The organism is Bradyrhizobium sp. AUGA SZCCT0222, from assembly GCF_018130205.1.
Taxonomy (GTDB): domain Bacteria; phylum Pseudomonadota; class Alphaproteobacteria; order Rhizobiales; family Xanthobacteraceae; genus Bradyrhizobium.
This window is the reverse complement of the sequence record NZ_JAFCLX010000047.1, coordinates 1-54,970: the sequence shown is the minus strand read 5'-3', so window position 1 is coordinate 54,970 and position 54,970 is coordinate 1. Positions and strand designations below refer to the sequence as shown.

The window sequence follows — 54,970 nt, the reverse complement described above, 5'->3', positions numbered from 1 at the left end:
GTGCACTTTGTTTTGTGCAAACCGCACGCGAGACCGCGGGTGCAGCGCGCACCCGGTCTTCCCTGCGCCCTCTCATTTCGGGGGCAAGGAATTTCTGGCAAAGCTCGGGCGCGTCGCGCCGCGAGGTCGCAGGCGCATATCCATCGCGTCGGCCGCATGGCAGGTCACCCGCCCGGCGCTAGGCCGGGTCAGGCGAAGCTGATACGATTCATCCAAACAACGATCGGGGACCGTAGCATGGACAATCGCAGCGACATCTGGCGGGGCATTGACGTCATCAAGCCGCGCTTCATCGATTTGGCCGACAGGGTCTGGGCGATGCCCGAGGTCTGCTACACCGAGGCACGCTCGGCGGCCGAACATCTGGCCGAACTGCGCCATCAGGGTTTCCGCATCAGCGAGAATGTCGCCGATATTCCCACCGCCCTGATGGGCGAATGGGGCGAGGGCGGTCCGGTCATCGCCTTCCTTGGCGAATATGATGCGCTGCCCGGTCTCAGCCAGGAGGCGGGCGTCGCGGAACATCGCCCCATCGAGGCCGGCGGCCATGGCCATGGCTGCGGCCACAATCTCCTGGGCTCGGCGGCGCTGCTCGCCGCCACCGCCGTGAAGGATTGGCTTGCCGCGAGCAAGACGCCAGGCCGCGTGCGCTATTACGGCTGCCCCGCCGAGGAGGGTGGTGCGGCGAAAACCTTCATGGTGCGTTCTGGCGCCTTCGATGATGCCGACATCGCCATCACCTGGCACCCCAACAGTTTCTGGGAAGTGTCAGTGACGCCGTCGCTCGCCAATACGCGCGCCGATTTCATCTTCACCGGCCGCGCCTCGCACGCCGCGGTCTCGCCGCATCTCGGCCGCAGCGCGCTCGACGCCGTGGAATTGATGAATGTCGGCGTCAACTACATGCGCGAGCACATGCCGAGCGAAGCCCGTGTGCATTACGCGCTGCTCGACACCGGCGGCATCGCGCCCAATGTGGTGCAGGCCCACGCCCGCGTGCGCTATTCGATCCGCGACCGCGACCTGCCCGGGATGAGCGCGTTGGTGGCGCGCGTTCACAAGATCGCGCAGGGTGCTGCCCTGATGACCGAGACCAGTGTGGAGATGAAGATCATCTCCGCCGTCTCCAACGTTCTGGACAACACCCCGCTCGAACAAACCCTGCACCGGATCATGGAAGAACTCGGTCCCCCGCATTTCGACGCGGCCGACAACGAATTCGCCGCAAAAATCCGCGCCACCCTGACCGAGAACGACATCGCCTCGGTCTATCATTCGATCGGCATGGATCCGACCGACCGGCCGCTCGCCGATTTCATCGTGCCGCTGGATGCCAAGCGCAATCCGCAGATCGGCTCGACCGATGTCGGCGACGTCAGCTGGGTGGTCCCGACCGTACAGGTCCATGCGCCCACGGTCGCCATCGGCACGCCGTTTCACACCTGGCAGATCGTGGCCCAGGGCAAGAGCCCGCATGCCCACAAGGCCATGGTGCAGGCAGCCAAGGCGATGGCGGCGCTCGGCGTCCAGGCGCTGGGCGACCCTGCGCTGATCGCTGCGGCGAAGGCGGACCTCAAGAAGCGCACCGCCCGCACGCCCTATGTCAACCCGCTGCCGGACAACGTCGCACCGCCGCTGAATATGTCGTTGGCGTAAGGAGTGCACGAACGTTTGGCATGAGGGGCGGCGAGAATGGAATTTCCACCACTTCCCTACGTCGCGGTTGCCGAATCGTTCAAGCTGCCGCCGGGCATGAATTTCCGCGGCACGTCGGGCGTCGCCTTCAATTCCAAAGGCCACATCTTCGTCATCCATCGCGGGCTGCTGCCGCTGATGGAATTCGACCCCGACGGCCATTTCATCCGCGGCTTCGGCGAGGGCATGTTCGAACGCTCGCACGGCCTGCGGATCGACGCGCAGGATAATATCTGGGCGACGGATGTTGCCGCGAATCTGGTCTACAAGTTCGATCCATCAGGGCGGCTGGAGATGGTGCTGGGCGTCAAAGGCCACACCGGCGAGTGGCATCCGTTCGGGCATCTGCGGCTGTTCACCGAGCCGAACGAGGCCGTGGTCGGGCCGACCGGCGACATCTTTGTGCTGCAGGGGCACGGCAAGGGCGAGTCCTGCGTGCTGAAGTTCGACGCGGACGGCAACTTCATCAAGACCTGGGGCAAGAAGGGCAGGGGGCCGGGCCAATTCGACCTGCCGCATTCCCTCGTGTTCGACGCGCAGGGGCTGCTCTACATCGCTGACCGCAAGAACGAGCGCATCCAGGTGTTCGACGCCGACGGCACTTACGTCAGGGAGTCCCGGCATCCCGGCGCGCCGTGCGGGTTGTTCATGGGCGAAGACCAGCACATCTGGCTGGCGGCCGGTCACACCGGCCAGATCATGAAGCTCGATCTCAACGGCAAGGTAGTCGGGATGATAGAAGGTGCGGGGCAGGGCAAAACAGCCGGCAAGTACGGCGAAGCCCATTACATCGCGGTCAGCCCGCGCGACGAGGTTTTCGTCGCCGACACGCTGAACTGGCGCATCCAGAAATACGTCCCCGCATGATTGATTCCGAGTACGACACCATCATCATCGGCGGCGGCTCCGCCGGCGCCACGCTGGCCGCGCGCCTCAGCGAAGATCCTGCGCATCGCGTGCTTCTGCTCGAAGCCGGGCAGGACATGCGCACATCAGACACGCCGGAGCACATCCAGATCCCGAACCCGATGCGCGCCATCGGCGATGACAATTTCCGCTGGCCGAAGCTCTTGGCCAGGCGAACCGAGCGGCAGGCGCCCCGCCTGCTGTGGCGCGGCCGCGCCATGGGCGGCAGTTCCACGATCAACGGCCAGATCGCGATTCGCGCGATGCCCGACGATCTCGACCGCTGGGAGGCAAGTGGCTGCGAGGGCTGGGGCTGGGACGCGATGCTGCCCTGGTTCTGCAAGCTCGAGACCGACAAGAACTTTCCGGACGCGCCCTATCACGGCGATCGCGGCCCGATCCCGGTGTATCGCGCGCCGGTGCCGGACTGGGGCAACGTCGACCGCGCACTGCGCGCATCCGCGCTCGGCCTCGGCTATGGCTGGTGCGACGACCACAACGCGCCTGATGGCACCGGCGTCTCGCCTTACGCCATCAACAGCGAGGCCGGCCGCCGCGTCTCCACCAATGACGGCTACCTCGAGCCGGCGCGCGGCCGCGAGAATTTGCGGATTGTCGGCGATGCCCTGGTCGAAGGAATCGAGTTCGAAGGCAACCGGCTCCACGCCCGCGCGGTCCGGGTGCGCATCGGCGGCAAATCATGTGCACCCACGGCGAAGCATGAGGTGATCCTCTGCGCCGGTGCCATTCACTCTCCCGCCATTCTGCAGCGCTCCGGCATCGGCCCCGCGGCATTGCTGGGAGGGTTGGGCATCCCTGTTCTGGCCGACCTGCCGGTCGGCGAAAACCTGCTCGATCATCCGATCATGGATGCGCTGCTGCATCTGCGCGAGCACGGCCAGGTCAACACGCTGATGCACCGGCACACCAATTGCTGCCTGCGCTACAGCTCCGGCCTCGAAGGATCAGGTGAGAACGACATGATCATGATCGCCGGCAACCTCGCCCGCGACGTCAATCAGACGGCCAGCACCGCACGCGGCCGCATCGCGGTGTCGGTCTATCAGGCGTTCAGCCAGGGCCACGTCCGCATCACCACGCCGGATCCGACCATCGATCCGGCGGTGGAGGAGCGCATGCTGTCCGACCGCAGCGATCTCATTCGTATGCGCGACGGCGTGCGCCGCCTGCGCGAGATCTGCCTGCAGCCCGCCATCACCGACATTGCCCACCGCGTCGAATACGGCGCCACCGGACGCTCGATGGACGAGGCGCTCGGCGCCACTGAGCTGGACGACTGGCTGTTCACTGAGTGCAGCGACGCCCAGCACGCCAGCGGCACCTGCCGCATGGGCGCGCCCGACGACCCTCGCTCGGTAGTTGATCCCGAATGCCGCGTGCTCGGTTGCACAGGCCTGCGCGTCATCGACGCCTCCATCATGCCGGAAGTCCCGCGCGCCAATACCCATCTGACGACGGTCGCGATCGCCGAGCGGATGGCGGACAGGTTGAGGGGCGAGAGGTGAGGAAGGCCTACGCCAGCCGGGCGTCAGGTGAACTGCCGGCAGGATGCATTCCCGGGTTGCGCATCGGCGGAAAACTGGCTATTGGGACGGCTCCGCAACGCCATCGATGGAGGCGACCATGTTTACGTCTGCGCGCTTCCCGGGTTCGATACGCGATATTTGACGCGCGTCCCGGGATTCAAACCCCGGGTGAAATATCCAAATCCTCAACGCGATCGAATCTTGGCTGCGGACCTCTGAGTCCGCGCTGCGGAATTGTTGTCATGACCTCGAATCTGTTGCTGGCCCCTCGCCGGGAGGCGGCGCGCTCCGACCTGCTTGAACGTCGGCTCCGGAGATATCATCCCCGGTTCCAGGGAGAGGTGCGTGTTCTGGCAATGCGGCACTCGCGCATTGCGGACCTTGCCGCGAGCTTTCCCGCGCTTCTCTTCGCGCTGGCCGTCCCGCGGCCCGGGCTCGATCCCGCGCCGGCGCTCGCGCACGTCGTCGATGGCCTCGGTCTGGCTGAGGCGGCGGTGGCGGCCGATGTGCCGATGTGGCTGCGAAAGGTGCCGCCAGAGGCGCTCACGCGTCCGATCCGGAGATTGCCTGACGGTGAGCTGTTTCGCCGGCAGATCGCGAACCATTTTCCGCGCTCGCCCAAGCTCGCCCCGATTTGGCTGCAGGTCGTGGCTGATGTTGCAGATCTCGCGCATGAGGCGGTGGCGGTGTGGATCGCGCGCGAGCTTGTCCGCGAGCCGCGGCGTGTGAATCCGGCCCGATTGCGGCTGATCAGTCTCTGGTCATGGTTTTCCGGCCAGCCGGCAACGTACGGGCACGGGCTGATCGGCAAGCCGTGGACGCCGGACATGCGCATCGGTCCGGCCCTTGCGGCTGCAGACGACTGGCGAATGCTCATCGCATTGCAGGTGAATCTCGGTCGCCTGCCGATCAGCGACATGTGGCTCCGGACCGGTCGCGTCGCCGGTTATGATTTCCTGCCCTTGGACACCATCGTCGCTATCGCCGAAGAAGCGGACGCCATGCGGAATTGCCTGCACACCTATGGCTACAACCTCGCGCATAATCGCTCGCGGCTCTGGAGCGTTCGGCGCGACGGGGAGCGCTTTGCCACGCTGCGCGTTGCTTCGCGTTATCGCGATCCGCTGCCAAATATCGTCGAGCTCAATGCCGCTGGGAACGCAGAGGTGCCGCGTGAGCTATGGTGGGCGGCGCGTCAGTGGCTGCACAGGCATGACCTGTCGCAGGTCGAAATGGGGCGGCGTGACTGGGGTACGGCGCCGCTCGACCGCGCCGCTTGGCAATCGCTCTGGCGACCATATTGGATCGCGAAGCGCCGTATCCCGGAATGGCTGCCGATGGCACCATCGCGCCGTGCGCTTGAAGCGTTGTGAAATAAACCGCGAGATCCTACGGATCGAGCTCGGTATCCCAATACAAATAGTCGAGCCAGCTATCGTGCAGATAGTTCGGCGGGAACAGGCGGCCGTTGCGGTGCAGTTGATGGACGGTCGGCGCGAACGGGTGTTGCCTTGGGAACATCCGCGCCTGCTGCGGCGTCAGATTGCCCTTGCGCAGATTGCAGGGCGAACAGGCCGCGACGACGTTCTCCCAGGTGGTCTGGCCGCCCTTGCTGCGCGGGATGATGTGATCGAAGGTGAGGTCGTCATGCGCCAGGCAATATTGGCAGCAGAAGCGGTCGCGCAGGAAGACGTTGAACCGGGTGAAGGCGGGATGCGTGGTCGGCTTGACGAAAGATTTGAGCGACACCACGCTCGGCAGCTGGATCTCGAAGCTCGGGCTGTGCACCGCGCGGTCGTAATGCTCGACGATGTTGACGCGGTCGAGGAACACCGCCTTGATCGCGTCCTGCCACGACCAGAGAGACAGCGGGTAGTAACTCAGCGGCCGGAAATCCGCATTCAGCACGAGTACCGGCCAACCGCCTTGCGAGACGTGTGCGTTCAAGAAACGCTCCTGACTCCCATGTTAGCTGCGAAGCAGCATGCGCCCTGCATACTACAGGCAGCGTGACGGGATTGTGAAGAGCGTTCCGGGCCTTATCCAGCATATGCCGCCCACGAATCGCCACGGTTCCGCAGGGCCCCAAGGCATCTCCAAGGCATCTCCAGGGGCGGGCATCCGCGGTCAATCCATCGTGATCGGGCGCGCCAAGCCCCGAGCCGCGCGGCCGGCGCTAAACCTTCTCCAGCTTCTGCAGGCAGCGCCCGACGCCGACCTCTGCCGGCATCGGCGTGTCCGGAAAGCTGGTCTTCCAGTTGGTGACGCCGACTTCGCCGACATAGATGTCGCCCCTGGAATCCAGCGCCAGGCCGTGGGGCGCGAGGAATTTGCCGGTCTCGATCCCCGGGCCGTCCTCGCCGCCGAGCCGGGCGATCCGCTGGCCCTTGGCGTCGACGATGGAGAGTCGCGGCCCGAGATTCGGTACCTTGAGGTTGACCGGCATGCCGGGGCCGAGTTCGCCGACGATGAAATGCGGCTGCCTGCCGCCGCAGCAATGCAGCGCGCAGGGGCGGTGCAAATTGTTCCACTGGGTCTCGTACTTGCCGTTGCCGTCGAACACCTGCACGCGGTGGTTTTCGCGGTCGGCGACGTAGACGAAGCCGTCCACGTCGGTTGCGATGTTGTGGACGATGTTGAACTGGCCGGGATCGGAGCCCGGCTCGCCCCAGCTCTTCAGCAGCTTGCCGTCGGGCGTGTACTTATGGACGCAGGCATTGCCGTAACCATCCGAGACATAGATCTCGCCCTTCGGCGACAGCGCCGTATGGGTACAGCGGTGGAACGGCTCGCCGCTCATATATGGCTTTGGCCGGTTCGGGATGCCGATCGTCAGCAGCACCTTGCCATCGACCGAGCACTTGCGCACGGTGTGGTCGCCGTCATCGGTGCAATAGAGATTGTCGTCGGCGTCGATGTGCAGCCCATGGGCGCGGTTGAACAGCCCTTCGCCCCAGCTCCTGAGGAAATTCCCCTCGCGGTCCAGCACCACCATCGGATGGGCGCCGCGGTTGAAGACGTAGATGCGGTCGCGACTGTCGACCGCGACGGACGCGACGTCGGAGAGGCTCCAGCCATCGGGCAGCTTCGCCCAGTTCTCCACCACGCGATAACGATGCTCACCGGAGCCCAGAATGGATGGCATGTTTGTTCCCCCAATGTTGCTGTCATTCCGGGATGGTCCGAAGGACCAGGCCCGGAATCTCGAGATTCTCCGATGTGCAATTGCACATCGTAGTTCGTGCTTCGCACGCCCCGGAATGACGGCGTTGGTTTGGTTGATGGATTCACGCGCTGGCCGCCGCCGGCTTGGCACCACGCGGCAGCAACCCTTCCTCGATCGCCTTGATCTGCAGCGCCAGATGTTTCGATCCGATGCGGCATTGCGCGAGGCCGCCGGCGATGAACCACAGGCCGGGCTGGCCGGTGCGGGTGTACATGTTGCGCAGTTCCTGGCCGTCGCCAAAGCCCCAGATGGTGCCGACGCGGTTCATGACGGCTTCGCCGAACAATAGCCGCACCAGCTCTTCCTGCCGCTTGTAGCCGGTCGCCAGCACGACGAGATCGGCGGCGATGGTCTCGCCGTCCTTCATGTCAGCGCCATCGGCGACAAAGCCCTCGACATCGGCGAATTGCTTCAGGGCGATGTCGCCTTTGACGATCAGATCGGAGCAGCCGACGTTGAAATAATAACCGCCGCCGCGGGTGAGGTATTTGAACTGCCAGCCGGTGTTATCCTCGCCGAAATCGAGCTTGAAGCCCGCGCGCGTCAGTCCTTCAAGCAGCTCCTTGTCGAGCTCCTTTGATTTCTCCGTGGTCAGCGCGTGGCTCCTCCGCGCGACCGTCAGCGGCATCGAGGTCGCGATCAGATCGTTGTCCTCGAGCGTGCCCTCATTGTAGGGCGCGTACACCAGCTGCGCCGAGGGCTCGATGCTGACGACCAGCGTCGATGAGCGCTGAAACAGCGTCACCTCGGCGCCGCTGGAATGCAGATCCTGCGCGATGTCGTGGCCGCTGTTGCCGGTGCCGATCACGATCGCGCGTTTGCCCTTCCAGTTCTCGCCATCGTCATACTGGCTGGAATGCATCACAGTGCCGCGAAAATCCTTCAGGCCGGCAATGTCGGGCCGGCTCGGGATGCCGCTGACGCCGGTCGCCAGCACGACATGGCGCGGATGCATGGTGCGCCTGCTGCCGTCGGCGCGGCGCAGCGTCACGGTCCAGCGTTGTGTCACCTCGTCGTAGCTGCCGCCCTCGAACTCGGTCTCGGTCCAGAAGTTCAGCTCCATGGCCTCGACATAGGCCTCGAACCAGTTGGCGAGCTTGTCCTTCGGGATGTAAGTCGGCCAGTTCGGCGGGAAGTACATGTAGGGCAGGTGGTTGACCTGCACTTGATTATGCAGCGTCAGCGCGTGGTAGCGCTTGCGCCAGTTGTCGCCGATGCGCTTCTCGCGATCGACGATCAGTGTATCGACATTCAATTGCTTCAGCCGCGCCGCGATCGAGAGGCCGGATTGTCCACCGCCGATCACCAGCACGGTGGGGTCGTGTTCGGCATAGCCGGCAGACGCCTTGCGCAGATCGAGCCAGTTGGGGCCGCGGAAATCGCGCGAATAGGCGTTGCCGCGCGGCCGCGCTACGCCGATCTGCTCTTCAAAGCCCTTGAGTTCGCCGAGTTCGGTCAGCAGCGTCCAGGCCTTCAGGACATTCGCGGCATCCGGGATCAGGCGGATGATGCCGCTGCCGCGTCCGACCCTTGTCTCGAACTTGAAGATCGCCTCGATCGCGTTGGTGCCGGCGCGCATCACCTTGCGCGGGGCGGCGCGATCGGGATCGACCGCAAATCCAACAGGGCCAGCGGCCGGCGCGTGCACGCCCAGCTCTTTCAGGATCGCGTCCGCGCCGTTGACGGTCTGGATGTTCCAGCTCAACGCCAGCACGTCGCGCCAATGGCTGTCGGCATGGAACAGCGACTTCAGCAGGCCGCTATCGGATTTCGCCAGCGCCTCTTCGAACTGCGCCAGCCAGTTGTCGGCGGCTATCGAAATGTCGTCCGTCCTGTCGAGCATGTGCGTTTCTCGTCACCGGCCGTCTATGCAGCGTTTCCCTGTTCCCGCGAACCTATACCCATTCGGGACGCTACAGAAAGGGCGCGAGGAGATAGCGGTTATCTCTAAATCGACAGGATATGCCCCTGGTCCGGCGGCACACGGCCGTTGAGGGTGTCGAGATAGACCTGTTGCACCGCCGCCGGTCCGCGGCCTTCGGTCACGGTGAGCCATTGATCGAGTTTCGGCGCGAAGCCGGCCCACGCTGCACCAAAGCGCGTATCGACGCCGCCCGGTCCCCATTCCTTGGCGCGCTTGCGGATATGGTCCGGCGCAAAGAACCAGCTCGGCTTGGCGCCCGGCAATTCCGGCTCTTCGGGCGACGTGCTGCGGTGGGTGAGGCCGACGCGTCCGGAATATTTCATCTGGTCGCCGAAATGCCGGTGCAGCCTTTCACGCAGCTCGCTGCTCCCGGCCATGTCTACATAAGCGACCGGCGAATCCGCAGGAAGCGATGTCACCGCGTCGTAGGTCACGACTTCGTCGTAGCAGCCGAGCGATTTGACGAATGCGACGTTCGGAGCCGAGGTCAGCCCGATTACCTTGATGCCGTCGCGCCCGTGCACGAGATGCGCGAGGCCGTACGCGGTCTTGCTGGAGGCCGACGACAGCATCACGCGGCGCGCGCCATAGAAATCATTTTCGGCGAGGAAGTCGTCGACCAGGAACGACAGCATGAACAGCGGCCGCAGCAGCGCCTGATAGTCGCCCTGCTTGCCGGTGAACGCCGGATCGCCGCTGACGCGGGCATAGGCGTTGTAGACCGGAGCTGCGACCTGCCGGTGCGCGGCGCCGTCGCGCAGGCCCCGCTTGCTGACGTCGGCGGCCTCGATCACGAGATGCGTTGCCATCGGGAAATAGCCGAACAGGGTTTCGCCCACGGCGACGTTCGGATGCTTCGAGGCGATCACCTCGCCAAAGCCCCACACCGGAATGTTGCCAAAATCCTTTGGCGCAGGAAACAGCTGCCAGTACTTCAACGCATCGCCCATCACGGCATAGGTGATGTTGTTGGCGGTGAAGGCAAAGCGCGTCACCTTCACCAGCAGCGCGTCGGCCGGCAACGCGGCCGCGTCAGGCAGTTGCGTTTCGATCGACTTGCATTGCTGCAGATCGTTGCGGGAGACGATGAAGTCGGTGGCGTGCATGTGCTCGATCCCTGCTTGTGACGTGCGGTGATCTTTGCGCCAACTGATGACTGTTTTGCAACAGCAACGTTGCTTAAAACGTTGTTCGTTTCAAACGCGGTTCGATTAGTCGTCATTGCGAGGAGCGTAGCGACGAAGCAATCCATCTATCCTCGTGCGGAGAGATGGATTGCTTCGCTGCGCTCGCAATGACGCTGGGGGGCCGGTTACACCGCGGCGCGCAGTTGCCCCTCCGCATGGAGATCGCGCAGCTTGCGTTTAAATATCTTGCCGGTGGCCTCGCGCGGCATTGCGTCCATGAACTGGATGTCCTTTGGCACCTTGAAATTGGCGAGGCGGGTGCGCAGGAATTCCTGCACCGCCGCCGGCGATAGCGCGGCATTGGTGTCAGGCTCGATGCAGGCAAACAGCCGTTCGCCGAATTCGTCGTCGGGAATGCCGAACACCGCGCAGTCGCGCACGCCGTCCATGCCGATCAGCGCGTTCTCGATTTCGGCGGGATAGATGTTGACGCCGCCTGATATCACCATGTCGCGTTTGCGATCGCACAGGAACAGATAACCGTCCTCGTCGAGATAACCGACGTCACCGACGCTGACGAGACCGTCGCGCCCGGCCTCGGCGCGCGCCTCGGCCTTACCGTGGTAGTCGAAATCCGGCACCGACGCCTGCCGCATGAAGATTTCGCCGGGCTCGCCGATGTCGCATCGCGTGCCGTCCGGCCGAAAGATCTTCACGATGCCGCCCTCGATGGTCCGTCCGACAGTGCCGGGCTTTGCCAGAGCCTCCTCGGCCGAATGCCAAACCGGGATGCCGGTTTCGGTCGATCCCAGATATTCGTTGATGACGAGTCCCCACCATTCGATCATCGCGCGTTTGACCTCGATCGGACACGGGGCCGCACCGTGGATGACGAAGCGCAACGAGGAGACGTCGTAACGACGTCTGACCTCATTCGGCAGCCGCAGCAGGCGGACGAACATGGTCGGCACCGCATGCATGTGGGTGATGCGGTGCTCCTGGACGAGCCGCAACAGGTCCTCGGGGTCGAAGCGCGGTTCGAGCACGATCTTGCAGCCGTTGCGAAACGCCAGCATGCCGTAGGAACTCGGCGCCGAATGATACATCGGTCCGTTCATCAGGACGACCTGATCCTCGTTCGGCTTGATCCCATAGGCAATACTGCCGACCCGCGCCGAGGCCGCCTGCTGCTCCGGCTTCATCGGCTTGCGCCGCACGCCCTTGGGCAGGCCCGTGGTGCCAGACGTATAGAACATCGGCGCGCTGCCGATCGGCGGCTGCTGCGATGGCGCATGGGTGTCGCGCCAGGCGTCCCAGTCGGTCATGCCGTCAGGGATTTGCGTCAGCGCGGGCGCAACGTTGAACGCCGCGGCGATCTCCGGCGGGGTGGTCACGATCAGCAATCTGATATGAGCCGGTAGCCCGTCCCTGATTTGCGGCAACAGGTCCGCATGGCAGACCAAAATCCGGGCGCCGCTGTCGGCCAGGATATAGGCGACCTCTTCGGCCTTCAGGTGCCAGTTGATCGGCACCACCGGGCTGCCGAGCGCGGCGGCTGCGCCGGTAACCTCGAACAACGCAAAATCATTGCGCAGCATCATGGCGACCGGCGTGCCGCCGCCAAGGCCGAGGCTTTGAAATCCCGTCGCCGCGCGTGCGATGCGGGCGTGGATCTGGGGGTAGCTGATGGTCCGTTCGCCGCCGATGATCACTGTTTCAGTCTCCCTAAAGCATCTATCGCGTCATCCTGAGGTGCGCGCTCTTGCGCGCCTCGAAGGATGAGAAGCGCCCGTGGCCCATCCTTCGAGGCTCGCTCCGCTCGCACCTCAGGATGACGTCAGCTTCTCCTTATCGGTCGTCCAGAATGTCGCCGAAACCGACCCAGCTCTTGCCGTCGAAGCGCCGCAGTCGCAATTGCTGGAACGGCAGATAATCCTCGGCATCGGTCGACACCGTTATATCAGGCAACAGCAGCGGCAGCGAAACCTGGCGCAGCGAAGCCGCCTGGCGCATGACGTTCTCGCGGCTGAAATCGTCCTTGCAGGCCGTCAGCACCTTAGTCATCAGGTTGGCATAATGGTAGCCCGCCGCGTAGTTCGAATTGTTGAGGTCGGCATTGGGCAAATACTGCTTCATGAACGCGAAATACTCCTTCACGCCGGCGTCATTGGCCCATTGAGCGTCCATCGTGTCCTTCTGGTTGCTCGACGAAATCAGCCCGACCGCGTTTTCCAGTCCGCCGGGCTCCAGGAACGAGATCGATGACGCCGATGTCGGCACAAAGAACAGGTCGGGCTTCCAGTTGAGTTCGGCGACGCCCTTGATCATCTGCGAGGTGAATTTCCCGAGCACGACGCCGAACATCACGTTGGCGCCGGAGGCCTTCAGCGTCGCGAGCTGCGAACTGATGGTCGGCGCGCTGGTCTCATAGCTCGCCTCGGAGACGATCATGGTCGCAGCCTTCGCGCCCAGCGCGCGCTTGAAGCCGGCGACATAGTCGCGGCCGAAATCGTCGTTTTGCGCCAGGATGGCGATCTTCGCGTCCGGCTTGGCCTGCAATATGTATTTGGCATAGACGACGCCCTCGGATTGATAGGTCGCCATGCCCGGCATGGTCCACGGGTAATTCTTCGGGTCGGCCCATTTGGTGGCGCCGCTCAGCACGAACAGCTGCGGCACCTTTTTGCTGTTGAGGTAGCGATGCACGGCGTTGTTGGTCGCGGTACCCAGCGAGCCGAACATGACAAGCACTTCTTCCTGCTCGACCAGCTTGCGGGTCTGCTCCACCGTCTTGGGCGGCGAGTAGGCGTCGTCGAGGGTGATGAACTTGACCTTACGGCCGTTGATGCCGCCGTCCGCGTTGACCTTCTCGAAATAGGCCTCCTGCGCGCGGCCGATGACGCCGAAGCCGGACACCGGCCCGCTATAGGGCAGCGTCTGGCCGATACGGATTTCGCCCTTGTCGTCGGCGGCGACGGCTGCGGTCGCCAACATTGCGAACACAATGCTCAATGCAGTGCGTGACACGCTCATCGTTCCCATCCCTCTGTTTTGATTGTTGTCGAAGCCGGGGGCGCGCCGCCTAAGCGCGCGCCCTTCTCAGAAAGTCGCTGCCGGCGTCGTCGAATTCGGCTTTCAGGCGCGCGACGAGTTCGGCGACCGGCGGCGCATCATTGATCTGGCCGATGCCCTGGCCCGAGCCCCAGATGTCGCGCCACGCCTTGGATTTGGTATTGCCGCCGGAGCCGAAATTCATCTTGGTCTTGTCGGCGACCGGCAGATTGTCGGGATCGAGGCCGGCGGCCACGATCGAGGGGCCGAGATAATTGCCGTGCACGCCGGTGAACAGGTTCGAATAAACGATGTCATGGGCGGCGTGCTCGGTCAGCGCCTTCTTGTAGGCGAGGTCGGCATTGGCCTCTTCGGTGGCGATGAAGCGGGTGCCCATGTAGGCGAGGTCGGCGCCGAGCGCGAGCGCGGAGGCAATGCTCCAGCCGTCGGAGATCGCGCCCGACAGCAGGATGGTGCCCTTGAACCATTGCTTGACCTCGCGCAGCAGCGCGAATGGCGACAGCGTACCGGCATGCCCGCCGGCGCCGGCGCAGACCAGAATGAGCCCGTCGACGCCCTGTTCGGCGGCCTTGCGCGCATGCTTGACGTTGATCACGTCGTGGAACACGACGCCGCCATAGGAATGCGCGGCTTCGACGATCTCCAGCGGCGGCCGCAGCGAGGTGATGATGATCGGAACCTGGTGCTTGACGCAGGTTTCCATGTCTTTCATTAGCCGGTCGTTGGAGGCGTGGCAGATCTGGTTGACCGCATAGGGCGCGACCTTCTTCGTGGGGTGCAGCGCCTTGTACTCACCGAGTTCGTCCTCGATTCGATCAAGCCATTCGCCGAGCTTCTCGACCGGCCGCGCGTTCAGCGCTGGAAACGATCCGACGATCCCGGCCTTGCACTGGGCGATCACGAGTTCCGGCCCGGACACGATGAACAACGGCGAGCCGACCACCGGCAGTTCAAGCGAATTGGCAAGCGACGCTGGCAACGGCATTCAATCCTCCCTTTGGGTTTCGAGGCCGGCGAGCGGTTCCGCTCCAGCCGGCTTGCTTACGCCCTGCATTATAGGGCTGGACGGGCCGCCGCCGACGTTCAATATTGAACAGCTGACTATTCAGTAATGAACATATGGGCCTGATCGCCGATGGACTGGGACCTGTGCAAGACCTTCGTCGCGGTGGCCGAAACCCGCAGCTTCGCCGCGGCGGCGCGCCAGCTCCGTTCCAGCCATCCGACGGTCGGCCGCAAGATCGCCGAACTGGAAGGCCAGCTCGGCATACCCCTGTTCGCGCGCTCCAACGAAGGCCTGTCGCTGACCTCGCAGGGCCGCAAATTCCGTGAGCATGTCGACGCCATGGCGGCGGCGGCGTTGCGCGCCGAGGCCGCGGTGTCGGCGACCGGTGCGGACGCCCGCGGCGTGGTCAAGCTCTCGATCGGGGCGACCTTTGCCTCGCACTGGCTGATGCCGCGGCTGGGCCCGTTCCTGCGCGCGCACGACCACATCCAGATCGAGATCATCACCCATCCGTTTCCGGCCAGCGTGCGCCGCCGCGAGGCTGATGTCGTGCTGCGTCCGGTGGACAGCGGCGAAGAGAATTTGATCGGCCGCAGGATCGGCCGGCTCGGCACCGGCTTCTACGCCTCGCGCGCCTATGCGGCGCGGCGACGGCTGCCGGAGCGGCGCGACGAATGGAAGGGGCACAGCGTGATTGGGTTCGCCGACCGGGCCTCGAACGAACGCCTGGCGCGCTGGAGCGATCTCATCACCCGGCAGGGATCAGTGGTGCTGCGCTGTTCGTCGCAGGGCGACATGCTGGCCGCCGCGAAGGCCGGCCTCGGCATCTCGGCGCTGTCCTGCTTCGTCGCCGCCGGCGATCCCGATCTGGTGCGGGTCGCGCCGCAAAAACTCGTCAGCGTGGCCGATCTCTTTCTGCTGGCGCATCCGGATCTCGTCGACCTGCCGGCAGTGCGCGCGGTGATCGATTTCGTCACGTCATCCGCGCGCGAGGACCGGGTACGGCTGCGCGGCTGACGTTACTTGGCGAGCACACCCTCGCGCTTCTTCAGCACGCGATAATAGCTCCACCACAGATGCGCCGCCGCGCCGCGCAGGGGGCGCCACGGTTCCGCCAGCGGCGCCATTTGCTTGGCGGTCGGGCGCGTCTTCAGGCCGAGCCCGATTTTGATCGCTTCCTGGATCGCGATATCGCCGGCCGGCCAGGCATCGCCATGGCCGAGGCAGAACAGCAAATAGACGTCGGCGGTCCACGGCCCGATGCCATGCAGCGCCGTCAACGTATGGTGCGCGGCGTCGGCATCCTCTTCCGCCAGCACATCGAGGTTCAACTGCTCCGCGGCCAGTTCGCGCGCGATGTTCTTCAGCGTCTTGATCTTGGCCGCCGAAAGGCCGAGCCGTCCGAGGCGGTCGGCGCGCGCCTTGCGGATGGGTTCGGGATCGAACGGATCGAACGCGGCGGTGAGGCGCCCCCAGATCGCCCCGGCGCTGGCGGTGGAGAGTTGCTGACCGCACACGATATGCGCCAGCCCGGCAAAGCCCGGCTCGCGCTGGCGCAGCGCCGGCATGCCCGTGAGTTCGAGAATCGGTTTGAGCCGCTTGTCCTGTACGACGAGGGCCGCAATCGCGTCTTCGAGGTCGGCCTGGGAGTTGAGGTGAATGGTCATTGCCCGTTAAAACCATCATGTCCTGCGAAAGAGATCAATGCCGTCACCTGTGTTCCGATTTGCGCCAAGCCCCAATGGCTACCTCCATCTCGGCCACGCTTTTTCGGCGCTGTTGAATTTCGAGCTGGCGCGCGCGAGCGGTGGAAGATTCCTGCTCCGCATCGAGGATATCGATGCGGCGCGGTGCCGGCCGGAATTCGAGGCCGCGATCTATCAGGACCTTGAATGGCTCGGCATTGGCTGGGAAGCGCCGGTGCGGCGGCAATCCGAACATCTTTCCGACTTTCGCGAGGCGGTGGAAAAACTGTCAGGCCGCGGCCTGATCTATCCCGCCTTCGAGAGCCGCGCGGAAATCGCCCGTCTGGTCGCCGAACGGGAATCCGCCGCGAAAACCGGAACGTCCTGGCCGCGTGATCCCGATGGCGCGCCGCTCTATCCGGGCGCCGCGAAGTCGTTTTCCGCGTCGGCGCGGCGGCAATTGATCGAACAGGGCCTGCCTTACGCGTTGCGGCTCGATATGGCTGCGGCCATGGCACAAGCGCCCGATCTCGCCTGGATCGAGCACGGCGAGGGCGCTGGCGGCGAAACCGGGCTCGTGGCCGCCCGGCCGGAAGCCTGGGGCGACGTCATCCTGGCGCGAAAGGAGACGCCGACCAGCTATCATCTGTCTGTTGTGATCGACGACGCCCTGCAGGGCGTCACCGACGTGGTGCGCGGCCAGGACCTGTTCTGGTCGACCAGCGTGCACCGGCTGCTGCAATCGCTGCTCGGTGTTCCGCAACCGGCCTACCGGCATCACCGGCTGGTCCTCGACGATGCCGGACAGAAACTGTCGAAGTCGACCAAGGCCACCGCCTTGCGCGAATTGCGTGGGCAGGGCGCCACGCCTGCCCACATCCGCCGTCTGCTGGGACTTCCGTAGTTCTACTGCTGTGAGCTGCCGCAAAGGCCTTCGTGACTCCGGCCGCCGTGGCATGCCATGCTGATCAATGACGGGGTGTGGGGGACCATGGCGGCAAAACCGCGCGTACAGCGTACAACACGGCTGACCAAGAGGCAGCCGAAGAAGAAGCGCGTATCGCGCGTTGGCGCGAAGAAACGCGGTTCGCGGAAAGCGGCGGCTGGGCCCGGCGTGGTCGAAGTGGCGCTGGCGGCCTTTGCGCATGAGGTGCGCACACCGCTCACCGGCATTCTGGCGATCAGCAATCTCTTGGCCACCTCCGAGCTCGACGAGCGCGAACGGCGCTGGGTCGACACCATCAAGGCCGGCGCGGAGCATCTGGCGAGCCTTGCGACCCTGTTCGTCGATGCCGCGCGCAGCAGCGGTCCGGGGCTCACCGTGCGGCACGACTTCTTCGACCTGCGCACGCTGGCGCGCAACGCCGGCGATTCCCTGACCGGGCGGGCGGCGGCGAAGGGCCTGCAGTCGTCGGTCGAGATTTCCGAAAAGCTGCCGGCCTTCGCGGTCGGCGATCCCGTTCGGCTGCGGGCGGCGCTGGAGAACCTGATCGACAATGCGGTGAAATTCACCGAACAGGGCAGCGTCACGCTGCTGGTGTCGCCGCTGCGCGCGCCCAGGGGCAAAATCGGCGTCGCCTTTGCGGTCTCCGACAGCGGCATCGGCCTCACGCTCAGCGAGATCAAGCGCCTGTTCCGCCCGTTCTCGCAGGCCAATGTCTCGATCGCCTCAAAGTTCGGCGGCACCGGGCTTGGGCTGTCGTCGGTCAAGCAGCTCGCGCGCGCCATGGGTGGCGACATCGTGGTGACGCAGCGGCGCGGCGGCGGCACCACCTTCACGCTCAGCGTCGTGATGTCGCCGGCCAAGGGCCCGATTACGATCATGACGGGGGCCGACGGCGAGCCGTCGACCGGGGCGCTGCGGCCCTTGCACCTGCTCAGCGTCGAGGACAATCCGTTTGGCCGCGTCGTGCTCAACGCCATCCTGACCGAACTCGGCCATCAGACCGAGTTCATCGGCCAGGGCGAGGCCGCGCCGGAGCGGATCGCGCAAGGAAGTTTCGACGCGGTGCTGATGGACATGGTGCTGCCGGGCATCGACGGCATCGAGGCTATCAGGCGCATTCGGGCGCTCGATCCGCCGCTCGGCCGCATCGCCATCATCTGCGTGTCGGGGCGCGGCGAGGACGAGGCGGCCTCGCGCGCCGCGGGGGCCGACGCCTTCCTGGTCAAGCCGGTCAGTCCACGTGCGCTAGCGACTGCGCTGCTTGAAGCGACACGCCGTGCGGCAGCCGCGACTTGATGATCGCTGCGTTGAGTTCGCCGCCATAAACGAAGATCGCGGCGATGAAATACAGGAACACAAGCGCGATGATGACGGATGCCAGTCCCGCATACATCGTCACGTAGTTGCTGGCGAAGCGCGTCAGATACTGGCCGAACACGATGCCCGACAGCAGCGACGCAACCAAAGTGAAAATAATACCGGGCAGGATCTGCAGAAAGCCCCGGCGTCCCGCCGGCAGCCACGCGTGCAGGATGAAGAGGGCGATGATCAGCGCGCCGATGGTGACGCTGTAGCGGGTGACGTTGAGGAAGTGCTCGTTGGTCTCGACGAAGAAGGGAATGTGGCGCCGCGCCGCCTCCAGCATCAACGGAAACAGCACGATCAGGAACGCCATCGCCAGCGCGGTGAAGGCGGCGACCAGCGTGTAGCCGATCGATTCCAGCCGCAGCCAGTACCAGCTGCGCGGCTCGATCACGGAATAGGCGCGGTTCAGCGCCACCCGCAGCGCCTCGACGCCGTTCGAGGCGAAATACACCGCCAGCACCGCGCCGATGGTCAGCAGGTCGCCGCGGGTCGTGGTCAGCACGTCGTGAATTTCGCCTGAAAGCGAATCGGCGACCTGCTGCGGCCACACCTGCAACAACAGTTCAACGGACTGGTCGGCAAGTTCCTTGGAGCCGACAAAGGCGGCCAGCGAGGTCAGCACGATCAGGAACGGAAACAGCGCCATCAGCGTCGACAGCGCGATATGGCTGGCGATCGCCCAGCCGTCATCGGCGAGGAACGTATAAAATGCATCCATCACGACGTGATAGACGTACTTGGCCTGCCTCACATGCCACCCTGGCCTTGCGATTGACGGTTCGATCCGAACATCACCCTAGCTTCTGATATTATTGGGCTAAAAGCCAGATCGATCAGGCATCGGTGCAGGCTCTGTGAACGTATGGCGGCCGGCCCGGCGCGGTGTTATGTAGCGCCGATGGCATCCTTTTTTGGTTCGATTGTTCTGCCCATCGCGGTCGCTGCTGTTGCGATCGTGTTGTTATTGGGTCTCATCAACATGATGCGGGGCGGCTCGCCCAGCCGCTCGCAGAATCTGATGCGGCTGCGGGTGCTGCTGCAATTCATCGCCATCGTCATCACGATGGCCGTGGTCTGGGCGATGGGCAAATAGGGCAAGTAAGAGGGGATCCGCCAATGGTCGTGCTTAATAGAATCTACACGCGGACCGGCGATGACGGCACCACCGCGCTCGGCAGCGGCGAACGGCGCCCGAAATACGATCTGCGCGTCAGCGCCTATGGAACCGTGGACGAGACCAACGCCGCGATCGGCGTGGTGCGGCTGCATCTGGCGCAGGCGCGCGAATTCGATGCGATGCTGGGCCTGATCCAGAACGACCTGTTCGATCTCGGCGCCGATCTCGCGGTGCCCCAGCGCGACGGCAAGGCGGAGCGGCTGCGCATGCTGTCCAGCCAGGTCGAGCGGCTCGAGCGCGATATCGATACGCTCAACGCCCATCTGGCGCCCCTGACCTCCTTTGTGCTGCCGGGCGGCACCCCCGCTGCGGCATACCTGCATCTCGCTCGCACCATATGTCGCAGAGCGGAACGGATCATGGTGGAACTGGCGGCCAGGCCGGAAGAGCCGGTCAGCGAGCCTGCCATACAATATATGAACCGCCTGTCGGATTTCCTGTTCGTCGCCAGCCGCGCCATGAACGATAATGGCGCCGGGGACGTGTTGTGGGTGCCCGGCCAGAACCGCTAAACATAGCGTTTTCCAGCGAGGTGGACCCGGTTCGCGCTCAGAAAACGCGTCAAAAAAAGGAATCCGGAGTCCCGTTTCGATAATCGAAACGGAACAGGCTCTGGCCTTCCAAAGGGGTCGATTTTTGGCTTTCGCGCGTTGACCGCCGATAGCGGGACCTTTAGGTTCCGCGCCCAAGCTAATAGAGAGCTCACCAAACCCCAGAATTCAAGCGAAAGAGGATCGATGAAGGTTCTTGTGCCGGTAAAACGGGTGGTCGATTACAACGTCAAGGTCCGCGTCAAGAGCGACGGAACGGGCGTGGAACTCGCCAACGTGAAGATGTCGATGAATCCGTTCGATGAAATCGCCGTCGAGGAAGCGCTGCGGCTGAAGGAAGCCGGCAAGGCGACCGAAGTGGTGGTGGTGTCGATCGGGCCCGCACAGGCCTCCGAGACGATCCGGACCGGTCTTGCGATGGGCGCCGACCGCGGCATCCTGGTCAAGGCCGAAGGCAATGTCGAACCGCTGGCGGTCGCCAAGATTCTCAAAGCCATCGTCGACGAAGAGAAGCCCGGCCTCGTCATCCTCGGCAAGCAGGCGATCGACGACGACTCGAACCAGACCGGCCAGATGCTGGCCGCACTTCTCGGCTGGTCGCAGGCGACCTTTGCCTCCAAGCTCGAAGTCGACGGCTCCGATTTCAAGGTGACGCGCGAAGTCGACGGCGGCCTGCAGACCCTCAAGCTGAAGGGACCGGCGATCGTCACCACCGATCTCCGCCTCAACGAGCCGCGCTACGCCTCGCTGCCCAACATCATGAAGGCGAAGAAGAAGCCGATCGCCGACAAGAGCGCGGCCGACTACAGCGTCGATCTCACGCCGCATCTCGAAGTGCTGAAAACCACCGAGCCGCCCGGCCGCAAGGGAGGCGTCAAGGTCAAGGACGTCGCCGAACTGATTTCGAAGCTCAAGAACGAAGCCGGGGTTCTCTGATGACCACGCTGTTGATTGCCGAACACGACCATGAGGCCCTCAAGGACTCCACCAACAAGGCGCTGACCGCGGCCACCCAGCTGGGCGCCGAGGTTCACGTGCTGGTCGCCGGTGGCGGCCAGGGCACCAAGGCGGCGGCCGAGGCGGCGGCGAAGCTCGCCGGCGTCACCAAGGTGCTGGTTGCCGAGGGCGACGCCTATGCCCATGACCTTGCCGAGCCGCTGGCGGCGCTGATCGTGGCGCTGGCGCCGTCCTATGACGCCTTCGTCGCGCCCGCGACTTCGCGCTTCAAGAACGTGATGCCACGCGTCGCCGCTTTGCTCGACGTGATGCAGGTGTCCGAAATCATCAAGGTGATTTCACCCGACACGTTCGAGCGGCCGATTTACGCCGGCAACGCGATCCAGACCGTGAAGTCCAAGGACGCCAAGAAGGTCATCACGGTACGGACCTCGACCTTCGCCGCGGCAGGTGACGGCGGCAGTGCTGCGATCGAGAACGCCGCCTCCGCGGCCGATCCGGGCCTCTCCACCTTCGTCGGCGAGGAAGTCGCCAAGAGCGATCGTCCCGAACTGACGTCCGCAAAAATCATCGTCTCCGGCGGCCGTGCCATGCAGAGCCGCGAGAACTTTGCCAAATACATCGAACCGCTCGCCGACAAGCTCGGCGCGGGCGTCGGTGCCTCGCGCGCCGCTGTCGATGCCGGCTATGCGCCGAACGACTGGCAGGTCGGCCAGACCGGCAAGGTGGTGGCGCCGGAGCTCTATGTCGCGATCGGCATCTCCGGCGCGATCCAGCATCTCGCCGGCATGAAGGATTCCAAGGTGATCGTCGCGATCAACAAGGATGAGGACGCGCCGATCTTCCAGGTTGCCGATTACGGCCTGGTCGCGGATTTGTACCAGGCGGTTCCGGAATTGACCGAGGCGCTCGGCAAGCTCGGAAAATAACGGCAGTCAAACAGCGGCCGGACGCGTAAGCTCCGGCCGGTGTTAATCTAGGGACAGCGTTTTCAAGCGAAGTGGCTACCGGGTTCGCTTGAAGAAAACGCGTCGAAAACAGGTTTAAGCCTCGGTTCGGACCGGGGCCTAACGGGATGAACTGGCGCGATATGCGTGCCGTTCGAGTGGATGGCAAGATGGCGGTGACAATCAAGAAGGTCGGCGTGATCGGCTCGGGCCAGATGGGCAATGGCATCGCCCATGTGGCGGCGCTGGCCGGCCTGGACGTGGTGCTCAACGATGTCTCCGCCGACCGGCTGAAATCGGCGATGGCGACCATCAACGGCAACCTGTCGCGCCAGGTCGTGAAAAAGATGATCACCGAGGACGCCCGCAAGCAGGCGCTGGACCGTATCAGCTCGACCGAAACCATCGATGGGTTGGCGGACTGCGACCTCGTGATCGAAACCGCGGTCGAAAAGGAAGAGGTCAAGCGCAAGATCTTCCACGACGTCTGCGCGGTGCTCAAGCCGGAAGCTATCGTCGCCACCAATTCCTCGTCGATTTCGATCACACGGCTCGCCGCCTCGACCGACCGCCCCGAGAAATTCATCGGCATTCATTTCATGAATCCGGTGCCGGCGATGGAACTGGTCGAACTGATCCGCGGCATCGCCACCGATGACGAGACCTTCGATACCGCCAAGGCCTTTGTCACCAAGGTCGGCAAGCAGATCGCGGTGTCCGAGGATTTCCCGGCCTTCATCGTCAACCGCATCCTGCTGCCGATGATCAACGAGGCGATCTACACGCTGTATGAAGGCGTCGGCAATGTCGAGGCGATCGACGCGGCGATGAAGCTCGGCGCGCATCATCCGATGGGGCCGCTGGAGCTGGCCGATTTCATCGGTCTCGATACCTGCCTGTCGATCATGCAGGTGCTGCATGAGGGGCTGGCGGATTCGAAATACCGGCCGTGTCCGCTCCTGGTGAAATACGTCGAAGCCGGCTGGCTTGGCCGCAAGACCCAGCGCGGTTTCTACGATTACCGCGGCGACAAGCCGGTCCCGACGCGCTGAGCCTCAATTTCTCGTTAACCAGCCTCGGCTAGGGTCATCAGGCGTTTCGGGAGTTGTGCGTATGGACATGATGGCTATGGTCTCGAGCATGCTCGCCATGCAGGCGGGCGGTCTACAGCAGCAGATCCAGACCTCGATGATCAAACAGAACAACGACGCCGAGAAATTCGCGGTCCAGACCCTGCTCGGCACCCCCTCGACGGCCAACCTTGCGCCGGGCGTCGGCGGCAATCTGAACGCGATCGCCTAAAACCTCTAGAACCCCGCCGTCACCGGCTTCACCGCGGCCTTGATCAGCGCAATCGCGTCGTCGCTGGCCCATTCGGCGGGACCGGCCAGGTTGGCGATTTCGCAGCCCTGGCCGTCCACCAGGATCGAGGTCGGCATGCCGAGCGCCTTGCCTATGCCCTTAAGATCCTGAAAAACCTTGGCTTTCGCGTCGGTGAAATAGGCCAGTTTGGTCAGATTGGCCTCTTTCAGGAAATTTTTGGGCTTTTCGGGATCGCGGGTGTCGATGTTGATCGCGACCACCTCGAAATCCTTGCCGCCGAGCTTGGTCTGCAGGCTGTCGAGCGCCGGCATCTCTTTCCGGCAGGGCACGCACCAGGTGGCCCACAGATTGACCAGCACGGTCTTGCCGCGCCAGTCCGAGAGTTTTCGGGGCTTGCCCTCGGCATCTTCGAACGCGAGGTCGGGGAGCCGGAGCGGACTGGTGGCCATGGTCAACGCGGCGACCTCGCCGTGCGCCAAAGGCCCGATCCTGCGCGCCAGCTCGACCGCGCCCGTACAGGCGGCATCGCCGCCCGAGCCGCGCTTGAGGCCGCCGAACCCGTAGACCCCGGCAAAGCCGATCGCCGCCCCAATCAGGACCGCGCCGATGGCAATGGGGATCCGGCGCGTGGTGGCCGGGCGAGGGGCAGGCGTTTCGGGCATATCGTTTGTCATCCTGTATCAGATACGGCTATGCAGTGCTCATGTTACGGCCGAAACCGGCACGGCGTTTCGCCGGTTTCGACGATAAAGGCCAGACCTGAATAGCCAGCACCTGAATAAGAAGTCGTGAGCGAGAAGTCATGAGCAACAAGATGTGGGGCGGCCGGTTCACCGAGCGTCCCGATGCGATCATGGAGGAAATCAACGTCTCCATCGACGTCGATCGTCACATGTATTCCCAGGACATCGCCGCGTCCAAGGCCCACGCCGCGATGCTCGCCGCGCAGGGCATTATCACGGCCGGTGATGCGAAAAATATCGGCAAAGGTCTAGACACGATTCTGTCAGAAATCGAAAAAGGCTCGTTCGATTTCAAGCGCGCGCTCGAAGACATCCATATGAACGTCGAGAGCCGGTTGACCGATCTGATCGGCCCCGCCGCCGGCCGGCTGCATACCGCGCGTTCGCGCAACGACCAGGTCGCGACCGATTTTCGTCTGTATGTGCGCGACACCATCGATGAGACCGATGCGGCGCTGGCCGCGTTCCAATATGTCCTGGTAGAGCGGGCGCTGGAACATGCCGGCACCGTGATGCCCGGCTTCACCCATCTGCAGACCGCCCAGCCCGTGACGTTCGGGCATCATCTCCTGGCCTATGTCGAGATGGCCGCGCGCGACCGCGGCCGCTTTGCGGATGCGCGCAAGCGGCTGAACGAATCGCCGCTCGGTGCGGCCGCGCTCGCCGGCACCTCGTTTCCGATCGACCGTCACGCCACCGCCAAGGCCCTGGGTTTCGACCGGCCGATGGCCAATTCGCTGGACGCGGTCTCGGACCGCGACTTCGTGCTGGAGACCCTGTCGGCGGCCTCGATCGCGGCGGTGCATATGTCGCGCTTCGCCGAGGAGATCGTGATCTGGACCTCGCCGCTGGTCGGCCTCATCAGGCTGAGCGACAAGTTCACCACGGGATCCTCGATCATGCCGCAAAAGCGCAACCCCGATGCGGCCGAACTGGTGCGCGCCAAAACCGGGCGGGTGATCGGCGCGCTGACGGCACTCTTGATCGTCATGAAGGGGCTGCCGCTCGCCTATCAAAAGGACATGCAGGAGGACAAGCAGGGCGCGATGGAAGCGTTCGCAGCCCTGTCGCTGGCGATCCGGGCGATGACCGGCATGGTTGCCGACCTCGTGCCCGACGAGAACCGGATGAAGGCGGCTGCGGGCGAGGGCTATGCCACCGCCACCGATCTCGCCGACTGGCTGGTGCGGACGCTGAAAATGCCGTTCCGCGACGCCCATCACGTCACCGGGCGCATCGTCGGTCTTGCTTCGAAACAGGGCGTGGCGCTGCACGAGCTGCCGCTGAAGGCGATGCAGGAGGTCGAGCCGAAGATTACGGCAGAGGCGCTGCGCGTATTGTCGGTGGAGGCGTCCGTCAAGAGCCGCACCAGCTATGGCGGCACGGCGCCGAAGAATGTGACGGCCCAGGCCAAGTCCTGGCTGAAGCGGCTGGAAAAAGAGCGAAAATTGGGCTGAGGCCAAAAATTTCGCTGTAATTCCATGGTTATCTCGGGGTTGTCAGGTCTCGCCAGAGCAAGCCAATCTTTGTATGGTGCGGCCCGCGTATTGGGGATTTTCGTCGTGAATCGTAACTACCGGCCGACATCGTCAGGATGGGCCATCATCCTGCTGAGCGTGACTGCGCTTGCGCTTGGCGGCTGCGGCCGCAAGGGCGGCCTCGATCTGCCGCCGAACGCCTCGAATGCGTCGTCGCAATCCGCGGCCACCGATTCGGAGACCGAGCGCGCGGCCCAGCCGGGCGTTTACAATCCGGGCTTCGGGTCTGACGCCCAGCCGGAGGCAGCCAGAGGCAAAAAGAAACCATTCATACTGGACCCGCTGCTGGGTAACTGAGCATTTCGCTTTGACGCGTTTTCCGCCGCAGATAAGTACACGCAATCTGCGTAAACTTGATTGCGCTGCGAACCGGTTCCCACTTCGCTTGAAAACGCTATAAGGCGCACCATGAATCACTTCGACTATCGCAACGGCGTGCTCCACGCCGAGGCGGTCAATCTTTCCGATCTCGCGGATGCCGTGGGAACGCCGTTCTATTGCTATTCGACCGCGACGCTGGAGCGCCACTACCGGGTGTTCACCGAGGCCTTCGCCGGCGAGAAGACGCTGGTCTGCTACGCCATGAAGGCCAATTCCAACCAGTCGGTGCTGCGCACGCTGGCGAAACTCGGCGCCGGCGCCGACGTGGTTTCCGGCGGCGAGTTGAAGCGCGCGCTGGCGGCGGGAATACCCGCAAACAAGATTCTGTTTTCCGGCGTCGGCAAGACCGAGGCGGAACTTCGCGCGGCACTGGCGGCGGATATCCTCTGCATCAACGTCGAATCCGAGCCCGAACTGGAATTGTTGTCGCGGCTCGCGGTCGAAATGGGCCGGACCGCGCGGATTTCGGTGCGCGTCAATCCCGACGTCGATGCCGGCACCCACGCCAAGATCGCCACCGGGAAATCCGAGAACAAGTTCGGCGTGCCGATTGCGCGCGCCCGCGAGGTCTATGCCCGTGCCGCAAGGCTGCCCGGGATCGAGGTCACCGGGACCGACATGCATATCGGTAGTCAGATCACGGATCTGAGCCGCATGGAGACCGCTTTCCGGATTCTCTCCGACTTCGTGCGGACCTTGCGCGCCGACGGCCACAACATCTCGCATATCGATTTCGGCGGCGGGCTCGGCATTCCCTATCACATGGACCGCGAAGCGCCGCCGCTGCCGTCCGCCTATGCCGCGATGGTCAAGCGGGTGACGCATAATCTCGGCTGCACGCTGATGTTCGAGCCCGGCCGGATGATCGTCGGCAATGCCGGCATCCTCGTTGCGCGCGTGATCTATGTGAAGCCGGGCGATGCCAAGAATTTCGTCGTCATCGATGCCGCGATGAACGATCTGATCCGCCCCACGCTGTACGAAGCCCATCACGACATCCTGCCGGTCCGCGAAGCTGCGCCAGGCACGCCGACGATCACCGCCGATGTGGTCGGGCCGGTCTGCGAAACCGGTGATTATTTGGCGCTCGACCGCCAGATCCCCGAGCCCAAGGCCGGCGATCTCCTGGCGATCATGACGGCCGGCGCCTACGGCGCGGTGCAATCAGGCTTTTACAACACCCGCGCGCTGGTGCCGGAAGTGCTGGTCAAGGACAATCAATTCGCGGTGGTGCGTCCGCGCATCGAGGTCGACGACCTGATCGCGATGGACCGGCAGGCGCCGTGGCTGTGACCAAGGCATAATGTCAGCGCGCGCTGACATTGTGCCGATTTCAAAGGAGGTTCCGATGCGCATTCTGGCTTTGGCTGTCTTGACGATGGCGGCGGTTTCGGCGACGTCGCCGGCGCGCGCCCAGACCTATAATCCGAGGTATCCGGTCTGCCTCAAGGCCATCCAGAATTTCGGTGGTGAACGCATCGAATGCACCTATACCTCGCTGGAGCAATGCAACGCGACCGCGCTGGGCCTTCCCGCCCAGTGCATCGAGAACCCGTACTACGGGGGGCGGCCGGAAGGAAGCGGCCGGCGTTATCGCCACGGTTATTAGCGGCTATTAGCGAACGAGCTCCGGGGGGTGCGCGGCGCGCTACTTCGCCGCGTGACTGCCGCCCTTGGCGCCGCCGACGATCACACCCGCGGCCTTTTCGATCGGCTTGATCGCCTCGGTGAAATCCGACCCCTCGCCCTGATCGCGGATCACGACCTCCCACAGGCGTCCGACCGCTTCGGCGACCTCCATCGACAGCCCCAGCGATTTCATTTCGTCCAGCGCGAGCCGCACGTCTTTCACCATCAGACCGGTGGCGAAGCCGAAGTCGAACGTCCGCGGCAGCACCGCGCGAGGAAATTTGTCGCGGCTGGCGGTATTCATTCCCGAGCCGGCATTGATCACGTCGATCATTACGGCCGGATCGAGCCCCGATTTGACGCCCATCACCACCGCTTCCGAGGTCGCCACCATCGCGGTGGCCGACAGGAAATTATTGGCGAGCTTCATGGTCTGCGCGGAACCCGGTTTCTCGCCAATGAAGAACACCTTGCCGATGACACCGAGCGCGGGCTTCAACATGTCGCAATCGGCGCGCGGGCCCGACACCATCACGGCGAGCGTGCCTTTTTCCGCGCCGCCGACGCCGCCGCTGACGGGAGAGTCTATCTGCACGATGTTCTTCGCGGCCAGGAGGCCGTGAATCCGCGTTGCCATTTGCGAGCCGACGGTGGAGAGGTCGACGAAGCGCTTGACGCGCTTGCCGTCGATCACGCCGCCGGCGCCGGTTGCGACGTCGAGCGAGGCCTGCAACGACGGCAGGCTCGCCAGCACCGTTTCACAGCGATCGGCGACATCCTTTGGCGATGACGCCACTTGCGCGCCGAGCGCCACAAGCTTGTCGGTGGCTTCCTTCCGCGTATCGAACACGGTGAGCTGGTGGCCTGCCTCGATCAGGCGGCGCGCCATCGGGAAGCCCATCTTGCCGAGGCCGATGAATCCGATTTCCATGGTGTTGTTTCCTGTTTCACAATGTCATTGCGAGAAGCGCAGCGACTTGTCCGCCGTAGCGAGGTGGATTGCTTCGCTTCGCTCGCAATGACGGAAAATTCTTGTTGGATTGTTGGTCGGTTCTAAGCCTTGTCCATTTCCGCGAACACTTCGCGCGCGATGCGAAAGCTGTCGACGCCGGCGGGCGCGCCGGCGTAGATCGCGACCTGCATGAAGATTTCGCGGATTTCGTCTTTGGTCACGCCGTTGGTCAGCGCGCCCTTGATGTGGGTGCGCAGTTCATGCGGCCGGTTCAGGATCGAGATCATGGCGAGGTTGAGCATGCTGCGGGTCTTGCGCGGCAGTTCCTCGCGGCCCCACACCGCGCCCCAGCAATATTCGGTGAGCAGCTCCTGGAATGGGCGGTTGAAATCGTCGACGTTCTTCAGGGCGTTGTTGACATAGGCCTCGCCGAGCACGGCTTTGCGCACTTCCAGGCCCTTGTCGTAGGTCTTCTTGTCCATGACGTTCCTCCGGTATTGTTGCGGTATTTTTGCGGGTTCGGGCGGACGTTAGGGGGTCGAAGCCCTGCAGTCACGCCTTCGTGTTATGCGTATTTCCGGGTGTGGGTTAGCCTTGGAAACGGGTGCCTCATTGCCGCCGCTGTGCTAGGCTGATTTGTCGGCAACCCGGAGAGTTTATTGAACGGCGCCAACCCTGACCCCACGGAGCCAGCGCGCGAGCCTGATGCGGTCGCGCGGCTTCAGCTGACGCAGGCCCTGCAGCGGGCCCAATATGCGATCGCGTGGGAGCGCGGGTGGCCGATTCTGGCCCGGCTGTTGACCGTCGTCGGACTGTTTCTGGTGGCGTCCTGGGCCGGATTGTGGCTGGCGCTGCCGTTTGTCGCCCGTGTCGTCGGCATCGCCTTGTTCGCAGGCCTCGCGCTCGGCGCGTTGTACCCGATTTTGCGCTATCGCTGGCCGACCCGTGAAGAGAGCCTGAGCCGGCTCGACCGCGGTACCGGCATTCGCCATCGCCCGGCGACCGCGCTCACCGACACGCTGGCAAGCAAGGATCCGATCGCGCTGGCCCTCTGGAAGGAGCAGCGCGAGCGGACGCTGGCCTCGATCAAGCGGATCCGGGCCGGTCTGCCGTCGCCGCGGCTGGCGATCCACGATCCCTGGGCGTTGCGTGCGCTGGTCATGGTGATGGCGGTGGCGGCCTATTTTGCCGCCGGTGACGAGCGCGCGATGCGCATCGCAGCCGCCTTCGACTGGAACGGGGTGCTGGCGCCGGCCAATGTCCGGGTCGATGCCTGGGTGACGCCACCGGTCTACACCAGCAAGCCGCCGATCATTCTTTCCGCCGCGAGCAAGGACGCTGGAACCAATAGCGGGCCGCTGGCGGTTCCGGCCGGCAGCACGCTGCTGGTGCGCTCCAGCGGCGGCTCGATCGATGTCGTGGTGGGTGGCGGCGTCACTGAAGTCGCGCCCAGCGAACAGGCGCCGAAGGGCACCAACGAGCGCCATTTCAAGATCGCCGGCGACGGCACCGCCCATGTCCGTGCGCCGGCCGGCCAGCCGCAATGGCGGTTCGCCGCGACGCCCGACCGTGCCCCGACCATTTCGCTGGCGAAGGATCCCGAGCGCCAGGCCCGCGGCTCGCTGCAGATGTCCTACAAGCTCGAGGACGATTACGGCGTTACTGAAGCGCGCGCCTCCTTCGCGGCCCGGCCGGACGATCCCGGCAAGGAAGCAGTCAGGGAAATCGGAAAGGAACCGGCAAAGGGTGCCAAGGGCGGAGACAAGGCTGCCGAAAAAACCGCCGAGGCGCGCCCGCTGTTCCCGGCGCCGCAGTTTCCGCTGGCCCTGCCGAACGCGCGCACCCGCAATGGTGTCGGCCAGACCGTCAAGGATCTCAGCGAGGATCCCTATGCCGGCGCCGACGTCACGCTGACGCTGACGGCCAAGGACGAGGCCGGCAATGAAGGCCGCAGCGAGCCGTTCAACATGCGGCTGCCGGAGCGGCTGTTCACCAAGCCGCTGGCGCGCGCGCTGATCGAGCAGCGCCGCATCCTGGCGCTCGACGCCAACCAGAATGGCCAGGTCTATGCCGCGCTTGCCGCGCTGATGATCGCGCCGGAATTGTTTACGCCGGAAGCCGGCCATTATCTCGGCCTCTACAGCGTCTCGCGCCAGCTCGAGGCGGCGCGCACCGATGACGCCATGCGCGAGGTGGTGGCGAGCCTGTGGTCGCTCGCGGTCACCATCGAGGACGGCAACATCACCGATGTCGACAAGGCGTTGCGCGCGGCGCAGGAGGCGCTGAAGCAGGCGCTGGAGCGCGGCGCCAGCGACGAGGAGATCAAGAAGCTCACCGACAATCTGCGCGCCGCGCTGGATAATTTCCTGCGCCAGCTCGCCGAACAGCTCAAGAACAATCCGCAGCAACTGGCGCGGCCGCTCGATCCCAATACCAAGATGCTGAGCCAGCAGGATCTCAAGAGCATGCTCGACCGGATGGAGCGGCTGTCACGCTCCGGCGACAAGGATGCGGCAAAGCAATTGCTGGAGCAGCTGCAGCAGATGCTGGAAAACCTGCAGATGGCGCAGCCCGGCCAGTCCGGCGACGGCGACATGGAGCAGGCGCTGAACGAGCTCGGCGACATGATCCGCAAGCAGCAGCAGTTGCGCGACAAGACCTACAAGCAGGGCCAGGATTCGCGGCGCGATCGCATGCGCGGCAAGCAGGGCGAGCAGAGCATGGGCGACCTGCAGCAGGACCAGCAGGGCCTGCGCGACCGCTTGAAGAAATTGCAGGAAGAACTCGCCAAGCGCGGCATGGGTCCGAGCCAGCGCGGCGAGAAAGGCCAGCGCGGCGAAAAGGGTCAGCAGGGTCAACAGGGTCAGCAAGGCCAGCCCGGCGGCGACCAGGGCGACGGCGAGGACGGCCTGGAGCAGGCCGATGGCGCGATGGGTGACGCCTCCGGCCGGCTCGGCGAAGGCAACGCCGACGGTGCGGTGGATTCGCAAGGCCGCGCGCTGGATGCGCTGCGCAAGGGCGCCCAGAGCCTCGCCGAAGCGATGCAGCAGGGCGACGGCGACCAGCCGGGAGACGGCCCGGGCAATCCGAACGGCCGGCAGCAGGGCGCGCAACGGAATACCGATCCGCTCGGGCGGCCAATGCGCAGCAACGAGTTCAGCGACGACTATTCGGTGAAGATCCCCGGCGAGATCGACGTGCAACGCGTGCGCCGCATTCTGGAAGAACTGCGCCGGCGCCTCGCCGATCCGGCCCGGCCGCAGATCGAACTCGATTACATCGAGCGGCTGCTGAAGGATTACTAGAGCGGCTCTCTCCCCGTCATTGCGAGCGAAGCGAAGCAATCCATCTCGCGACAAAGCAAGTATGGATTGCTTCGTCGCTACGCTCCTCGCAATGACGAAACTACGTCTTCCGCGCCGCCAGCGCATCGGCCACCGCGGTGCGGATATCCGCGACCGAAAACGGCTTTGTCACCACGTCGTGCACGATCGCATTGAGGCCGGAGGCGCGTTCGCGCTGATCGGCAAAGCCGGTCATCAGCAGAATCTTCAGATTGGGGAAATCGCGCGCCGCCGCCAGCGCCAGCGCGATCCCGTCCATCACGGGCATCTGGATGTCGGTGAGCAGCAGGTCGAACGCACCCTTTTCGCGGTTGAGGATATCAAGCGCCTCGGCGCCGTCCTCGGCGGTGATAGTCTCATGGCCGTCCATGGCGATGGCGCGCGCCACCAGGGAGCGCATCGAGTCTTCGTCGTCGGCAATCAATACACGCGGCATGGCAACAGCTCATTTGCGAGCGGGACGTCCGGCCAGGTTTACGCGCGGCCGGCGGCCAGATCCCGCTTGTTGAAGAAGCGTACATCAATATTGCGGCCTTCGGGCGGCGGCGACGCCAGCCGCGACTTGAAATAGGCGCGCTCGCCCGGCTTCAGCACCGGCTGCTCGAGCACCGCGTTCCAGGCATAGATCTCCGCGCCCTGTTCGTCGCGAACGCTAAAGCGCAGCCGCGGCAATTCGACCGGCTTCCTGGTCTCGCCGACGATCACGCCTTCGATGACCAGCACCGGCTTGCCGTCGACGGTCTCGTTGGTGATCTTGATGTCCTTGAACGACAGTCCGCGCAAATTCACATCCAGCCCGACCATCTTGTAGAACGTCGCGGTCTGCGGCAGCAGCCGCACCACGTCGGTGCGCCAGAACATCAACGCCACGACCAGCGCGCCCATCGCGGCGCAGGCGACGGGAGCGCTGATGGACGGCAGGCGCATGGACGGCAATTTGGGCAGCCGGAACAGCTTGGCCAGCCGCGAGCGGTGGGTGGAAACCGCCTCCTGATGCGCCTCGGCATCCTGCTGGGCGACCGACGGCCAGTCGGCTTCATTTCCCCGGGAACTTTCGCCCTCGGCGGGCCAATCGGCCGAAATCGACGGGCTGTCGACCATCGGTGGCTCCTGGGCCTCTTCCTGGCGGGCCATGGCCTCCCACTCGGCGGCAGCGTCCGCCTCGGCATTTCCGGTTCCCTGGCTGGCTTCCGCCATCGCCGGCACGGCAGGCGCGATCTCGACCGCGTCCTCGGGGCGCGCCAGCCAGGTTTCCTTGCAGCGGGAACAACGGACGGTACGGCCGGCGGCACCCAGGGTGGCCAGCTTGATCGCGTAGGATGTTGTACAATGGGGGCAGACGATGTGCATGGAGCCCGTTTCCACAGTGTCTTTGGGCCGATGCTACCTAGCGACCGTTAACGAATCGGAAACCATAACGGTCGCACAACCGTTTTGTCCGGCTCGCGCCCAAAGCCTGGGGCTGCGAGCCCCAAGGTATGGGTTTCCGGTCAAGGCCCAGGCAAACGTCGAGGCCGAGGCAGAAGCCGAGGCCCATCTCGAGCGGAGCTGAGCTTGGTTCGGTTCGAAAATGTTGGATTGCGCTACGGGCTCGGCCCGGAGATTTTGCGCGACCTGTCGTTCCTGATCCCGGCCCATTCCTTCCAGTTCCTCACCGGCCCGTCGGGCGCCGGCAAGACCTCGCTGCTGCGGCTGTTATTCCTGTCGATGCGGCCGACGCGCGGCCTGGTCAATCTGTTCGGCCACGACGTCTCGCTGCTCGGCAAGGACCAGATTGCGGATTTGCGCAAACGCATCGGCATCGTGCTGCAGGATTTTCGCCTGCTCGATCACATGACGACCTATGAGAACGTGGCGCTGCCGTTCCGCGTCATGGGGCGGGATGAATCCAGCTACCGGCGCGAAGTGATCGATCTGTTGAAATGGGTCGGGCTCGGCGAGCGCATGGATGCGCTGCCGCCGATCCTGTCCGGCGGCGAAAAACAACGCGCGGCGATCGCGCGCGCGGTGATCTCGCGTCCGCAATTATTGCTGGCGGACGAGCCGACCGGCAGCGTCGATCCGACGCTGGGCCGGCGGTTGCTCCGGCTGTTCATCGAGCTCAACAAGTCTGGCACCGCCGTGATCATCGCGACCCACGACATCACGCTGATGGATCAGTACGAGGCGCGGCGTCTGGTGCTGCATCAGGGACGGGTGCATATCTATGAGTAGATCCGGTGACGAGCATGGTCCGCTGGTCGATCTCGGGCACGAACGCCCGCAGGTCCCGGCGCGGGCGCGCAACATGTCGCCGATCGTGCCGCGCGCCTCGATCTCCGGCCGCGCGCTGGTCGCGGTGGTCGCGATCATGACGTTCCTCGCCTCGATCACCACGGGCACCGTGCTGCTGGTAAGCGCGTCGGCGGCGGAGTGGCAATCGGAAGTTGCCAGCGAAATCACCATCCAGGTGCGTCCCTCGGCAGGCCGCGATCTCGACCGCGATGCGATCGCGGCCGTCGAGGCGATGCGGGCGCAGCCCGGCATCGTCGAGGTCCGGCCCTTCACCAAGGACGAGTCGGCCAGATTGCTGGAGCCGTGGCTCGGCACCGGGCTGTCGATCGAGCAACTGCCGGTGCCGCGCGTCATCGTAGCAAGGGTGCAGCCCGGCACCACGCCCGACCTCGCCGCCTTGCGCGCGCGGGTGCTGCAGGCAGCCCCCTCCGCCAGCGTCGACGATCACCGCGCCTGGATCGAGCGCATGCGCTCGATGACCGGGGCGACGGTATTCGCCGGCATCGGCATCCTGGCGCTGGTGATCGTGGCGACCATCATTTCGGTGTCGTTTGCGACGCGTGGCGCGATGGCGGCGAACCGCCCGATCGTCGAGGTGCTGCATTTCGTCGGCGCCGGCGACAGCTACATCGCCAACCGCTTCCTGCGGCATTTCCTCAGGCTCGGCCTCGAGGGCGGGTTGATCGGCGGCGGCGCTGCAATGCTGGGTTTTGGTTTCTCGGAATCGATCGCGAGCTGGTTCTCGGGCACGCCGGTCGGCGATCAATTTGCCGCGCTGCTGGGGACGTTTTCGCTGCGTCCGTCCGGCTATCTGGCGCTGGCGGCGCAGGCGGTGCTGATCGCCGCGATCACGGCCTGGGCCTCGCGGCGGACGCTGTTCGCGACGCTGGACGACATTGATTGAAACGTTTTCGAGCGAAGCAATGGCCGGGGACTTGATCCGGGGGAGGGCGCCGGACCAGACTCCACTTCGCCCAAAAAACTTCTAGAATTGCGAGCGGAGAGGACAGCAAGAACTGCATGCGTGTGCAACCCGACGATACGTCGCCGAATGCGCCGGCCGTGCGGCCGCGAGGGTGGCTGCGTGCGACCATCGTCGCCACGCTGGCGCTCGGCTTCGTCGGCGCGGCGGTGGGCTTCATCGGCTTCCTGTCGCAACTGCGCGGCGTCGAAATCAAGCCGGCCCGCAATGCCGACGGCATCGTGGTGCTGACCGGCGGCTCGTCGCGGGTGTCGGATGCGATGGAATTGCTGGCCGGCGGCTATGGCAAGCGGCTCTTGATTTCGGGCGTGCACCCGACCAACGCCGCCAGCGACATCTCCCGCACGCTGCCCGACAACCATTCGCTGCTGCGCTGCTGCGTCGATCTCGACCGCTCGGCCGTCAATACGCGAAGCAACGCGGCGGAGACGCGGCGCTGGGTCAAGGACCGCGGTTTCAAATCGCTGATCGTGGTGACTTCGAACTACCATATGCCGCGCGCGATCGTCGAATTGTCGCATGCGATGCCGGATATCGAACTGATCCCGTTCTCGGTGGTCGGCGACCGATGGCGCGACGAGCCGTGGTGGACCTCAGGCGTAACCTTCCGCCTGCTGCTGTCGGAATATGTAAAATATGTCGCCGCCGAATTACGGGTGACGCTTGCCGATATCGGCATCGAGCTTTTGCCTGACGATCAGCCGACCGGTTCGACGGCACCGCGCCGGCCAGCGACCGCGCAGGCGAATTGACCGCAGGCGCTGCTACCCGCTGTGCCTAAGCCGCGCAGATCAGTTTCAGCTCGGCTTCGAACCGGATGCTTCGCTTGCCCGCCAGCGCGGTCCCCTCGAGGGTGCCGCCCTCCGCATCGCACGTCCCGGAAAACCCGATTCCGATTTCATGCCCGCCAAAGACCGGGTCTTCACCCCGTGCTGGCGTGTGTTCCTGATTGACCATCTGGCCTTTCCAGCGGCCGCCGGCTGATGAATACGATCCGAGGTAATAGAAGAAGGCATCGCCGCCGACGATGCGGCCGTCGTTGAGCAGCATGACGCCGGTCAGGCCGCCGGGCATGCCGTCGAGGATCTTGAGGTGAATCGAGTAGAGCCCGTTGGAAATGCCGCCTTCGCCGATGGTGCCGGGGGCTGCGAGTTCGCTCTCGTCGAGCGGTGTCATCACCGATCGAAACGTCGCGTTGGGCATTTGCGGCGAGCCGCCCTCGAAGCAAAACGCGTTTCCGACCGCCCGTCCGGTGACCGCAATGGTCGAAACGTCGGAGCCGAGCAGCGATTGATGAGCAGCACCGAAATTGTGCCGGCGGCTGGTCACCTCGACGGCGATCTCCTCGCCGTCGAAACGATAGGTGCCGATATGGGCGAACCCCGAATTGCCGCCCAACAGCTTGCCGTCCCGGACGTAGCTGACGCTGCGTCCGACGGCTTCGTTGACCCTGAATTCGCTTTTAAAGAAGCCGTCGAAACGGTGTGATGTCGTGCCCATGCGGGACACCTAGCCCAGAACGCCATTTGCGTCACCCCGTTTTCCACCTCATCGGAGCTGGGTGGCGAAAATGCCGCAAACGCCTATTCGGCAGGCGTTTTCCGCTGCACGACTGGGTGCGAATCGTGCAGCATCAATGCCAGCTGGTGCAATTGCGTATCGCGAAAACCTTCGGCTTCGATCGCCTTCACCGTCGCCAGCACATAGTCGCGGTTGACGCCGGACTGGCCGTGACCCTGCAGCACATGACGCAATTGGTCCGCCAGCGACAGCCGTCCGGCGTACTGCACATGGCCGCGGTCGACCACATAGGCCAGCGCACTGACGCGCTGCCGCGCCTCGTTCTCCAGCCACAGCGAGCGCTTCACCTCGCGGTAGACCGAGGTGACCTGTTCGCGCTCGCGTAAATAGGCGACGGTGGCGGCGCGGTTCTGTTCCGCGACCCGGAATGCGATGCCGCGGCAGGCGCCGCCGCGATCGAGCCCGAGTACCAGGCCGGGTTTTTCCGGGGTGCCGCGATGGACAAAGGAATAGACGCACAGCGCGCGGTGCTCGCCGATCAGCCGGGCCGGCACCCGTTCGACGAATTCGAAGCCCGGCCGCCACATCAGGGAGCCATAGCCGAACACCCAGAGGTCGCCGCTGGAGAATTCCGAATCTTGCAGGGTCATTGCGGACATCGGCACAAGCGTTTTCGAACGAAGCATGCCCTCGGACTTGATCCGGGGGTGAGGACCGGTTCGCGTAAAGAAAACGCGTCCAAACGAGGAACGGCTACCAGAAGGGGAGAAGCGAAGCAAATTCAGCGGCTTTTGCCGGGGCCGGTACTCGCTTACATTTGACAAAATCATGAGCCAAAGGTCGCCGCATGCCTGACATCACCCCTGCGCCGCGCCGGCGCCCGCTTTGGCGCCTTTTCATCTTGCCCGCACTGCTGGTGGTCGCAGCCATCGCCTGGAGCGGTTTCTGGTTCTATGCGGCCTCCGAGGTCGGCGTGCGCGCCGATGCGTGGCGCGCGCAGGAAGCGAAAGCCGGCCGGATCTATGATTGCGGCAAGCGCTCGGTCGCGGGCTATCCGTTCCGCCTCGAAGTCCGCTGCGAGGACGCCAGCGTGACGCTGGTCTCGCAGACCGCGGGCGCCGGCGCGCCGTTCACGGCGCGGCTCGGCGAGATCATGGTGATCGCCTCGATCTACCAGCCGAAACTCCTGATCGCCGAATTCAAGGCACCGGCGACGATTGCCGATCGCGGCCAGCCTCCGTCGCTGAAGGTGAGCTGGAGCGTTGGCCGCAGCAGCGTAGCGGGGCTGCCGGCCGTTCCGGAACGCGCCTCGATCGTGTTCGACAATCCCACGATCGAGCGCGTCAACGGACCGGTGCAGACGCCGCTGGCGCGCGCCAACCGTGTTGAACTGCACGGCAGGCTTGCGGAGGGATCATCGATTGCAGATCCGGTGATCCAGACCGCGCTGCAGATATCAGCAGGGAGCATTCAGGAATTGCATCCGCTGCTGGCGACGCCGTTCGAATCCGATGTGCAGACCAAGCTCAGCGGCCTGAAGGATTTCTCGCCAAAGCCGTGGCCCGAGCGCTTCCGCGAAATGCAGGCCGCGGGCGGCAAGGTCGAGATCGTGCGATCGCGGATTCAGCAGGGCGAACTGGTCGCCGTGGCCGCGGGGACACTGGGCCTCAACGCGCAGGGGCAGATCGAGGGCGAGCTGCAGATGACGGTGACAGGTCTGGAGCGGGTGATCCCGGCGCTGGGTATCGACAAAATGCTGGAGCAGGGCGTGCCGCAGGCCACGCTCGATCGCGTGGCGCCCGGCGTCAAGAGCCAGGACCTCACCAATCTGTTCGGCGCGCTCGACAAGGCTATTCCGGGTCTTGGCAAGGTCGTCAAGCAGAACACCAATGTCGGCGTCGCCGTCGGCATCAATTCGCTCGGCACCGCAGCCGAACTGGAAGGCAAGAAGGCCCGCAGCTTCCCGCTGCGCTTCGTCGACGGCGCTGTGTTGCTGGGGCCCCTGAAGGTGGGACAGATCCCGCCGCTGTTTTGATTCTTCCCGTCGTCCCTGCGAAAGCCAGATGCGCAATTGCGCATCGTGGGACCCATACGCCGGGGCCCGCGTCGTTGGATAAGCAGGATAACGATCAGCGTGAGACCATTTCCGCTGGTGGTTATGGGTCCATGCTTTCGCAGGGACGACGAAGGTTAATGATATCTCCGCATTCCATCACCTGCTTGCGCGCCGTGAATTTTTGATCGCCGAGGCGTGTGCTGGCGGCAGGAATATTGCCGCAAGATTCAATCGCATTCGGCATTTTTGTTCGACCTGTTCCACTGTTGGAACAGCCGCTTAGTTCACGATGCGTGACTCGCGTCACGGCGATCGCTGAACCGTTCCGACATTCTGACGATGGTTGCGGGATGATCCCGCACCTCAACAGATGGATGGAGAACTGGAATGACGGACGTTACGAAAAACGATGCAGTCAATCATGAGCTTTCGATCGATGAACTCGACGCCGCTGCCGGCGGCTTCTGGAAGGAACTGGCCGTCGCGGTGGGTGCCGGCGGCGTGACCGGCGGCATGGGCGGCGCGGCGGTCGGCGGCATCGGCGCCATACCGGGTGCCATTGGCGGCGCGCTCCTCGGCGGCATCGGATATTGCATCAGCGCAATCTTTTGAGCTGACCGTGCCAAGCGAGACTGTCGAATCGTTTTCGATTCAGCAGTCTCGCTTTCGCGATTGCCTTCGGCGCGACGTCATGAGAGGGCGTCGCATTTTTTAGATGACGCGGTCCCCGGGTTGCATCAGCGCGCTCGGCCGGGATCGAGTTGGCGAAAAATGACCTCGCGTCATTAATCGCCTTCGGCATATATCGATCGAGTGATCTGCCCGACGCAAACGGAGTACTCCGTGAAGGGAGTGCTTTACCCCCGAGGGAATGTTGCGCTCGGAAGCACTTTGGTGCTCGGCTATGGCAGCTTCCGAAGTCGAGTCCAAAGAGAGGTAAGGGCCGTGATCGGCCGCCAGACGACTTAAACAGTATCGCAAACTGCAAGTCGGAACTCACCACAAGAGAGCTTGTCCGCAGGAGGAGCAGATGACGAAGCGCCCCTCAGGAGCAATGGGAATCTTGGGTGATCAAAGCCCACTAACAGGCAACTCGGTGAGAGCGAATGAATGGGAGCTGTCGCTGCCGAAATTTCATCACCAGGCAGAAAACGGCGTGCTCTCAATACCTGATCCCGGTCCAACGGGCTTTGATTTCGTCCTGCCCGATCAGGACCCCGCGGCTGAAGCGCTGTGGGCTCTGGCAAGAGATTTCATGTGGCGGCGAGCTTTGATGAAAGATGACTAGTGAACGACTGCTGATGGCCCTGCAATTCCACCGTGCCGTCGATAGTTTGGAAATCTGGAGCGCGAGCAGTGACGGCTTTTCGTTCGTGATCACCCACGAGAGCCGCGCCGGCCCCGGCTTTCACGGACGGCCCGGCTACGTGGCGTCATGGCGTCCGCTTTATCAGGGCAGCGGGGCGATCAAGATCGGCGGATCGCCTTTTTCAACGTTCGAGGCGACCGAGGAAGCGTGCAACCTGATGCTGAAGCATCTGACGAGTGAAAGCTGACGGGAGGATTGGGATAAATTACGAAGAGGCCGGTCGCTAAACCGTTCCGGACTTTTTACGGTTCCAAACAGGCAGGATGGTCAATATTGACCAACCCTCAAGCAGCAAATGTGGTTTGGTAATTTGCGAGCGCTGCGCCAGGGCCGCCCCCCGCGCCGCGCTCAAGACGGCCCCAGCGCTCTCCAGCCCCCGCGCTGGGGCCATTCTTTTGAGGCGGCTAATCCGGGCGCAGGCGGGCTCAGGGCCGAGCAGCGGTCGTTGCGCCACCGCATTTTCGCCTAACAATCATGGGTACGTGAACGCAGGGCAGGTTCAAATGCCGGAGCCCTGTCATGTTGAGACTGGTTTTTGTTGCGTCCGTACTGGTTGCCTTTTCTTCATCCGCATCAGAAGCACGCCCGCCCCGCATCGTTGGTCAAGCGCCGGGATGCAACGTAACCATGCCGTGTGACTTTTCGAATTCGCCAACGCAACGCGTGAGTATGAACGCATACGGCCGGGAATCGCAGAGCACAGAACGGCCGGCAATTTTGCCGCGCAATGCAAGGGCGGAAACGAATAGCGGGCGTAGTCAAATCGTCGGCGGGCGCCCAGCCGGTTGTCCCCGCTCTTTCTGCGGGTGCGGTGCATCCATGCGGGTGTTCGGCCATATCGTGCCCGGATTAAATCTTGCCTCCAACTGGCTGCGGTTTCCCCGGACGGCGCCTGCACCGGGAATGGTTGCCGCGCGACGTGGGCACGTCTTCGTCCTGGAGCAGCATGTCGGAGGTGATACGTGGATGGCGTACGATGCCAACTCGGGTGGCCACGCAACGAGAATCCATGCGCGCTCGTTGCGCGGGTATACAGTTGTTAATCCGCGCGCGACGTAATCCAAAGACTCTTTTGTCGACGAGATGAGTTTTCGTGCGCTGCAAGCGCCTTTCGAAGAATCGAACATTCGCCGCAAGGCGCTTGCAGGAACCTCAACGGGTAATCTTGTGAACCAGCGACTCGATGCCTGCGCGGATCGCAACGGCGGTGGCAATCGCAACCACGATGAGCGGCTGGTAGAGGGCGCCGCCCGACGCGGCATCGAGTTCATCGATGGTCAGTTCGTCGGCTTTTTTGGTCAGCTGTTCCATTTTAGTCCCTCCTGTTGCCGGTGGAGGGACTATTCCCGCCATCCGTCAGGGCAGGAGTAAGCGCGGCAGTTCCCGGTGGCTGTGACGATAGTCACAGCCGGAGTATTGCGCCCGCCGTCGGCGCGCACCCCAGCCCCTAGCTGACAAACACCACCCGCGTTTCCAGCGAAACCCGGCGGTACAAATCCTCGACGTCGTCGTTGACGAGCCGGATGCATCCGGAAGCGACGAGGTGACCGATGGTTTTGGGCGAGTTCGTGCCATGAATCAGCAGCCCGGGCTTGTCCAATAGCAACGCGCGGGCGCCGAGCGGACTGCCGGGACGGCCGGCGGAGGCGGCCAATGCGTCGGCATCCCGGGCGCTTTGCGCGGAAGAGCGCCAGTCCGGCCATTCGAGCTTGTTGGTGACGCGGAAGAAGCTGCCGCCCTTGAGGCATTCCTGCGCAATCCCGATGCCGTAGCGGCGCGCGGAATTGTTGGAATCGATCAGATAGAGAAAGCGGTTTTCCCGGTCGATCACGATCGAGCCGGGAACCACGGTGGTGCGGTAGAACACCACTTGCCGCTGCAGCGAAAACGGCAGGCCCTCGCCGGTGGAGCCGCCGTCCTCGCCGGCCTTCAGGTCGGCCATCACGACGTCTTCGCGCGCGCGTGCCGCTTTCGCTGGCGCCGGCGCCGTCACGTTGGTCGCGACGACGACCGGGCCTTTGGTTGCGACATATCCGTACATGAAGGCCGCCAAAGCGATGGCGAGTGCAAGCGCACCGGCGCCGAACGCCCATGGCTTCCAGTTCGTGCCTTCCGACAACACTTCGTTGATCTGAGCGGCGTCGCGGCCTTCCTCGACGGCGATCTCATCCTCGATCCGCCGGATCGCGGCTTCAAGCGCGGCGACATTTGAGGCGGCGGCCTCGCGGGTGAGATGGGACGACCTCGTAATGAGGTCATAGGCGTCCTTGTAGATCTTGTCGCGGCCGAGGGTGTCCTTGCCGGCAACGGCTTTGGTCAGCAATGCATAATAATCCACGGTCATGGCCTGACCCCTGAAGAACTATCTGACGGGAGGCGCGTACTGGATGCCGCCCTGGGTCCAGAGCGCATTCAGCCCGCGTGGAATGCTGAGTTTCGACTGCGTGCCGACGTTTCTCTCATAGATCTCGCCGTAATTGCCGACCGCCCGCACGGCGCGCGCGGCCCAGTCATTGGCGAGGCCCAACTGCGCGCCGAATTCGCCTTCGGTGCCGAGCAGGCGTTTTATGTTGGGATTAGCTGATTTCACCGCATCGTCGATGCCAGCCTGTTTGACGCCAAGCTCCTCGGCATTGATCAATGAATAAAGCGTCCACTTGACCAGGTTGAACCATTGGTCGTCGCCTTGCCGCACCGCGGGTCCGAGCGGCTCCTTTGAAATGACTTCCGGCAGGATGATGTGGCTGTCGGGCGCAGAGAGTTTTAGACGCTCGGCGTAGAGCTGCGAGACGTCGCTGGTCAGCACGTCGCATTTGCGATCGTCATAGGCCTTGAGGCTTTCCTCGGCGGTGGCGAGCGCCAGCACCTTGAGCGGCATGTCGTTGGCGCGGAAATAATCCGCCAGGTTCAGTTCGGTCGTGGTGCCGGTCTGGGTGCACACGGTCTTGCCGCCGAGTTGCAGGGCGGTGTCGATTTTGGCATCCCGGCGCAGCAGGAAACCCTGGCCGTCGTAATAGGCGACGCCGGCAAACATCAGGCCGAGCGAACTTTCCCGCGACATCGTCCAGGTCGAGTTGCGCGACAGCACGTCAATCGTCTTCGACTGCAGCGCGGAAAAGCGCGTGGCCGCATCGAGCGGCGTGAATGTCACTTTTGCAGGGTCGCCGAAGATCGCCGCCGCGACGGCGCGGCAGATATCGACGTCGAAGCCGCTCCAGGCGTTCTTGTCATCCATGCTGGAAAAGCCCAGCAACCCCTGGCCGACGCCGCAATTCAGCGTGCCGCGCTCCTTGACGGCGTTCAGGGTCTGGGCTCGCGCCGGATCGCCGCTCGCGAACAGCAGGGTCAGCAACGCGATGACGGGAAAGATGATGGGTCGCTTCTTGGAGCCGGACATTTTTTCCCCGCGATCGGTGGCTGCAGCTTCTTCAAGTGGCGGCAAGTTCTTTGGCGGAAGTGATGTTGGCAAGCTAACACAAGTGGAAGCGTTACCAATGTGTTTCCGGAATGGCTCGCTTGCGCGAGGGGAACTGCGCGGCCGACCGTCATCGTTCCTTGCTGCGTTCCGGATCAGCCGGATGTCCGCACCACGGGAATAACGCTGGCGACGATAACGGTGCCAAGCCGGCTTGCGACTGCAAAACTTTCTCCGGCATCGATGCGCATCGCATGGCCGGCCGAGATCTCGCGGGCCTTGTCGTTGATCGCCAGTTCGCAGGAATCTGTCGCGGCATAGACGATGTGAATGCCGGCCGGGCAGGCGTGCGTTGCGCCGCTCAAAGGGCAGGAGAGGTCAATCGCCACGCGCGACCGGTCACCGATCAGATTGACGACTTCGACGGGGCCGGCTTCGATCCGGCTGACAATACTGGTTTCTCCGGCAAACCGGACCGGCCTGAACGGTTGCCTGACGTCGATCTCTCCAACGGGTGTCCCGAGCACGAGCCCCTCGCCGGACACCAGCACCAGCTGGCGGTCATAGCCGCTCAAATCCGAGAACGCGCCCGGCGTCACGATGGCGGTCCGGCTGAAACGCCAGACGATTCCTTCCCAACTGCCCGGCGCGAATCCAGGAAGCATAGCCGCGGCGATATCGATCGTGACCCCGCCGCCGTTCTTCCAGGGCATATGCCGGTAGCTGGCGGGATCGAGCGCCGTTAGCTGCATCCCGCCGGCAGAGGACTTCATTGCATGCGCCCAAACGGAGTTGCTCAGCTATCGATCCGGATCTGATAGCGCTCGGCGATATCAGTCAACTGGCCCCAGGTCGTGTCATCGATTTCGATGCCTTTGGCGATACGCTGCGCCCGCGCAAGCCGCTCGGGCTCACCGGCGATCAGCACCGGCGAATCCGATTCCGCTGGCTTGGCCGATTTCACCCAGGAAATCATGTCGTCGATCTCGGCCATCATGCTGTCGCGCGTCGAAAGCCTGATAGGGTCGATCACGATGCTCAGCATGCCATTGATGATGCCGCGTTCGGGCGGCGTCGATGTGGTGACGCTAGGCGAGCCGACAATGGCGCCGGCCAGGAGTTCGCACACCAGCGCCAATCCGGAGCCCTTGTGCTCGCCGAACGGCAGCACCACGCCGCGCGGGTCGGTGTACATGACGGAAGGGTCGGTGGTGGGCTGGCCCGCATGGTCGAGCAGCGCGCCGTCGAGCATCGGCTTGCCGGCATTATGCGCCACCCGCACTTTTCCCAGCGCCACGCGGCTGGTGGCGAAATCGAGCAGGATCGGCTCGTTGTTGTCGGTGCCGGGGATCGCGATGCAGACCGGGTTGGTCAGGAATCTTCCTTCGCGGCCGCGGAAGGGCGCAACGCCGGGTGAACCCGAAGCGACATTCACAAAATGCAGCGCCACCATGCCGGCGCGGGCGGCGATCTCGCCATAGGTGCCGACGCGGCCGATATGGTGCGCGTTGCGGAGCCCGTTGACCGCGACGCCATGTTTCCTGGCCGCCTCGATCGCCCATTCCACCGCCTGGCGCGCGACCACCTGGCCGTAGCCGGCGCGGGCATCCCACACCGAGATGGTGCCGGTGTCGGAGACGATCTCGGGCGTCTGGTTGATCTTCAGCGTGCCGGCGTCGAGGTCGCGCACATAGGCGACCAGCATGCCGACGCCATGGCTGTCATGGCCGCGCAGATTGGCCTCGACCAGATGCTCGGCCACGATGGCGGCTTCCGTCGGCGAACTGCCGCCGGCCGTGACGATGCGGTTTGTAAGCGCAAGCAGCTTCGAATGGTCGATGATCATGTTTCGCTCCGTCGTGAGCCGGTCTACTCCGGCTTCTTTGTTAAATTCGCGTGCGGGCGGCCGAAGTCGGGCGCCGCCGAATCCTGGCCGATCTCGACGATGCCACGGCGGATGGCGCGGGTGCGGGTAAAATGCTCGAACAGCGCCTCGCCATCGTTGCGGCGGATCGCGCGCGTGAGTTTTGAGAGGTCCTCGTTGAAGGTGCCGAGCATTTCCAGCACCGCTTCCTTGTTGGCCAGGAACACGTCGCGCCACATCGTCGGATCGGAGGCTGCGATGCGGGTGAAATCGCGAAAACCGCCGGCGGAGAATTTGATCACTTCCGACGACGTCACCTGCGCCAGTTCGTCCGCGGTGCCGACGATGGTGTAGGCGATCAGATGCGGCAGATGGCTGGTGATCGCGAGCACGAGATCATGATGGTCCGGCGTCATGATCTCGACCTTGGCGCCGAGGCCGGCCCAGAACTCGCGCAGCTTTTCCACCGCGGCGGGATCGGTCCCATCAGGCGGCGTGAGAATGCACCAGCGGTTGATGAAGAGTTCGGCAAAGCCGGAATCGGGACCGGAATGCTCGGTGCCGGCGACGGGATGGGCGGGAACGAAATGGACGCCTTGCGGAATATGCGGGCCCATATCGCGCGCGATGGCGCCCTTGACCGAGCCGACGTCGGAGACGATGGCGCCCGGCTCGAGGAACGGCGCGATCTCCTCGGCGACCGGTCCGCAGGCGCCGACGGGAATGCAGAGGATCACGAGGTCGGCGTCTTTGACCGCCTCCGCGTTGGTTTCGAGCACGCGATCGACCACGCGCAATTCTTCCACCCGCGCGCGGGTCTTGGCCGAGCGTGCCGAGGTGACGATCTCGCCGGCGAGAACCTGCGCGCGTGCGGCGCGGGCGATCGAGCCGCCGATCAGGCCGAAGCCGATCAGCGCGACGCGTTTGAAGAGAGGTTCAGTGCTCACGTGATGCTCACTTGCCCGCCACAAAGTCTTTGAGGCCGTCGACGACGAGGCGGTTGGCCTCTTCGGTGCCGATGGTCATGCGCAGCGCATGCGGCAGGCCGTAATTGTTCAGCGCCCGCAGCACCAGGCCGCGTTTTGTTAAGTAAGCGTCGGCATCCGCCGAGGTCTTGCCCTTCTCCTGCGGGAAATGGATGAGGACAAAATTCGCCACGCTCGGCGTCACCTTGAGGCCGAGCTTGGAAATTTCTTCGGTCAGCCAGTTGCGCCAGTGCTCCGTAAAGGTCTTCGACATCTGGACATGCGCGGTGTCCTCGATCGCGGCGACCGCGGCCAGCATCGCCGGCGTCGAGACGTTGAAGGGCCCGCGAATCCGGTTGACGGCGTCGACGATGTTGGCCGGGCCGAACATCCAGCCGATCCGCAACGACGCCAGCCCGTGAATCTTGGAGAACGTATGCGTCACCACGGTGTTTTCCGTGGTCGCCACCAGCTCGATGCCGAGTTCGTAATCGTTGCGCGATACGTAGTCGGCATAGGCGGCGTCGAGCACCAGCAGCACATGATCAGGCAATCCGGCGCGCAGCCGCTTGACCTCGTCGAACGGAATGTAGGTTCCGGTCGGGTTGTTCGGATTGGCGAGCCACACCATCTTGGTGCGCGGCGTGACCAGCTTCAGGATCGCGTCGACGTCGGCGGTGAAATCGGTCTCGGCCGCCACGACATTCTTGGCGCCGTTCGCCATGGTCGCGATCGGGTACACCAGGAAGCCGTGGCTGGTCGAGATCGCCTCGTCGCCATGCTTGAGATAGGTGTGCGCCAGCAAATTGAGGATTTCGTCCGAGCCGGCGCCGCAGATGATGCGGTTCGGATCGAGCCCGAAGGCGCGGCCGATCGCCTCGCGCAGCACCCGTGAGGTGCCTTCCGGATAGTCCTCCAGATGACCAGCCGCGTCCTTGTAGACCGCCAGCGCCTTCGGTGACGGGCCAAACGGCGTCTCGTTGGCGGACAGCTTGAACACCTTGCGGCCGGGCTCGGCCACCGGGCTCTTGCCGGGGGTGTAGGGCGCAATATCGAGAATGCCGGGGTTCGGCACGGGGCGGGACATCTTCTGGCTCCGGATCGTAGGGCGTCTATTTCAGGATTTGGCCGCCCCGTTCGGGGGCACCGTATAGCGTGTTGCGTGGCTGCCGACGAGGGCCGAGGAGCGCACCGACGCGCCGGCCTCGATCAGGGCTGTCTTGATCTTCTCAAGTCCGATGCCTGATATCGACACCAGCAGCGCGGCGCCGTCGAAGGCGGTATCGGGGACGGCGACGATCTCGGCGAGCGGCGCCAGCGCACGCGCGATCTCGGCGTTCCAGCCGGAGACGCGCACGCTCCAGGTTTCGACTTCGGTCACCATGGCGTTGTCGGCGACGCGCGAGACCACGAACACCGGCAAGGCCGCCGGATGGTCGGCGCGTTCGAGGAACGGCAGCCGCGCGATGATCTTCGGCGCGCCGTCGGCTTCGAGCGCAATCCACCACGGCGTACGGCTCGACGTCGCCGAGACCAGCGCCAGATCGCCCTTCGATTTCGCCACCGCTTCGACCGCGGCCTGCGCGCTGAAATGCCCGACGTATGGCACCACGAATCCGAAATGAAACCGCGCCGAATCGCGCATCGCGGATTCGCCGACCGACACATCCGCATGCATCGAGAACGGCGCCTGGACGTAAGTGAAGGTCGAGATGATGACGCGCCAGATGCTCTCGATGGTGTCGATGGGCAGGATGCCGCGGTGCCGCTCCACCAGCCGCCGCATCATGTCGGCCTCGCGCGCCGGGCGGAACGCGGAGCCGACTTCCTGGGTCTCCTTGACCTGGATCAGCCGATCGATGATGTCGCCGCGCGCCATCAACAGGCGGTGAACCTGCTCGTCGATGCTGTCGATCTCCTTGCGCAGCACCGCGAGGGAGGGCGGGGCGGGGGGTGCCTTCGAGGGTCCCTTGGACATGTTCTAGCCTTTAGCGCCGGGGGCCGAAATCACCGGCAAATACAAGGGCATTGATTAGGAAAGACGGCCGCCGAAAGCAAAGAGAAACATCGGCAATGATGGCGCGCCCGGCCGGTTAACCATGGCCCGCCTTGACGAAAAGCTCCCTTCGGACTACCTTTAGCCCATTCCGTGGTCATTTGAGCCGGCCGGCTTGCAGCCACGTTAAACAACTCGCTAAACAGGCCGGGGACAGAAGTGATCCCGGTCGAACCTTTGTTCAGGCCGGGTTTTTTTTATGGCCTGATTTCTGTCCGGGAGGGCCTCAGCTTTCGAGGTCGGTGGCCGAGATGACAAACGTTCAGTCGATACCAAGCCCCTCGATCCATAGTGAGGATCGGGCCCACGAGTCGGATCATCCGACTTCGCAGGTCGCGAAGTTCGGCGCTGACCAGCCGCTCAAGCTCGATTGCGGTGTCGATCTGGCGCCCTTCCAGATCGCCTACCAAACCTATGGCGAGCTGAATGCGGACCGGTCCAACGCCATTCTGGTTTGCCATGCGCTGACCGGCGATCAGCATGTCAACAATGCGCACCCCGTCACCGGCAAGCATGGCTGGTGGGACACCATGGTCGGCCCCGGCAAGCCGCTCGACACCAACCTCTACTTCATCATCTGCAGCAACGTGATCGGCGGCTGCATGGGTTCGACCGGCCCGGCCTCGACCAATCCGGCCACCGGCAAGTTGTGGGGGCTGGATTTCCCCATCATCACCCTTCCCGACATGGTGCGCGCGCAGACCATGCTGATCGATCGTCTCGGCATCGAGACGCTGTTCTGCGTGGTCGGCGGCTCGATGGGCGGCATGCAGGCGCTGCAATGGACCGCGGCGTATCCGGCGCGCGTGTTCTCGACGCTGGCGATCGCATGTTCGACGCGGCATTCGGCGCAGAACATCGCATTCCATGAGCTTGGCCGACAGGCCGTGATGGCCGATCCGGACTGGCGCGGCGGCCGCTATTTTGAACATGGCACGCATCCGCATCGCGGCCTCGGCGTCGCGCGGATGGCCGCGCATATCACCTATCTCTCCGACGCCGCACTGCACCGCAAGTTCGGGCGGCGGATGCAGGACCGCGAGTTGCCGACGTTTTCGTTCGACGCCGATTTCCAGGTCGAAAGCTATCTGCGCTATCAAGGCTCGTCGTTCGTCGAGCGGTTCGACGCCAACTCCTATCTCTATCTGACGCGCGCGATGGATTATTTCGACATCGCCGCCGACCATGATGGCGTGCTCGCCAAAGCGTTTACCGGCATCCAGACCCGCTTTTGCGTGGTGTCGTTCACGTCGGACTGGCTGTTCCCGACCGCGGAATCACGCGCGCTGGTGCATGCGCTCAACGCATCGAGCGCGCGGGTGTCGTTCGCCGAAATCGAAACCGACCGCGGCCACGACGCCTTCCTGCTCGACGTGCCCGAATTCTTCGACATTTCGCGCGCTTTTCTGCAATCCGCGGGCAAGGCGCGCGGCCTGAAAACGGCTGGTGGTTGACATGTCGATGTCTCAACAGACCCTGCCGCTCACCGGCGTCGAGCCGCACCGCACCGAGAACCTTCGCAGCGATCATCTGCTGGTCGCCGAAATGGTGCAGCGCGGCTCCAAAGTGCTCGACGTCGGCTGCGGCGATGGCGAGCTGCTGCAGATCCTGGAAAGCCGTGGCATCGACGGCCGCGGCATCGAGCTGTCGCGCGAGGGCGTCAACCGCTGCGTCGCCAAGGGCCTTGCGGTGGTGCAGGGCGACGCCGACACCGACCTCGTCAATTATCCCGACGACGCCTTCGACTACGTGATCCTGTCGCAGACGCTGCAGGCGACCCGGCAGCCGAGGGTGGTCTTGGAAAACCTGCTGCGGATCGGCCATCGCGCCATCGTCTCGTTCCCGAATTTCGGGTTCTGGCGGATGCGTCTGCAGCTATTGGTCGGCGGCCACATGCCGCGCACCGAAAACCTGCCCGCGACCTGGTACGACACGCCGAACATCCATTTCTGCACCATCAAGGATTTCGTCCAGCTCTGCGACGAGATCAACGTCAAGATGGAGCGCGCGGTCGCCCTCGATCTCTACGGCCGCCCGTTGCGGCTGAATTTGCCGTGGTGGTTCTGGAACATGTTCGGCGAGCAGGGTGTGTTTTTGCTGAGCCGGGCGGAGAAGGGAAAGTGACGCCGTAGGCGTCATCCCGGGATGGTCCGAAGGACCAGACCCGGGATCTCGAGATTCCGGGTTCGATGCTTTGCATCGCCCCGGAATGACGGAAGGAGGTCAACCCGCCACCATCGACCTTGCATCCCGCACCGGCCACCTCCCGGCCTCCACCAGCGCGATAAACCGCTCGACCATTTCATTGAACAGCGCCGGCTCTTCCAGGTTGAGCACGTGGCCCGATTTCGGGAAGAACGTCAGTCCCGCCGCCGGCAAATGCTGCTTCAGGAACAGGCTCGGCTCGATGCAATTGTCGTCCTCGTCGCCGCAGATGATCAGCGCCGTGTCGGCACGTTGCGGATCGCGTCGGTCAAGGTGTAGATCGAGGGCCGGCCGCCCTGAAAACTGCGCATGGTGTTGGCCGAGCCCTTGGCGTCATGGCGCGCCAGCGCGGCATAGAAATCGGCGTGGCCGCGCGGGTCCTTGACCAGGAACGGAATCCGGCTCGGCGCCTCGCGCGTCACCTTGGCGACCTCCACCGAGCCGATCTTTTCGTACTGCTCGGCATTGGCCAGGCATTGCTTGCGGAAGGCTTCGAGATTTTCGATTGCAGAGCCGGAGCCGACGCCGGCCAGCGTCATCGACAGCGCGCGCTCCGGGGCGTTGAGGCCGATCTGCAGCGACGAATAGGCGCCCATCGACAGGCCGATGAAATGCGCCTTGGCGATCCCGAGATGATCGAGCACGGCGAGCGCGTCGGTGTAGAAATGCTTGTAGGTGTACACGTCTGATGTCGGCGGCACGTCGGAAGGCGTATAGCCCCGCGCCGAATAGGCGATGCAGCGGTGGCCGCGCGAGAAGTAGCGCATCTGCGGCTCCCAATTGGTGTGGTCGGCCGCGAATTCATGCAGGAAGATGATCGGCGTTCCCGTGCCCGCTTCTTCGAAATGCAGGCGGACATTATCGCTGGTGACGGCATGGGGCATTTAAGGTTCCTCTTGGTTTTGGCGCGTTCTCCGGCCCCGAAAATTGCAGTTAATGCTCTGGGCCGCAATGCGGCAGGCTCGTTTCTTTTTGGCCATCAAATGGGCGCGGAATCACCCCGGAATCGTTTCCGCACCGCCGCATGAAATCTTCCTCTCGCCACAGCCAAAAATTCAAACCCGTCGCCGCGTTCGTTTGTTCACGAACGCTGCGAGATAGTTGGTGTGTCATAGAGGATCAAAGATGCTTCAGTTGTTTGCGTTTCGCCGGTCGCTTCGTGTCCTTGCGCTGGCGTTGTGTTCGGTTTCGATCGCAGTCATTGCCACGCCGGCGTCAGCCCGGCCCCACCACGGCGCAGGGCGCCACGTCCGCGGCTACCACGCCGGTCACCATGCACGGCATTACGCCCGCCACCATCACCGGAAGATCGCGCGCCTGTCGCGCTGGGAACGCGGCGTTAAGCAAATGCAGGCCGGCGGCTTTGCCGATGCCAACGCTAACGCCGATGTCAACGTCACTTTCACCGATCATAATTCGACCCTGACGCCGCCCGGCGGCGTGATGGCGCCGAGCAGCTTTGGCGGCTCTTCCAACGTCGTCGCTGAGGCGCGGCGTTACCTCGGCGGCAACCCGACCGGGCGTGGCAGCCTGTGGTGCGCCCGCTTCATGAACATGGTGCTGCAGCATTCCGGCTATCGCGGCACCGGCTCGGACATGGCGAAATCGTTCGCCAGCTACGGCCAGCGCGTTTCCGGCCCGCAGGTCGGCGCCATCGCCGTGATGACAAGGGGCCGCGGCGGCGGCCATGTCGGCGTGATCACCGGCATCGACGCCAAGGGCAACCCGATCATGATCTCCGGCAACAACGGCAACCGGGTCCGGGAAGCGCCGGTCTCGCGCGGCCGGATCTACGCCTACGTGATGCCGACGAGTTGAAATCGTCACTGCAAAGGAACCGCAAGGTGGGCACAGGCGCGTCTGCGCCGTGCCCATCTTGGCCGGGCCCGCTTGCCGCCGCCGGGCGCGCGGGTATATTGGCCCGATGGCTGTCAGCTCCCCAGATCTGAAAGCGTTCCTGCTCGCCACGCCTTTCTTCGGTGGCCTCTCAGACGCAAGCCTCGATCTTTTGATCTCAATGCTGGCCGAGCGCCGCTTCGACGCCGGCGCCACGGTCGTCGCGGAAGGCGAGGCGGGTCGATCGATGTTCATCGTTCACTCCGGCCAGCTGGTGGTGAGCAAGCTGCTGGATTCCGGGCGCGTCCTACGCATGACGGGTCTCGAGCCCGGGGATTTTTTCGGCGAAATGACGCTGATCGAAATGCAGAACCGCTCAGCCACCGTCGTCGCGGAGAGCCCTACCGTGCTGTACGAGCTCACGGCCAGGCAACTCTACGCGTGCTACAAGGCCGACATCCACGCCTATGTGATGGTGATGCAGAACATCAACCGCGAGCTTTGCCGGCGGCTCCGCCGTGCCGACAGTCGCATTGCCGAGTTGCAGATGCTTCACGCCAGTGAATGACGCAGCCTCGCATGCATCAGGTGGGCGACAACATCTAGAGCAGGATGACTTTTGCTTGATTCGGCGCACGTCATCCTGAGGTGCGAGCGCAGCGAGCCTCGAAGGATGGGCCACGGGCCGTATCATCCTTCGAGGCGCGCAAGAGCGCGCACCTCAGGATGACGGTGGGAAAGTGCGTGTCGGCCGCCTCAAAACCCACCAGGCTGTAGCTCCCCACGGCAAATCGCAACCTCTGGTCAGACCGGGAACCGGCAGGGCCGGGCCTGCGCATTGCAGCCGCATTGGTTTCACTGAATGGCCACATCGGAATCAGACCCCAACCAAACTTCGTGGATAGGAGTCCTTCCAGTCAAACTGAAAAGGAGTGAGCATGCGCATCGTTACGGCATCCGTCATCATTGCCGCCCTCTTTCTGGGCGCGCCAGCTTTCGTGCAGGCACAGGGAACCCCCTCGCAATCGCAAGGAAGCCCGTCGCAATCCGAGACACAGGCGCCTCAGTCGAGCACGGTCATCCGGAGCATACAGGTCGTCGACATCAAGGATCTGCAGCCGGCGGTGCGCTCGAAAGTCGATGAGCTCGTGGCCCAGACACGTGAGGAAGACATTCAGTCGCTTCGCAAATCCATTGACGCGACGCCGGAAGCGGCATCTGTGCTCAAGGCCAAGGGCCTGACTTCGTCACAAGTCGTGGCCATCAACATCGCCGATGGTGTCCTGACGATGTTTGCCAAGACGGCTTGAGCAAGACGGCTCGAACAGAACGGTAGGATGGGTAGAGCCAACGGGTCGCGCGAATGCGCGCCCGATGATGGCGAAACCCATCACTGCAGTCTGCGAATAGGTGATGGGTTTCGCTGCGCTCTACCCATCCTACATACCGCCTAATGAGATTTAGATGCGGCCACCAAGCCCGCCGGGAGCGAATCCGGCGGGCTTTATGGTATGACCTCGTATGCTCTACGCGATCCAGTAGATCGCCATTCCAACAGCCACGAGGGCCATAACACCAGCGGTCAGCATCCCGTAGTTCCGCTCTGCCTCAGTCGGCAGCGCTTCTCTCGCAGCGTCCTCATGAATCAGGTCGTGTTTCATTACGCACCTCCAGGGATTCAAAACCGACCGCACGAGTCGTTCCGGCCCTCGAAGCGGGTTAGCCAGAAACTCCCACCCACCCGATGGCTCAGGCGGTTCACGTCATCAGGTCGACGAACAGTCTGAGGAGCGACACGATGAGCCCGGCTGAAGCAATCGCCGTGCTGAGGTCGACAACCTCGATGAGAGCCTGTCGCTGTTCGTTGTCCAACAGTGAGAAGACTTTGCGCATGGCGTCCTCCACCCCGCGCAAACGTTCTGAGCGGTCGCCGGTTCCATTTGGGAGACCTATGCCCGCGGACGGGCGCAGCAGGCGCGACAAAACGACCCGACGGCCGCGCCCGGCGTAGCCTTGGCGAAGCCGGAGCAAATCAGTTCTGTTTTTCGGAAACCGTGTCAAGTAGAAAATTTCTGTAAATCAAAAATATTTCTGTTGTCGGCCGGCCCAAATCAGTGCGCATCTATCGCCATCCCGTCCCACTCAGAGGGCGTCGGCCGTCGTCACGGACGTGGACGGGTTGCGGTGGACGCTGGTTTGCGCTGAGACGATGGCGCGGACGGGCGTACGGCAAAACCGTGTGGTCCTAGCGCCCGTTGCAGGCGTCAAGCTGTGGGAGAAGCGCAAGCGGGAACGGCGGCGACGGAGTCACTCGTCTCCGGGGAGATCACGGCATAAGCCGTAAAGCCATTGCGCAGGGAAGGCCGGGTGTTCTCCGCTGCCCTGT

General features: G+C 63.9%; 56 protein-coding genes, 1 pseudogene and 1 riboswitch. Of the genes and pseudogenes, 30 read left to right on the top strand and 27 right to left on the bottom strand.

Annotated features, from left to right (window positions below; all coding sequences use genetic code 11):
• The first annotated feature begins 237 nt into the window (after positions 1 to 237).
• From JQ629_RS29770 to JQ629_RS29755, 4 genes are all read left to right on the top strand, one after another.
• Positions 238 to 1,656 (top strand): M20 family metallopeptidase, encoded by a 1,419-nt coding sequence (locus JQ629_RS29770; RefSeq protein WP_212415641.1) that lies wholly within the window; start codon positions 238 to 240, stop codon positions 1,654 to 1,656.
• A gap of 36 nt (positions 1,657 to 1,692) precedes the next feature.
• A complete protein-coding gene (locus tag JQ629_RS29765; protein ID WP_212415640.1) occupies positions 1,693 to 2,562 on the top strand; it encodes a peptidyl-alpha-hydroxyglycine alpha-amidating lyase family protein in 870 nt (289 codons plus the stop codon).
• A complete protein-coding gene (locus JQ629_RS29760) occupies positions 2,559 to 4,127 on the top strand; it encodes a GMC family oxidoreductase (RefSeq protein WP_212415639.1) in 1,569 nt (522 codons plus the stop codon). The genes JQ629_RS29765 and JQ629_RS29760 overlap by 4 nt, the downstream gene beginning before the upstream one ends.
• Positions 4,128 to 4,390: 263 nt before the next feature.
• Positions 4,391 to 5,521 (top strand): hypothetical protein, encoded by a 1,131-nt coding sequence (locus JQ629_RS29755; protein ID WP_212415638.1) that lies wholly within the window; start codon positions 4,391 to 4,393, stop codon positions 5,519 to 5,521.
• A gap of 16 nt (positions 5,522 to 5,537) precedes the next feature.
• Here JQ629_RS29755 and JQ629_RS29750 read toward each other — a convergent pair whose 3' ends face one another.
• The 7 genes from JQ629_RS29750 to JQ629_RS29720 form a co-directional block, all read right to left on the bottom strand.
• Complete coding sequence (locus JQ629_RS29750) at positions 5,538 to 6,095, bottom strand: HNH endonuclease (RefSeq protein ID WP_192738334.1); 558 nt, start codon at positions 6,093 to 6,095, stop codon at positions 5,538 to 5,540.
• A gap of 229 nt (positions 6,096 to 6,324) precedes the next feature.
• The gene (locus JQ629_RS29745) at positions 6,325 to 7,293 is read right to left on the bottom strand and encodes a peptidyl-alpha-hydroxyglycine alpha-amidating lyase family protein (protein WP_212415637.1); all 969 of its coding nucleotides are present in this window, start codon (positions 7,291 to 7,293) and stop codon (positions 6,325 to 6,327) included.
• A 142-nt stretch (positions 7,294 to 7,435) separates the two neighbouring features.
• Positions 7,436 to 9,217 (bottom strand): flavin-containing monooxygenase, encoded by a 1,782-nt coding sequence (locus JQ629_RS29740; protein WP_212415636.1) that lies wholly within the window; start codon positions 9,215 to 9,217, stop codon positions 7,436 to 7,438.
• 104 nt (positions 9,218 to 9,321) lie between these two features.
• Positions 9,322 to 10,404, bottom strand: a complete 1,083-nt coding sequence (locus JQ629_RS29735; RefSeq protein ID WP_212415635.1) for a DUF2855 family protein — start codon at positions 10,402 to 10,404, stop codon at positions 9,322 to 9,324.
• A 206-nt stretch (positions 10,405 to 10,610) separates the two neighbouring features.
• Positions 10,611 to 12,137, bottom strand: a complete 1,527-nt coding sequence (locus JQ629_RS29730; RefSeq protein ID WP_212415634.1) for an acyl-CoA synthetase — start codon at positions 12,135 to 12,137, stop codon at positions 10,611 to 10,613.
• Positions 12,138 to 12,273: 136 nt separating this feature from the next.
• On the bottom strand, positions 12,274 to 13,419 hold the full coding sequence (locus JQ629_RS29725) for an ABC transporter substrate-binding protein (protein ID WP_249135366.1): 1,146 nt from the start codon (positions 13,417 to 13,419) through the stop codon (positions 12,274 to 12,276).
• Positions 13,420 to 13,507: 88 nt separating this feature from the next.
• Positions 13,508 to 14,482, bottom strand: coding sequence for an NAD(P)H-dependent flavin oxidoreductase (locus tag JQ629_RS29720; protein ID WP_212415632.1), 975 nt, complete (start codon positions 14,480 to 14,482; stop codon positions 13,508 to 13,510).
• Positions 14,483 to 14,632: 150 nt separating this feature from the next.
• Between JQ629_RS29720 and JQ629_RS29715 the strand changes: the two genes are divergently transcribed.
• Positions 14,633 to 15,520 (top strand): LysR family transcriptional regulator, encoded by an 888-nt coding sequence (locus tag JQ629_RS29715; protein ID WP_212415631.1) that lies wholly within the window; start codon positions 14,633 to 14,635, stop codon positions 15,518 to 15,520.
• 2 nt (positions 15,521 to 15,522) lie between these two features.
• Here the strand turns inward: JQ629_RS29715 and JQ629_RS29710 are convergent, their stop codons facing one another.
• On the bottom strand, positions 15,523 to 16,170 hold the full coding sequence (locus tag JQ629_RS29710) for a DNA-3-methyladenine glycosylase family protein (protein ID WP_212415630.1): 648 nt from the start codon (positions 16,168 to 16,170) through the stop codon (positions 15,523 to 15,525).
• A gap of 37 nt (positions 16,171 to 16,207) precedes the next feature.
• Here JQ629_RS29710 and gluQRS point away from each other — a divergent pair, with 37 nt between their 5' ends.
• Together gluQRS and JQ629_RS29700 are read left to right on the top strand one after the other, a co-directional pair.
• On the top strand, positions 16,208 to 17,092 hold the full coding sequence (gene gluQRS / locus JQ629_RS29705) for a tRNA glutamyl-Q(34) synthetase GluQRS (protein ID WP_212415629.1): 885 nt from the start codon (positions 16,208 to 16,210) through the stop codon (positions 17,090 to 17,092).
• Positions 17,093 to 17,179: 87 nt separating this feature from the next.
• Positions 17,180 to 18,430 (top strand): ATP-binding protein, encoded by a 1,251-nt coding sequence (locus JQ629_RS29700; protein WP_212415644.1) that lies wholly within the window; start codon positions 17,180 to 17,182, stop codon positions 18,428 to 18,430.
• Here the strand turns inward: JQ629_RS29700 and JQ629_RS29695 are convergent.
• On the bottom strand, positions 18,366 to 19,217 hold the full coding sequence (locus JQ629_RS29695; RefSeq protein WP_212269618.1) for a YihY/virulence factor BrkB family protein: 852 nt from the start codon (positions 19,215 to 19,217) through the stop codon (positions 18,366 to 18,368). The two genes, JQ629_RS29700 and JQ629_RS29695, sit on opposite strands and share 65 nt — an antisense overlap.
• 180 nt (positions 19,218 to 19,397) lie before the next feature.
• Here JQ629_RS29695 and JQ629_RS29690 point away from each other — a divergent pair, with 180 nt between their 5' ends.
• The 6 genes from JQ629_RS29690 (at position 19,398) to JQ629_RS29665 (ending at position 23,433) form a co-directional block, all read left to right on the top strand.
• The gene (locus JQ629_RS29690; protein WP_192738322.1) at positions 19,398 to 19,592 is read left to right on the top strand and encodes a twin transmembrane helix small protein; all 195 of its coding nucleotides are present in this window, start codon (positions 19,398 to 19,400) and stop codon (positions 19,590 to 19,592) included.
• Positions 19,593 to 19,615: 23 nt separating this feature from the next.
• Entirely contained in the window at positions 19,616 to 20,188 is a 573-nt protein-coding gene (locus tag JQ629_RS29685) for a cob(I)yrinic acid a,c-diamide adenosyltransferase (protein WP_212415628.1), read from the top strand.
• 225 nt (positions 20,189 to 20,413) lie between these two features.
• Entirely contained in the window at positions 20,414 to 21,163 is a 750-nt protein-coding gene (locus JQ629_RS29680) for an electron transfer flavoprotein subunit beta/FixA family protein (protein WP_212033033.1), read from the top strand.
• Positions 21,163 to 22,113 (top strand): electron transfer flavoprotein subunit alpha/FixB family protein, encoded by a 951-nt coding sequence (locus tag JQ629_RS29675; protein ID WP_212269602.1) that lies wholly within the window; start codon positions 21,163 to 21,165, stop codon positions 22,111 to 22,113. Before JQ629_RS29680 ends, JQ629_RS29675 begins: the two co-directional genes overlap by 1 nt.
• 188 nt (positions 22,114 to 22,301) lie before the next feature.
• Positions 22,302 to 23,183, top strand: a complete 882-nt coding sequence (locus JQ629_RS29670) for a 3-hydroxybutyryl-CoA dehydrogenase (protein WP_249135362.1) — start codon at positions 22,302 to 22,304, stop codon at positions 23,181 to 23,183.
• A gap of 61 nt (positions 23,184 to 23,244) precedes the next feature.
• The gene (locus tag JQ629_RS29665) at positions 23,245 to 23,433 is read left to right on the top strand and encodes a hypothetical protein (protein WP_212269601.1); all 189 of its coding nucleotides are present in this window, start codon (positions 23,245 to 23,247) and stop codon (positions 23,431 to 23,433) included.
• 5 nt (positions 23,434 to 23,438) lie between these two features.
• Here the strand turns inward: JQ629_RS29665 and tlpA are convergent, their stop codons facing one another.
• Positions 23,439 to 24,116, bottom strand: coding sequence for a thiol:disulfide interchange protein TlpA (tlpA, locus tag JQ629_RS29660; RefSeq protein WP_212415626.1), 678 nt, complete (start codon positions 24,114 to 24,116; stop codon positions 23,439 to 23,441).
• Positions 24,117 to 24,256: 140 nt separating this feature from the next.
• On the opposite strand from tlpA, the gene argH reads away from it, so the two are divergent.
• The 4 genes from argH (at position 24,257) to JQ629_RS29640 (ending at position 27,725) form a co-directional block, all read left to right on the top strand.
• On the top strand, positions 24,257 to 25,654 hold the full coding sequence (argH, locus tag JQ629_RS29655; RefSeq protein ID WP_212415625.1) for an argininosuccinate lyase: 1,398 nt from the start codon (positions 24,257 to 24,259) through the stop codon (positions 25,652 to 25,654).
• Between the two features lie 105 nt (positions 25,655 to 25,759).
• Positions 25,760 to 26,032: an LPS translocon maturation chaperone LptM gene (gene lptM / locus JQ629_RS29650; RefSeq protein ID WP_212415624.1), complete on the top strand. Its 273-nt coding sequence runs from the start codon at positions 25,760 to 25,762 to the stop codon at positions 26,030 to 26,032.
• A 111-nt stretch (positions 26,033 to 26,143) separates the two neighbouring features.
• Positions 26,144 to 27,409, top strand: coding sequence for a diaminopimelate decarboxylase (gene lysA / locus JQ629_RS29645; protein ID WP_212415623.1), 1,266 nt, complete (start codon positions 26,144 to 26,146; stop codon positions 27,407 to 27,409).
• 55 nt (positions 27,410 to 27,464) lie between these two features.
• On the top strand, positions 27,465 to 27,725 hold the full coding sequence (locus tag JQ629_RS29640) for a DUF3551 domain-containing protein (RefSeq protein WP_212415622.1): 261 nt from the start codon (positions 27,465 to 27,467) through the stop codon (positions 27,723 to 27,725).
• 39 nt (positions 27,726 to 27,764) lie between these two features.
• Here JQ629_RS29640 and JQ629_RS29635 read toward each other — a convergent pair whose 3' ends face one another.
• Complete coding sequence (locus JQ629_RS29635) at positions 27,765 to 28,676, bottom strand: NAD(P)-dependent oxidoreductase (RefSeq protein ID WP_212415621.1); 912 nt, start codon at positions 28,674 to 28,676, stop codon at positions 27,765 to 27,767.
• Between the two features lie 122 nt (positions 28,677 to 28,798).
• On the bottom strand, positions 28,799 to 29,179 hold the full coding sequence (locus JQ629_RS29630; RefSeq protein ID WP_212392321.1) for a carboxymuconolactone decarboxylase family protein: 381 nt from the start codon (positions 29,177 to 29,179) through the stop codon (positions 28,799 to 28,801).
• A 177-nt stretch (positions 29,180 to 29,356) separates the two neighbouring features.
• On the opposite strand from JQ629_RS29630, the gene JQ629_RS29625 reads away from it, so the two are divergent.
• Complete coding sequence (locus JQ629_RS29625) at positions 29,357 to 32,002, top strand: TIGR02302 family protein (RefSeq protein ID WP_212415620.1); 2,646 nt, start codon at positions 29,357 to 29,359, stop codon at positions 32,000 to 32,002.
• Between the two features lie 100 nt (positions 32,003 to 32,102).
• Here the strand turns inward: JQ629_RS29625 and JQ629_RS29620 are convergent, their stop codons facing one another.
• Together JQ629_RS29620 and JQ629_RS29615 are read right to left on the bottom strand one after the other, a co-directional pair.
• Complete coding sequence (locus tag JQ629_RS29620) at positions 32,103 to 32,477, bottom strand: response regulator (protein ID WP_212415619.1); 375 nt, start codon at positions 32,475 to 32,477, stop codon at positions 32,103 to 32,105.
• A 38-nt stretch (positions 32,478 to 32,515) separates the two neighbouring features.
• Positions 32,516 to 33,391, bottom strand: a complete 876-nt coding sequence (locus JQ629_RS29615; protein WP_212415618.1) for an MJ0042-type zinc finger domain-containing protein — start codon at positions 33,389 to 33,391, stop codon at positions 32,516 to 32,518.
• Positions 33,392 to 33,595: 204 nt separating this feature from the next.
• Between JQ629_RS29615 and ftsE the strand changes: the two genes are divergently transcribed.
• The 3 genes from ftsE (at position 33,596) to JQ629_RS29600 (ending at position 36,049) form a co-directional block, all read left to right on the top strand.
• Complete coding sequence (gene ftsE / locus JQ629_RS29610) at positions 33,596 to 34,255, top strand: cell division ATP-binding protein FtsE (protein ID WP_212415617.1); 660 nt, start codon at positions 33,596 to 33,598, stop codon at positions 34,253 to 34,255.
• Complete coding sequence (locus JQ629_RS29605; RefSeq protein ID WP_212269589.1) at positions 34,248 to 35,219, top strand: cell division protein FtsX; 972 nt, start codon at positions 34,248 to 34,250, stop codon at positions 35,217 to 35,219. Before ftsE ends, JQ629_RS29605 begins: the two co-directional genes overlap by 8 nt.
• Before the next feature lie 116 nt (positions 35,220 to 35,335).
• Entirely contained in the window at positions 35,336 to 36,049 is a 714-nt protein-coding gene (locus JQ629_RS29600; RefSeq protein ID WP_212415616.1) for a YdcF family protein, read from the top strand.
• 25 nt (positions 36,050 to 36,074) lie between these two features.
• On the opposite strand, the gene JQ629_RS29595 is transcribed toward JQ629_RS29600, so the two are convergent.
• Positions 36,075 to 36,797, bottom strand: a complete 723-nt coding sequence (locus JQ629_RS29595; RefSeq protein WP_212415615.1) for a hypothetical protein — start codon at positions 36,795 to 36,797, stop codon at positions 36,075 to 36,077.
• 83 nt (positions 36,798 to 36,880) lie between these two features.
• Entirely contained in the window at positions 36,881 to 37,477 is a 597-nt protein-coding gene (locus JQ629_RS29590) for a gamma-glutamylcyclotransferase (protein WP_212415614.1), read from the bottom strand.
• Between the two features lie 188 nt (positions 37,478 to 37,665).
• Here JQ629_RS29590 and JQ629_RS29585 point away from each other — a divergent pair, with 188 nt between their 5' ends.
• From JQ629_RS29585 to JQ629_RS29570, 4 genes are all read left to right on the top strand, one after another.
• Entirely contained in the window at positions 37,666 to 38,853 is a 1,188-nt protein-coding gene (locus JQ629_RS29585; RefSeq protein ID WP_212415613.1) for a DUF2125 domain-containing protein, read from the top strand.
• Positions 38,854 to 39,261: 408 nt separating this feature from the next.
• Positions 39,262 to 39,486 carry a hypothetical protein gene (locus JQ629_RS29580; protein WP_212415612.1) on the top strand — a complete coding sequence of 75 codons (225 nt, stop codon included), beginning with the start codon at positions 39,262 to 39,264 and terminating at the stop codon, positions 39,484 to 39,486.
• 418 nt (positions 39,487 to 39,904) lie between these two features.
• Positions 39,905 to 40,162 carry a hypothetical protein gene (locus JQ629_RS29575; protein WP_212415611.1) on the top strand — a complete coding sequence of 86 codons (258 nt, stop codon included), beginning with the start codon at positions 39,905 to 39,907 and terminating at the stop codon, positions 40,160 to 40,162.
• On the top strand, positions 40,155 to 40,430 hold the full coding sequence (locus tag JQ629_RS29570) for a hypothetical protein (protein WP_249135361.1): 276 nt from the start codon (positions 40,155 to 40,157) through the stop codon (positions 40,428 to 40,430). Before JQ629_RS29575 ends, JQ629_RS29570 begins: the two co-directional genes overlap by 8 nt.
• A 965-nt stretch (positions 40,431 to 41,395) precedes the next feature.
• On the opposite strand, the gene JQ629_RS29565 is transcribed toward JQ629_RS29570, so the two are convergent.
• The 8 genes from JQ629_RS29565 to JQ629_RS29530 all read right to left on the bottom strand — a co-directional run bounded on the left by JQ629_RS29565 (position 41,396) and on the right by JQ629_RS29530 (position 48,465).
• On the bottom strand, positions 41,396 to 41,554 hold the full coding sequence (locus tag JQ629_RS29565) for a hypothetical protein (RefSeq protein WP_212415610.1): 159 nt from the start codon (positions 41,552 to 41,554) through the stop codon (positions 41,396 to 41,398).
• A 136-nt stretch (positions 41,555 to 41,690) separates the two neighbouring features.
• On the bottom strand, positions 41,691 to 42,587 hold the full coding sequence (locus tag JQ629_RS29560) for a L,D-transpeptidase (RefSeq protein ID WP_212415609.1): 897 nt from the start codon (positions 42,585 to 42,587) through the stop codon (positions 41,691 to 41,693).
• Between the two features lie 18 nt (positions 42,588 to 42,605).
• Complete coding sequence (locus JQ629_RS29555) at positions 42,606 to 43,640, bottom strand: amino acid ABC transporter substrate-binding protein (RefSeq protein ID WP_212415608.1); 1,035 nt, start codon at positions 43,638 to 43,640, stop codon at positions 42,606 to 42,608.
• A gap of 173 nt (positions 43,641 to 43,813) precedes the next feature.
• Positions 43,814 to 44,431 (bottom strand): HutD/Ves family protein, encoded by a 618-nt coding sequence (locus tag JQ629_RS29550; protein WP_212415607.1) that lies wholly within the window; start codon positions 44,429 to 44,431, stop codon positions 43,814 to 43,816.
• Between the two features lie 23 nt (positions 44,432 to 44,454).
• A complete protein-coding gene (locus JQ629_RS29545; protein WP_212415605.1) occupies positions 44,455 to 45,504 on the bottom strand; it encodes a malate/lactate/ureidoglycolate dehydrogenase in 1,050 nt (349 codons plus the stop codon).
• 23 nt (positions 45,505 to 45,527) lie between these two features.
• On the bottom strand, positions 45,528 to 46,469 hold the full coding sequence (locus JQ629_RS29540) for a prephenate/arogenate dehydrogenase family protein (protein ID WP_212415604.1): 942 nt from the start codon (positions 46,467 to 46,469) through the stop codon (positions 45,528 to 45,530).
• 7 nt (positions 46,470 to 46,476) lie between these two features.
• Positions 46,477 to 47,574: a histidinol-phosphate transaminase gene (gene hisC / locus JQ629_RS29535; protein WP_212415603.1), complete on the bottom strand. Its 1,098-nt coding sequence runs from the start codon at positions 47,572 to 47,574 to the stop codon at positions 46,477 to 46,479.
• A gap of 30 nt (positions 47,575 to 47,604) precedes the next feature.
• On the bottom strand, positions 47,605 to 48,465 hold the full coding sequence (locus JQ629_RS29530) for a chorismate mutase (RefSeq protein WP_212415602.1): 861 nt from the start codon (positions 48,463 to 48,465) through the stop codon (positions 47,605 to 47,607).
• Between the two features lie 161 nt (positions 48,466 to 48,626).
• Positions 48,627 to 48,706: riboswitch (SAM riboswitch) on the top strand.
• Positions 48,707 to 48,794: 88 nt separating this feature from the next.
• Here JQ629_RS29530 and metX point away from each other — a divergent pair.
• On the top strand, positions 48,795 to 49,997 hold the full coding sequence (metX, locus tag JQ629_RS29525) for a homoserine O-acetyltransferase MetX (protein ID WP_212415601.1): 1,203 nt from the start codon (positions 48,795 to 48,797) through the stop codon (positions 49,995 to 49,997).
• A 7-nt stretch (positions 49,998 to 50,004) separates the two neighbouring features.
• Positions 50,005 to 50,667: a methionine biosynthesis protein MetW gene (gene metW, locus JQ629_RS29520; RefSeq protein ID WP_502753446.1), complete on the top strand. Its 663-nt coding sequence runs from the start codon at positions 50,005 to 50,007 to the stop codon at positions 50,665 to 50,667.
• 99 nt (positions 50,668 to 50,766) lie between these two features.
• Here the strand turns inward: metW and JQ629_RS29515 are convergent.
• A pseudogene (locus JQ629_RS29515) lies at positions 50,767 to 51,632 on the bottom strand (alpha/beta fold hydrolase).
• Positions 51,633 to 51,873: 241 nt separating this feature from the next.
• Here JQ629_RS29515 and JQ629_RS29510 point away from each other — a divergent pair.
• The 3 genes from JQ629_RS29510 (at position 51,874) to JQ629_RS29500 (ending at position 53,894) form a co-directional block, all read left to right on the top strand.
• Positions 51,874 to 52,566 (top strand): TIGR02594 family protein, encoded by a 693-nt coding sequence (locus JQ629_RS29510; RefSeq protein WP_212415599.1) that lies wholly within the window; start codon positions 51,874 to 51,876, stop codon positions 52,564 to 52,566.
• A gap of 106 nt (positions 52,567 to 52,672) precedes the next feature.
• A complete protein-coding gene (locus tag JQ629_RS29505; RefSeq protein WP_212415642.1) occupies positions 52,673 to 53,152 on the top strand; it encodes a Crp/Fnr family transcriptional regulator in 480 nt (159 codons plus the stop codon).
• Between the two features lie 370 nt (positions 53,153 to 53,522).
• Complete coding sequence (locus JQ629_RS29500) at positions 53,523 to 53,894, top strand: hypothetical protein (RefSeq protein WP_212415598.1); 372 nt, start codon at positions 53,523 to 53,525, stop codon at positions 53,892 to 53,894.
• 216 nt (positions 53,895 to 54,110) lie between these two features.
• Here JQ629_RS29500 and JQ629_RS37605 read toward each other — a convergent pair whose 3' ends face one another.
• Together JQ629_RS37605 and JQ629_RS37600 are read right to left on the bottom strand one after the other, a co-directional pair.
• Entirely contained in the window at positions 54,111 to 54,245 is a 135-nt protein-coding gene (locus tag JQ629_RS37605; RefSeq protein ID WP_283815965.1) for a hypothetical protein, read from the bottom strand.
• 97 nt (positions 54,246 to 54,342) lie between these two features.
• Entirely contained in the window at positions 54,343 to 54,477 is a 135-nt protein-coding gene (locus tag JQ629_RS37600) for a hypothetical protein (protein ID WP_283815964.1), read from the bottom strand.
• Positions 54,478 to 54,970 lie beyond the last annotated feature (493 nt).

What these genes read in the sequence shown, in the direction of transcription:
- JQ629_RS29770 (WP_212415641.1), top strand. Translation starts at nt 238, where the DNA reads ATGGACAATCGCAGCGACATCTGGCGGGGCATTGACGTCATCAAGCCG.
- JQ629_RS29765 (WP_212415640.1), top strand. Translation starts at nt 1,693, where the DNA reads ATGGAATTTCCACCACTTCCCTACGTCGCGGTTGCCGAATCGTTCAAG.
- JQ629_RS29760 (WP_212415639.1), top strand. Translation starts at nt 2,559, where the DNA reads ATGATTGATTCCGAGTACGACACCATCATCATCGGCGGCGGCTCCGCC.
- JQ629_RS29755 (WP_212415638.1), top strand. Translation starts at nt 4,391, where the DNA reads ATGACCTCGAATCTGTTGCTGGCCCCTCGCCGGGAGGCGGCGCGCTCC.
- JQ629_RS29745 (WP_212415637.1), bottom strand. Translation starts at nt 7,293, where the DNA reads ATGCCATCCATTCTGGGCTCCGGTGAGCATCGTTATCGCGTGGTGGAG.
- JQ629_RS29740 (WP_212415636.1), bottom strand. Translation starts at nt 9,217, where the DNA reads ATGCTCGACAGGACGGACGACATTTCGATAGCCGCCGACAACTGGCTG.
- JQ629_RS29735 (WP_212415635.1), bottom strand. Translation starts at nt 10,404, where the DNA reads ATGCACGCCACCGACTTCATCGTCTCCCGCAACGATCTGCAGCAATGC.
- JQ629_RS29725 (WP_249135366.1), bottom strand. Translation starts at nt 13,419, where the DNA reads ATGTTGGCGACCGCAGCCGTCGCCGCCGACGACAAGGGCGAAATCCGT.
- JQ629_RS29720 (WP_212415632.1), bottom strand. Translation starts at nt 14,482, where the DNA reads ATGCCGTTGCCAGCGTCGCTTGCCAATTCGCTTGAACTGCCGGTGGTC.
- JQ629_RS29715 (WP_212415631.1), top strand. Translation starts at nt 14,633, where the DNA reads ATGGACTGGGACCTGTGCAAGACCTTCGTCGCGGTGGCCGAAACCCGC.
- JQ629_RS29710 (WP_212415630.1), bottom strand. Translation starts at nt 16,170, where the DNA reads ATGACCATTCACCTCAACTCCCAGGCCGACCTCGAAGACGCGATTGCG.
- gluQRS (WP_212415629.1), top strand. Translation starts at nt 16,208, where the DNA reads ATGCCGTCACCTGTGTTCCGATTTGCGCCAAGCCCCAATGGCTACCTC.
- JQ629_RS29700 (WP_212415644.1), top strand. Translation starts at nt 17,180, where the DNA reads ATGGCGGCAAAACCGCGCGTACAGCGTACAACACGGCTGACCAAGAGG.
- JQ629_RS29695 (WP_212269618.1), bottom strand. Translation starts at nt 19,217, where the DNA reads ATGGATGCATTTTATACGTTCCTCGCCGATGACGGCTGGGCGATCGCC.
- JQ629_RS29690 (WP_192738322.1), top strand. Translation starts at nt 19,398, where the DNA reads ATGGCATCCTTTTTTGGTTCGATTGTTCTGCCCATCGCGGTCGCTGCT.
- JQ629_RS29685 (WP_212415628.1), top strand. Translation starts at nt 19,616, where the DNA reads ATGGTCGTGCTTAATAGAATCTACACGCGGACCGGCGATGACGGCACC.
- JQ629_RS29680 (WP_212033033.1), top strand. Translation starts at nt 20,414, where the DNA reads ATGAAGGTTCTTGTGCCGGTAAAACGGGTGGTCGATTACAACGTCAAG.
- JQ629_RS29675 (WP_212269602.1), top strand. Translation starts at nt 21,163, where the DNA reads ATGACCACGCTGTTGATTGCCGAACACGACCATGAGGCCCTCAAGGAC.
- JQ629_RS29670 (WP_249135362.1), top strand. Translation starts at nt 22,302, where the DNA reads ATGGCGGTGACAATCAAGAAGGTCGGCGTGATCGGCTCGGGCCAGATG.
- JQ629_RS29665 (WP_212269601.1), top strand. Translation starts at nt 23,245, where the DNA reads ATGGACATGATGGCTATGGTCTCGAGCATGCTCGCCATGCAGGCGGGC.
- tlpA (WP_212415626.1), bottom strand. Translation starts at nt 24,116, where the DNA reads ATGCCCGAAACGCCTGCCCCTCGCCCGGCCACCACGCGCCGGATCCCC.
- argH (WP_212415625.1), top strand. Translation starts at nt 24,257, where the DNA reads ATGAGCAACAAGATGTGGGGCGGCCGGTTCACCGAGCGTCCCGATGCG.
- lysA (WP_212415623.1), top strand. Translation starts at nt 26,144, where the DNA reads ATGAATCACTTCGACTATCGCAACGGCGTGCTCCACGCCGAGGCGGTC.
- JQ629_RS29640 (WP_212415622.1), top strand. Translation starts at nt 27,465, where the DNA reads ATGCGCATTCTGGCTTTGGCTGTCTTGACGATGGCGGCGGTTTCGGCG.
- JQ629_RS29635 (WP_212415621.1), bottom strand. Translation starts at nt 28,676, where the DNA reads ATGGAAATCGGATTCATCGGCCTCGGCAAGATGGGCTTCCCGATGGCG.
- JQ629_RS29630 (WP_212392321.1), bottom strand. Translation starts at nt 29,179, where the DNA reads ATGGACAAGAAGACCTACGACAAGGGCCTGGAAGTGCGCAAAGCCGTG.
- JQ629_RS29620 (WP_212415619.1), bottom strand. Translation starts at nt 32,477, where the DNA reads ATGCCGCGTGTATTGATTGCCGACGACGAAGACTCGATGCGCTCCCTG.
- JQ629_RS29615 (WP_212415618.1), bottom strand. Translation starts at nt 33,391, where the DNA reads ATGCACATCGTCTGCCCCCATTGTACAACATCCTACGCGATCAAGCTG.
- JQ629_RS29605 (WP_212269589.1), top strand. Translation starts at nt 34,248, where the DNA reads ATGAGTAGATCCGGTGACGAGCATGGTCCGCTGGTCGATCTCGGGCAC.
- JQ629_RS29600 (WP_212415616.1), top strand. Translation starts at nt 35,336, where the DNA reads ATGCGTGTGCAACCCGACGATACGTCGCCGAATGCGCCGGCCGTGCGG.
- JQ629_RS29595 (WP_212415615.1), bottom strand. Translation starts at nt 36,797, where the DNA reads ATGGGCACGACATCACACCGTTTCGACGGCTTCTTTAAAAGCGAATTC.
- JQ629_RS29590 (WP_212415614.1), bottom strand. Translation starts at nt 37,477, where the DNA reads ATGTCCGCAATGACCCTGCAAGATTCGGAATTCTCCAGCGGCGACCTC.
- JQ629_RS29585 (WP_212415613.1), top strand. Translation starts at nt 37,666, where the DNA reads ATGCCTGACATCACCCCTGCGCCGCGCCGGCGCCCGCTTTGGCGCCTT.
- JQ629_RS29580 (WP_212415612.1), top strand. Translation starts at nt 39,262, where the DNA reads ATGACGGACGTTACGAAAAACGATGCAGTCAATCATGAGCTTTCGATC.
- JQ629_RS29575 (WP_212415611.1), top strand. Translation starts at nt 39,905, where the DNA reads ATGACGAAGCGCCCCTCAGGAGCAATGGGAATCTTGGGTGATCAAAGC.
- JQ629_RS29570 (WP_249135361.1), top strand. Translation starts at nt 40,155, where the DNA reads ATGACTAGTGAACGACTGCTGATGGCCCTGCAATTCCACCGTGCCGTC.
- JQ629_RS29565 (WP_212415610.1), bottom strand. Translation starts at nt 41,554, where the DNA reads ATGGAACAGCTGACCAAAAAAGCCGACGAACTGACCATCGATGAACTC.
- JQ629_RS29560 (WP_212415609.1), bottom strand. Translation starts at nt 42,587, where the DNA reads ATGACCGTGGATTATTATGCATTGCTGACCAAAGCCGTTGCCGGCAAG.
- JQ629_RS29555 (WP_212415608.1), bottom strand. Translation starts at nt 43,640, where the DNA reads ATGTCCGGCTCCAAGAAGCGACCCATCATCTTTCCCGTCATCGCGTTG.
- JQ629_RS29550 (WP_212415607.1), bottom strand. Translation starts at nt 44,431, where the DNA reads ATGAAGTCCTCTGCCGGCGGGATGCAGCTAACGGCGCTCGATCCCGCC.
- JQ629_RS29545 (WP_212415605.1), bottom strand. Translation starts at nt 45,504, where the DNA reads ATGATCATCGACCATTCGAAGCTGCTTGCGCTTACAAACCGCATCGTC.
- hisC (WP_212415603.1), bottom strand. Translation starts at nt 47,574, where the DNA reads ATGTCCCGCCCCGTGCCGAACCCCGGCATTCTCGATATTGCGCCCTAC.
- JQ629_RS29530 (WP_212415602.1), bottom strand. Translation starts at nt 48,465, where the DNA reads ATGTCCAAGGGACCCTCGAAGGCACCCCCCGCCCCGCCCTCCCTCGCG.
- metX (WP_212415601.1), top strand. Translation starts at nt 48,795, where the DNA reads ATGACAAACGTTCAGTCGATACCAAGCCCCTCGATCCATAGTGAGGAT.
- metW (WP_502753446.1), top strand. Translation starts at nt 50,005, where the DNA reads ATGTCTCAACAGACCCTGCCGCTCACCGGCGTCGAGCCGCACCGCACC.
- JQ629_RS29510 (WP_212415599.1), top strand. Translation starts at nt 51,874, where the DNA reads ATGCTTCAGTTGTTTGCGTTTCGCCGGTCGCTTCGTGTCCTTGCGCTG.
- JQ629_RS29505 (WP_212415642.1), top strand. Translation starts at nt 52,673, where the DNA reads ATGGCTGTCAGCTCCCCAGATCTGAAAGCGTTCCTGCTCGCCACGCCT.
- JQ629_RS29500 (WP_212415598.1), top strand. Translation starts at nt 53,523, where the DNA reads ATGCGCATCGTTACGGCATCCGTCATCATTGCCGCCCTCTTTCTGGGC.
- JQ629_RS37605 (WP_283815965.1), bottom strand. Translation starts at nt 54,245, where the DNA reads ATGAAACACGACCTGATTCATGAGGACGCTGCGAGAGAAGCGCTGCCG.
- JQ629_RS37600 (WP_283815964.1), bottom strand. Translation starts at nt 54,477, where the DNA reads ATGCGCAAAGTCTTCTCACTGTTGGACAACGAACAGCGACAGGCTCTC.